Annotated in this window: 40 protein-coding genes and 1 pseudogene (2 of these 41 running past the window's edge); 26 read left to right on the top strand and 15 right to left on the bottom strand. The window is 71.2% G+C overall.

Annotated elements, in window-relative coordinates:
• A protein-coding gene (locus tag AC3CHW_RS11305; protein WP_398611647.1) for a fumarate hydratase crosses the window boundary here: on the bottom strand, positions 1-1,335 show its 5' portion. The gene continues 342 nt to the left of window position 1, outside the view; 1,335 of the gene's 1,677 nt are visible here — the first part of the coding sequence; its start codon is at positions 1,333-1,335; its stop codon lies off the left edge, out of view.
• A gap of 178 nt (positions 1,336-1,513) precedes the next feature.
• Here AC3CHW_RS11305 and AC3CHW_RS11300 point away from each other — a divergent pair, with 178 nt between their 5' ends.
• Complete coding sequence (locus tag AC3CHW_RS11300) at positions 1,514-2,206, top strand: DUF1707 SHOCT-like domain-containing protein (protein ID WP_488470351.1); 693 nt, start codon at positions 1,514-1,516, stop codon at positions 2,204-2,206.
• Positions 2,207-2,432: 226 nt separating this feature from the next.
• Positions 2,433-2,789: a WhiB family transcriptional regulator gene (locus AC3CHW_RS11295; protein ID WP_176163812.1), complete on the top strand. Its 357-nt coding sequence runs from the start codon at positions 2,433-2,435 to the stop codon at positions 2,787-2,789.
• Between the two features lie 412 nt (positions 2,790-3,201).
• Here AC3CHW_RS11295 and glpX read toward each other — a convergent pair whose 3' ends face one another.
• Positions 3,202-4,233 carry a class II fructose-bisphosphatase gene (gene glpX, locus AC3CHW_RS11290; protein WP_176163813.1) on the bottom strand — a complete coding sequence of 344 codons (1,032 nt, stop codon included), beginning with the start codon at positions 4,231-4,233 and terminating at the stop codon, positions 3,202-3,204.
• Between the two features lie 213 nt (positions 4,234-4,446).
• On the opposite strand from glpX, the gene AC3CHW_RS11285 reads away from it, so the two are divergent.
• On the top strand, positions 4,447-5,040 hold the full coding sequence (locus tag AC3CHW_RS11285; RefSeq protein ID WP_232544264.1) for a DUF4245 domain-containing protein: 594 nt from the start codon (positions 4,447-4,449) through the stop codon (positions 5,038-5,040).
• 239 nt (positions 5,041-5,279) lie between these two features.
• Here AC3CHW_RS11285 and AC3CHW_RS11280 read toward each other — a convergent pair whose 3' ends face one another.
• The 4 genes from AC3CHW_RS11280 to AC3CHW_RS11265 form a co-directional block, all read right to left on the bottom strand.
• Positions 5,280-5,873, bottom strand: coding sequence for a malonic semialdehyde reductase (locus AC3CHW_RS11280; RefSeq protein ID WP_176163814.1), 594 nt, complete (start codon positions 5,871-5,873; stop codon positions 5,280-5,282).
• Positions 5,874-6,099: 226 nt separating this feature from the next.
• A complete protein-coding gene (locus tag AC3CHW_RS11275; protein ID WP_488470350.1) occupies positions 6,100-6,417 on the bottom strand; it encodes an exodeoxyribonuclease VII small subunit in 318 nt (105 codons plus the stop codon).
• Between the two features lie 319 nt (positions 6,418-6,736).
• A complete protein-coding gene (gene xseA, locus AC3CHW_RS11270; protein WP_459247377.1) occupies positions 6,737-7,960 on the bottom strand; it encodes an exodeoxyribonuclease VII large subunit in 1,224 nt (407 codons plus the stop codon).
• Between the two features lie 72 nt (positions 7,961-8,032).
• Positions 8,033-9,619, bottom strand: a complete 1,587-nt coding sequence (locus AC3CHW_RS11265; RefSeq protein ID WP_488470349.1) for an APC family permease — start codon at positions 9,617-9,619, stop codon at positions 8,033-8,035.
• 87 nt (positions 9,620-9,706) lie between these two features.
• Here AC3CHW_RS11265 and AC3CHW_RS11260 point away from each other — a divergent pair, with 87 nt between their 5' ends.
• The gene (locus tag AC3CHW_RS11260) at positions 9,707-10,759 is read left to right on the top strand and encodes a 4-hydroxy-3-methylbut-2-enyl diphosphate reductase (RefSeq protein WP_387592280.1); all 1,053 of its coding nucleotides are present in this window, start codon (positions 9,707-9,709) and stop codon (positions 10,757-10,759) included.
• Between the two features lie 376 nt (positions 10,760-11,135).
• A complete protein-coding gene (ppgK, locus tag AC3CHW_RS11255; protein WP_488470348.1) occupies positions 11,136-11,957 on the top strand; it encodes a polyphosphate--glucose phosphotransferase in 822 nt (273 codons plus the stop codon).
• A gap of 96 nt (positions 11,958-12,053) precedes the next feature.
• On the opposite strand, the gene AC3CHW_RS11250 is transcribed toward ppgK, so the two are convergent.
• Positions 12,054-12,806, bottom strand: a complete 753-nt coding sequence (locus AC3CHW_RS11250) for a DUF6542 domain-containing protein (RefSeq protein ID WP_488470347.1) — start codon at positions 12,804-12,806, stop codon at positions 12,054-12,056.
• A 284-nt stretch (positions 12,807-13,090) separates the two neighbouring features.
• Here AC3CHW_RS11250 and ychF point away from each other — a divergent pair, with 284 nt between their 5' ends.
• Positions 13,091-14,179, top strand: coding sequence for a redox-regulated ATPase YchF (ychF, locus tag AC3CHW_RS11245; RefSeq protein WP_187060601.1), 1,089 nt, complete (start codon positions 13,091-13,093; stop codon positions 14,177-14,179).
• A gap of 353 nt (positions 14,180-14,532) precedes the next feature.
• Here ychF and AC3CHW_RS11240 read toward each other — a convergent pair whose 3' ends face one another.
• Both AC3CHW_RS11240 and brxD read right to left on the bottom strand, forming a co-directional pair.
• Positions 14,533-16,671 (bottom strand): DEAD/DEAH box helicase, encoded by a 2,139-nt coding sequence (locus AC3CHW_RS11240; RefSeq protein ID WP_488470346.1) that lies wholly within the window; start codon positions 16,669-16,671, stop codon positions 14,533-14,535.
• Complete coding sequence (gene brxD / locus AC3CHW_RS11235) at positions 16,671-17,993, bottom strand: BREX system ATP-binding protein BrxD (protein ID WP_488470345.1); 1,323 nt, start codon at positions 17,991-17,993, stop codon at positions 16,671-16,673. The genes AC3CHW_RS11240 and brxD overlap by 1 nt, the downstream gene beginning before the upstream one ends.
• Positions 17,994-18,238: 245 nt before the next feature.
• Between brxD and pglW the strand changes: the two genes are divergently transcribed.
• From pglW to pglZ, 4 genes are read left to right on the top strand one after another with little or no spacing between them, the layout of a single operon-like run.
• A complete protein-coding gene (pglW, locus tag AC3CHW_RS11230; protein ID WP_488470344.1) occupies positions 18,239-22,750 on the top strand; it encodes a BREX system serine/threonine kinase PglW in 4,512 nt (1,503 codons plus the stop codon).
• Entirely contained in the window at positions 22,747-26,379 is a 3,633-nt protein-coding gene (pglX, locus tag AC3CHW_RS11225; RefSeq protein ID WP_488470343.1) for a BREX-2 system adenine-specific DNA-methyltransferase PglX, read from the top strand. The genes pglW and pglX overlap by 4 nt, the downstream gene beginning before the upstream one ends.
• Before the next feature lie 8 nt (positions 26,380-26,387).
• The gene (gene pglY / locus AC3CHW_RS11220) at positions 26,388-30,233 is read left to right on the top strand and encodes a BREX-2 system ATPase PglY (RefSeq protein ID WP_488470342.1); all 3,846 of its coding nucleotides are present in this window, start codon (positions 26,388-26,390) and stop codon (positions 30,231-30,233) included.
• Positions 30,233-33,037 carry a BREX-2 system phosphatase PglZ gene (pglZ, locus tag AC3CHW_RS11215; RefSeq protein WP_488470341.1) on the top strand — a complete coding sequence of 935 codons (2,805 nt, stop codon included), beginning with the start codon at positions 30,233-30,235 and terminating at the stop codon, positions 33,035-33,037. The genes pglY and pglZ overlap by 1 nt, the downstream gene beginning before the upstream one ends.
• A 368-nt stretch (positions 33,038-33,405) precedes the next feature.
• Here the strand turns inward: pglZ and AC3CHW_RS11210 are convergent, their stop codons facing one another.
• Complete coding sequence (locus tag AC3CHW_RS11210) at positions 33,406-33,786, bottom strand: CPCC family cysteine-rich protein (protein ID WP_488470340.1); 381 nt, start codon at positions 33,784-33,786, stop codon at positions 33,406-33,408.
• 432 nt (positions 33,787-34,218) lie between these two features.
• On the opposite strand from AC3CHW_RS11210, the gene AC3CHW_RS11205 reads away from it, so the two are divergent.
• Positions 34,219-35,001, top strand: coding sequence for an acyl carrier protein (locus AC3CHW_RS11205; protein WP_488470339.1), 783 nt, complete (start codon positions 34,219-34,221; stop codon positions 34,999-35,001).
• Between the two features lie 131 nt (positions 35,002-35,132).
• Positions 35,133-35,723, top strand: a complete 591-nt coding sequence (locus AC3CHW_RS11200) for an SDR family oxidoreductase (protein ID WP_488470338.1) — start codon at positions 35,133-35,135, stop codon at positions 35,721-35,723.
• A 59-nt stretch (positions 35,724-35,782) separates the two neighbouring features.
• Here the strand turns inward: AC3CHW_RS11200 and AC3CHW_RS11195 are convergent.
• Positions 35,783-35,863: pseudogene (locus tag AC3CHW_RS11195) on the bottom strand (Uma2 family endonuclease); the annotation flags it as partial.
• Positions 35,864-35,939: 76 nt separating this feature from the next.
• On the opposite strand from AC3CHW_RS11195, the gene AC3CHW_RS11190 reads away from it, so the two are divergent.
• Both AC3CHW_RS11190 and AC3CHW_RS11185 read left to right on the top strand, forming a co-directional pair.
• The gene (locus AC3CHW_RS11190) at positions 35,940-36,536 is read left to right on the top strand and encodes a TetR/AcrR family transcriptional regulator (RefSeq protein ID WP_488470337.1); all 597 of its coding nucleotides are present in this window, start codon (positions 35,940-35,942) and stop codon (positions 36,534-36,536) included.
• A gap of 198 nt (positions 36,537-36,734) precedes the next feature.
• Positions 36,735-37,991: an MFS transporter gene (locus tag AC3CHW_RS11185; protein ID WP_488470336.1), complete on the top strand. Its 1,257-nt coding sequence runs from the start codon at positions 36,735-36,737 to the stop codon at positions 37,989-37,991.
• A 22-nt stretch (positions 37,992-38,013) separates the two neighbouring features.
• On the opposite strand, the gene AC3CHW_RS11180 is transcribed toward AC3CHW_RS11185, so the two are convergent.
• Positions 38,014-38,910, bottom strand: a complete 897-nt coding sequence (locus tag AC3CHW_RS11180; RefSeq protein ID WP_488470335.1) for a nucleotidyltransferase domain-containing protein — start codon at positions 38,908-38,910, stop codon at positions 38,014-38,016.
• A gap of 346 nt (positions 38,911-39,256) precedes the next feature.
• The gene (locus AC3CHW_RS11175) at positions 39,257-40,249 is read right to left on the bottom strand and encodes an NAD(P)-dependent oxidoreductase (protein WP_488470334.1); all 993 of its coding nucleotides are present in this window, start codon (positions 40,247-40,249) and stop codon (positions 39,257-39,259) included.
• 495 nt (positions 40,250-40,744) lie between these two features.
• On the opposite strand from AC3CHW_RS11175, the gene AC3CHW_RS11170 reads away from it, so the two are divergent.
• Together AC3CHW_RS11170 and AC3CHW_RS11165 are read left to right on the top strand one after the other, a co-directional pair.
• Complete coding sequence (locus AC3CHW_RS11170) at positions 40,745-41,770, top strand: helix-turn-helix domain-containing protein (protein WP_488470333.1); 1,026 nt, start codon at positions 40,745-40,747, stop codon at positions 41,768-41,770.
• A 167-nt stretch (positions 41,771-41,937) separates the two neighbouring features.
• Entirely contained in the window at positions 41,938-42,279 is a 342-nt protein-coding gene (locus AC3CHW_RS11165) for a spore germination protein GerW family protein (RefSeq protein ID WP_488470332.1), read from the top strand.
• Between the two features lie 78 nt (positions 42,280-42,357).
• Here the strand turns inward: AC3CHW_RS11165 and AC3CHW_RS11160 are convergent, their stop codons facing one another.
• A complete protein-coding gene (locus tag AC3CHW_RS11160; protein WP_488470331.1) occupies positions 42,358-43,974 on the bottom strand; it encodes a M1 family metallopeptidase in 1,617 nt (538 codons plus the stop codon).
• A gap of 1,405 nt (positions 43,975-45,379) precedes the next feature.
• On the opposite strand from AC3CHW_RS11160, the gene AC3CHW_RS11155 reads away from it, so the two are divergent.
• From AC3CHW_RS11155 to AC3CHW_RS11130, 6 genes are all read left to right on the top strand, one after another.
• On the top strand, positions 45,380-46,936 hold the full coding sequence (locus tag AC3CHW_RS11155) for a class I adenylate-forming enzyme family protein (RefSeq protein ID WP_398611672.1): 1,557 nt from the start codon (positions 45,380-45,382) through the stop codon (positions 46,934-46,936).
• A gap of 253 nt (positions 46,937-47,189) precedes the next feature.
• Complete coding sequence (locus tag AC3CHW_RS11150; protein ID WP_187063494.1) at positions 47,190-47,492, top strand: phosphopantetheine-binding protein; 303 nt, start codon at positions 47,190-47,192, stop codon at positions 47,490-47,492.
• Complete coding sequence (locus tag AC3CHW_RS11145; RefSeq protein ID WP_488470330.1) at positions 47,492-49,120, top strand: class I adenylate-forming enzyme family protein; 1,629 nt, start codon at positions 47,492-47,494, stop codon at positions 49,118-49,120. Before AC3CHW_RS11150 ends, AC3CHW_RS11145 begins: the two co-directional genes overlap by 1 nt.
• Before the next feature lie 323 nt (positions 49,121-49,443).
• Positions 49,444-51,642 (top strand): anthranilate synthase component I, encoded by a 2,199-nt coding sequence (locus AC3CHW_RS11140; protein ID WP_398611675.1) that lies wholly within the window; start codon positions 49,444-49,446, stop codon positions 51,640-51,642.
• Positions 51,639-52,616 (top strand): 4'-phosphopantetheinyl transferase superfamily protein, encoded by a 978-nt coding sequence (locus AC3CHW_RS11135; RefSeq protein WP_488470329.1) that lies wholly within the window; start codon positions 51,639-51,641, stop codon positions 52,614-52,616. The genes AC3CHW_RS11140 and AC3CHW_RS11135 overlap by 4 nt, the downstream gene beginning before the upstream one ends.
• A gap of 346 nt (positions 52,617-52,962) precedes the next feature.
• Entirely contained in the window at positions 52,963-54,327 is a 1,365-nt protein-coding gene (locus AC3CHW_RS11130) for a class II 3-deoxy-7-phosphoheptulonate synthase (RefSeq protein WP_488470328.1), read from the top strand.
• 340 nt (positions 54,328-54,667) lie between these two features.
• Here AC3CHW_RS11130 and AC3CHW_RS11125 read toward each other — a convergent pair whose 3' ends face one another.
• Positions 54,668-55,075, bottom strand: a complete 408-nt coding sequence (locus AC3CHW_RS11125) for an ATP-binding protein (RefSeq protein WP_459251054.1) — start codon at positions 55,073-55,075, stop codon at positions 54,668-54,670.
• Positions 55,076-55,187: 112 nt separating this feature from the next.
• On the opposite strand from AC3CHW_RS11125, the gene AC3CHW_RS11120 reads away from it, so the two are divergent.
• The 4 genes from AC3CHW_RS11120 to AC3CHW_RS11105 form a co-directional block, all read left to right on the top strand.
• Entirely contained in the window at positions 55,188-56,549 is a 1,362-nt protein-coding gene (locus tag AC3CHW_RS11120; protein WP_488470327.1) for a helix-turn-helix transcriptional regulator, read from the top strand.
• Positions 56,546-56,911, top strand: coding sequence for a hypothetical protein (locus tag AC3CHW_RS11115; protein ID WP_488470326.1), 366 nt, complete (start codon positions 56,546-56,548; stop codon positions 56,909-56,911). The genes AC3CHW_RS11120 and AC3CHW_RS11115 overlap by 4 nt, the downstream gene beginning before the upstream one ends.
• 304 nt (positions 56,912-57,215) lie before the next feature.
• Complete coding sequence (locus AC3CHW_RS11110; RefSeq protein ID WP_488470325.1) at positions 57,216-57,587, top strand: YciI family protein; 372 nt, start codon at positions 57,216-57,218, stop codon at positions 57,585-57,587.
• Positions 57,584-57,671, top strand: the 5' end (the start) of a protein-coding gene (locus AC3CHW_RS11105) for an RNA polymerase sigma factor (protein WP_488470324.1). It continues 1,151 nt past the right edge of the window; the window shows 88 of its 1,239 coding nt (coding positions 1-88); it begins with the start codon at positions 57,584-57,586; its stop codon lies beyond the right edge, outside the window. The genes AC3CHW_RS11110 and AC3CHW_RS11105 overlap by 4 nt, the downstream gene beginning before the upstream one ends.

The following is a 57,671-nucleotide window of genomic DNA, read 5'->3' as shown; positions in this document are numbered from 1 at the left end:
CGCCGTGGTCGGCCCGAAGGACCCGGACGCGTACCCCTCGGGAGTCTTGGCCGGGCCGGCGTAGTACACCGGGTGGTCCCTGAGGTACGCCGGCATCTCCTCGCCCGCGTCCAGCCGCTCCTTGATCTTGGCGTGCGCGATGTCGCGGGCGACGACCAGCGTGCCGGTGAGCGAGAGCCGGGTCTTGACCGGGTGCCGGGACAGCTCGGCCAGGATGGCGTCCATCGGCTGGTTGAGGTCGACGGCCACCGCGTCCAGGTCCGGGCCGGCGCCCTTGGTCAGCTCCTCGGCGGTGGTCTCCGGCAGGAAGCGCGCCGGGTCGGTCTCCAACTGCTCCAGGAAGACGCCCTCGGCGGTGATCTTCGCGACCGCCTGCCGGTCGGCCGAGCAGGAGACGGCGATGGCCACCGGGCAGGACGCGCCGTGCCGCGGCAGCCGCACCACGCGCACGTCGTGGCAGAAGTACTTGCCGCCGAACTGGGCTCCGATGCCGATCTTCTGGGTCAGCTCGAAGACCTTCTCCTCCAGCTCCCGGTCCCGGAAGCCGTGCCCGGTGGGCGAGCCCTCGGCGGGCAGCTCGTCCAGGTAGTGCGCGGAGGCGTACTTGGCGGTCTTGAGCGCGAACTCCGCGCTGGTGCCGCCGACGACGATCGCGAGGTGGTACGGCGGGCAGGCGGCGGTGCCGAGGGAGCGGATCTTCTCCTCGAGGAACCTCATCATCGACGCCTCGTTCAACACCGCCTTCGTCTCCTGGTAGAGGAAGGACTTGTTGGCCGAGCCGCCGCCCTTGGCCATGAAGAGGAACTTGTAGGCGTCGCCGTCCGTCGCGTACAGCTCGATCTGCGCGGGGAGGTTGGAGCCGGTGTTCTTCTCGTCCCACATGGTCAGCGGGGCCATCTGCGAGTACCGCAGGTTGAGCTGGGTGTACGCGTCGTAGATGCCGCGCGAGAGAGCCTCCTCGTCGCCGCCGGCCGTCAGCACCTGCTGGCCGCGCTTGCCCATCACGATCGCGGTCCCGGTGTCCTGGCACATCGGGAGCACGCCGGCCGCCGCGATGTTGGCGTTCTTCAGCAGGTCGAGCGCCACGAACCGGTCGTTCGGGCTGGCCTCCGGGTCGTCCAGGATGCGCCGCAACTGGGCGAGGTGGGCCGGGCGCAGGTAGTGCGAGATGTCGTGCATGGCCTCGGCCGCCAGCTTCCGCAGCGCCTCCGGCTCCACCTTGAGGAACGTCCGCCCGTCCGCCTCGAAGGTGCTCACACCCTCGGCGGTCACGAGCCGGTACGGGGTGGCGTCCGGGCCAACGGGAAGCAGATCCGTGTACGCGAACTCAGGCATCGGGGGCCAATCCTCACTGCGGTTAGTCGCTGACGTCCATGGCAGGCGCTTCCCGGGGCAGAGCGAGGGGAGCGCCCACCAGGGTAGAACGGCGGTCCGACACCGTGTCGGTGAGGTGCGGCTCAGTAGTCCCAGCCGCCTCTATCGCGATCTATCGCGTATCGCTACGCTGGGGCGCGTGGACGAACACCAGCCGGTTCCCTTGACCAAGCCCGACGCCGCACCCGCGACCGCCGCCCCGGCCGTGCCGGCGGATGCCATCCGGGCCTCCGACGCCGACCGCGACCGCGTCGCCGACATCCTCCGCGAGGCCCTCGCGGAGGGGCGGCTGACCGCAGAAGAGCACGCCGAGCGGATCGGCGGGGTGTACGAGGCGAAGACGCGGGGTGAACTCGCCCCGTTCGTACGGGATCTGCCGACGGCGGGCGCCGTGGCGGACCCGGACGGGGCGCGGGCGGCGCGCCCCGCGTCCGCCAGCACGCCCACGCTGCCGCCCCCGCGCAACTCGCTCACCGACAACCTGATCGCGGTCTTCGGCGGCGCCGGCCGCCGGGGGCGCTGGCGGGTCGGCCGCAAGACCAACGCGTTCGCGCTCTTCGGGGGCGTGGAGATCGACCTGACGGAGGCGGTCTTCGAGCAGCAGGAGATCGTCATCCAGGCCACCGCGATCTTCGGCGGCGTGGAGATCCGGGTGCCGGAGAACGTCACCCTGCGCTCCGCGGGCACCGGCATCTTCGGCGGCTTCGACGTCGCCGACACGGAAGCGGAGGACCCGGCGGCCCCGGTGGTGGTCGTCAGCGGCTTCGCGGTCTTCGGTGGCGTGGAGGCCAAGCCCAAGCGCGGGAAGCGGGTCCGGAACCTGAACGCTTAGGGGGCGCGAACGAACGGTCGAAAACCCCCAGTACGGCGGGCCAGAAAGGCACAGCTCCACGCGCCGAACGGAACGTCTGTACGACGCGAGGCAACCGTGTGCATAAGCACCCGCACAGCGGGTAAAGCTTCGTGCATCGTCTCTCGTACGGCTGCGGGCGCGAACGGTCGTGCGCAGCGAGGCGGGCAAGGGTGACCCAAACCGGAGCCGTCGTCAGGAGTAGACCGTGCTGCAACCGCATCACCCCCTGCAGGACGCCGCCGTGCCCCCGCAGCGTGAGCACGCTCGCGATCAGGCCGGCCCCTGGCATTCCGAGGCGGTGTGCCGCCGCGACGAAGCCGGGCTCTTCTTCGCCCCCTCCAAGGAACCGACCGCCGCCCGACTGTCCCGGGAAGAGGCCGCGAAGCGGGTCTGTGCCCGCTGCCCGGTCATGGTCGAGTGCCGGGAGCACGCACTCATACAGCCCGAGCCGTACGGCGTGTGGGGTGGCCTCACGGCCGCCGAGCGCCGCGTGGTGCTGGCCCGCCGCAGGCGGCGGGAGGCGGAGCTCCAGCGGGCGGTGCGGGTCGCCGCGGCGGGCTGACGACGCCCCCGCCAGCCGGCTCACGCCTGCCCGCGGCCCACGCCCTGACCCGACCCAGGTGCCACCGCTGTCCCGCGTCCCACGCGCGCGGAAAGCGGGGGAGCCGGGTCCGCCCTCGATCGGCGGACCCGGCTCCGTTGTGCCCTACCCACGCTGTCCGGTACCAGCCCGTCCGTGTCGGCGCCCGTGCGTGCCAGTGCCCGTCCGTGCCGGCGACCGCCCGTGTCAGCGACTGTCTCCCCGCGGCTGTGACGTACGAGCCGCCGTCGGGTACCGGTCGCGTGGCGCCGACGGCCGCGTCGTACGGGTGGCTGTGCGGCCCGGGCGGCTGGGTCGTACGGGCGGTCGCGTCGTACGGGCGGCGCGCGCCGTCAGTGGGCTTCGGTGGGCGGCGCCTGTCGGGGGCGGTGGCTCAGCGGGCGCGCTCGAAGTCGACCGAGGCGTACGCGCGCAACTTGGACAGCCGGTGGGTGGAGTCGATCTGCCGGATCGTGCCCGACTTCGAGCGCATGACCAGCGACTGGGTGGTCGCGGTCTCGGCCCGGTAGCGCACGCCGCGCAGCAGGTCGCCGTCGGTGATGCCGGTGGCGACGAAGAACACGTTGTCGCCGCTGACCAGGTCGTCGGTCTGGAGCACCCGGTCCAGGTCGTGGCCCGCGTCCAGGGCGCGCTGGCGCTCCACGTCGTCCTTGGGCCACAGCCTGGCCTGGATGGTGCCGCCCAGGCACTTGATCGCGCACGCCGCGATGATGCCCTCCGGGGTGCCGCCGATGCCGAGCAGCAGGTCCACGCCGGTGCCTTCGCGCACGGCCATGATCGCGCCCGCGACGTCGCCGTCCGAGATGAACTTGATCCGGGCCCCGGCCTCCCGGACCTCCTTCACGATGGAGTCGTGGCGCGGCCGGTCCAGGATGACGACGGTGACGTCCTCCGGGCTCGAGCGCTTGGCCTTGGCGATGCGCCGGATGTTCACGCCGACCGGGGCCGTGATGTCCACGAACTCGGCCGCCTCCGGGCCCGTCACGAGCTTGTCCATGTAGAAGACGGCCGACGGGTCGAACATGGAGCCGCGCTCGGCGACGGCGAGCACCGAGACCGCGTTGGCCATGCCCTTGGCGGTGAGCGTGGTGCCGTCCACCGGGTCGACGGCCACGTCGCACTCCGGGCCGGTCCCGTCGCCGACGCGCTCGCCGTTGAAGAGCATCGGCGCTTCGTCCTTCTCGCCTTCGCCGATGACGACGACGCCGTTCATCGAGACCGTGTGCACGAGCGAACGCATGGCCTTGACTGCCGCGCCGTCCGCGCCGTTCTTGTCGCCACGGCCGACCCAGCGACCGGACGCCATGGCGCCGGCCTCGGTCACCCGGACCAGCTCCAACGCCAGGTTGCGGTCGGGAGCCTCGGGGCTGACTTCGAGGGGGGACGGCAGATGATGCTCGGTCATCGGAACGCACCTTTCTGTACGGCGACGGCCGTGTGACCCCTCCCGCCCGAAGCGGGGCAAGGAGGGCGAGGGTGTGCACGACTTTATCGGTACGCCGCGAAAATGAGCAGTGGACCCCACGTATGAGCGCGATCACTCGGCCTGCGGAGATCCACCGCGCGGCGGATCGGGGCCGCTGGTCAGACCGCTCGGGTCATAGGGGACCATGGTGCTGTGGCCGGTAAGCGTGGTGAGAATCGAACCGTACAGAATCTGGTGCTGTCGTTGGGCGTGACGATGGTCGCCGCAGCGGGCATCTACGTCTTCATTCCGCACGATGACAGCAAGGACCCGATCAAGACGGTGAACACCCGCGTCGAGGTCGACCAGGTGCGCCGGACGGCCCCCTACGCCGTCGCCGCCCCCGAGGGACTGCCCAGGGAGTGGCGCGCCACCTCGGTCAGCTACCGGGGGCGGTCGGACCTCGGCGCCGTATGGCACCTGGGGTACCTGACGCCCGACAAGGAGTACGTCGGCGTCGAGCAGAGCGACACGGACCGCGTGCGGCAGTACGTGGCCGACGTCACGCACAAGGCCAAGCAGCGCGGCGGCGCCGTCGAGGTCGACGGCAAGAAGTGGAACCGGTACGCGGGCGAGAAGTACAACGCGCTGGTCCGCGAGGAGCCGGGCGTCACGACCGTGGTCACCGGCACCGCGCCCGAGCAGGACCTGTTGCGGATGGTCGACGCGCTGGAGATGAAGAAGGGCCAGCGGCCCAGCTTCGCCCCACAGGGCACCGAGTCCCCCTCGGCCAAGCCTGCCGAGTAATGCCCTAGCGGACCAGCGGGCCAGCGAGTTCGGCAGGTCAACGGCCCGGCGGCCCGGCGGGCCAACGGTCGTGTGGCGGCCCGACGGCCGGCCCGACGCGGCCGGCGCGACCGCGCGAGCGCGGTGTGCGGGCCGCTCCCGAGACGCGCGACGCCCCCGACCCGGGTGGGGGTGCGGGGGCGCGGTACGGCGTGGCCGGCGGTCGGGGCCGCCGGCGGCGGCCGGAGCCGGGATCGGGCTCAGACGGTGGTGACGACCTCGTCGTACTCCAGGCGCGGCGAGCGGGGGTTGAACGCGCCCTCGCCCGGCTTGCCCAGGTTGACCACGGCCAGCACCTGGTGGTCGCCGTCGGCGAAGAACTCCTTGCTCAGGCCGGCCGCGTCGAAGCCGGTCATCGGGCCGGCGGCGAGGCCGGCGGCGCGGACGCCGAGGATGAAGTAGCCGATCTGGAGCGAGGCGTTGAACGTGCCGGCCTGCTCGCGCACCGGGCGCTCGGCGAAGAAGGCGTCCTTGATGCCCGGGGCGTGCGGGAAGAGCTTGGGCAGCTCCTCGTGGAACTCGTGGTCCACGGCGAGCACGGCCACCAGCGGGGCGGCGGCGGTCTTCGGGCGGTTGCCCTCGGCCATGTGCGAGACCAGGCGCTCACGGGCCTCGGGCGAGCGGACGAGCAGCACCCGCAGCGGCGACATGTTGAACGCCGTGGGGGCGTACTTGACCAGGTCGTAGATCGCCTTGATCTGCTCCTCGGTCACCGGCTCGTCGGTGAAGGTGTTGGCCGTGTGGGCCTCACGGAAGAGCAGGTTCTGGGCGGTCGCGTCCAGGGCGAGAGTCATGACATACCTTCTGCTTGTTTGTGCTGGTCTCGCGGCACAAGGCCGAGCTTGGCGTCTCTCACTGTACGCTTTTTAGATTAAGTTTCAACTAAAACGGGGCGAGGGTGCCCCAGGTCACGCACGCGCGATCGGGGCACGCCCTCGCCCCCCACGCAGCACGCCGCCCCACCCGCCCGGGCCGCGTGGACGCGGGTCGGGCCGGAGGGGCGGATCGGGTGGCGTCAGGTCAGCCCTCGCCCTCGCCGGGCGCCGAGCCCGACGAACCGGCGGAGCGGTCCGACCGGCCGGAGCCGGCCGCTTCCGACGTGTCGGCGGCGTCGGCGGAATCGGAGCGCTCGGCGAGGGCGGCGTCGAGCCGCGCCCGCGCGCCGTCCAGCCAGCGGCGGCACACCTGCGCCAGCTCCTCGCCCCGCTCCCACAGCGCGAGCGACTCCTCCAGCGTGGTGCCGCCCGTCTCCAGCCGCCGCACCACCTCGACCAGCTCGTCCCGCGCCTGCTCGTACCCGAGCGCGGTCTCGGTCGACTTCTCGCCCGTCTTCACCATGCCTCCAGCCTATGTGCGCGGTACGACAGCGCGGTCGCGCTCGTACGGCGTCCCCCGCGCGCGGGGGACGCCCGCGGGGCGGGGACCGGACACGGCGGGTCCGCGTTGCACCTGGACCGCGCTCGGGACAGGGCGCGGCGGGGAACCTCGGCCGTTCGGTCGCCGGCGTCCGACCGTGCCCGTTGTCCGGCATATCGGTTCGAACCCATCGGAAGGAAGCGATCGTGGCACGAATCCTGCGAAGGCTCAGCACGGCCACGGCCACGGCCCTGCTCGGCGTGGCCGGCCCCGGCCCGTCGGGCCCGCGTACGCCCCCTCGCTACGACTCCTCAGCCGGCCGCTCGGCCGTCACCGTGAACGCGCCGTCGGCGACCCGGGCGCGCAGTCGCTCGCCGTCGGAGACCTCGGCGGCATCCCGTACCACCGCGCCGTCCTCGTGCTGGAGCACCGCGTACCCCCGGCGGAGGGTCGCCGCGGGGGACAGGGCCACCACGCGCGCGCGGGTGTGGGCGAGTTCCGAGTCGGCGCGGTCGAGGAGGTGGCGCAGCGTGCCGCGGCTGCGGTGCAGCAGGGCCGCGACCTGCTCCTCGCGGTCGTCCACCATGCGCTCCGGCTGCCGCAGGCACGGCCGGGCCAGGGCCGCGGCCAGGCCGCGCTCCTCGCGGTCGAGCTGGCCACCGACCGCGCGCAGCGCGCGCTCGCGCAGGTGCTGCACCCGGGTCAGCTCCTCGCCGACGTCCGGTACCACCTTCTTCGCCGCGTCCGTGGGCGTGGAGGCCCGCAGGTCGGCGACGAGGTCGAGCAGCGGCGAGTCCGGCTCGTGGCCGATGGCCGACACCACCGGCGTACGGCAGGCGGCCACGGCCCGGATCAACTGCTCGTCGGAGAACGGCAGCAGGTCCTCCACGCTGCCGCCGCCGCGCGCCACCACGATCACGTCGACCTCGGCATGGGCGTCGAGCTCCTTGACCGCCTCGACGACCCGCGGCACCGCGTGCACCCCCTGCACCGGCACCGTGCGCACCTCGAACCGCACCGCCGGCCAGCGCAGCCGCGCGTTCTCCAGCACGTCCCGCTCGGCCGCCGAGGCCCGCCCGCAGACCAGGCCGACGAGCTGCGGCAGGAACGGCACCGGGCGCTTGCGGTCGGCCGCGAAGAGGCCCTCGGCGGCCAGCGACTTCTTCAGCCGCTCCAGCCTGGCCAGCAGCTCGCCCACGCCCACCGGGCGGATCTCCGCCGCCCGCAGCGAGAGCTGGCCGCGCGGCGCGTACCACTCCGGCTTGGCGTGCACCACGACCCGCGCGCCCTCCGAGACCGAGTCCGCCACCTGCTCGAAGACGGACCGGAAGCACGTGACGGTCAGGGAGATGTCGTACGAGGGGTCGCGCAGCGTCAGGAACACCACGCCCGCGCCCGGCCGCCGGGAGAGCTGGGTGATCTGCCCCTCCACCCACACCGCCCCCAACCGGTCGATCCAGCCCCCGATGAGCCGGGACACCTCGCCGACCGGAATGGGCGTCTCCGCAGACGTTTGCCTAGCCATGCGCACGAGCGTAGCCGCGGCCACCGACAGCGCCCGGCGCCCGGAAGTGGGCGCGGACGCTCCCGGCCGCCGTCAGCGTGCGCCGGCGCCCGGGTCGCCGGGGCCGTTCGACGGGCCTGTCGTACCGCTCGTACCACCCGTACTACCCGCACCACCCGTACCGCCCGCCGCGCGCCCGCGCCACTGCGCCGCCAGCACCACGAAGCCCACGCCCAGCCAGATCGCGCCGATGAGCTGTGCCGTGCTCGACGCCTCCACGATCACCGCGATGACGATGCCCATGCCGACCAGCGGCACCAGCACGTGCCGCAACACGCTCGGCACCTCGGCCCGCTTGCGTACCCAGAACCAGCCGATCACCGACGCGTGCAGCAGCGCGAACGCGGTCAGGGCGCCGACGTCGACCACCGAGACCAGCCGGTCGAGCCCGTCGTCGCGCCGGGCCGCCCACACCGCCGCGACCAGCGTGACCACGGCGGCGCTGAGCAGCGCCCGGCGAGGCACCCCGCTGTGCGCGTTCACCTTGGCCACCACGCCGGGCAGCCGCCGGTCGCGTGCCATCGCGAACAGCAGCCGCCCGGCCGCGGCCTGCCCGGCCAGCGCCGCGAACGCCGCGCCGATCGCCTTGCTCACCGCCACCAGGTCGTGCAGCCAGGTGCCCACGGAGGAGTCGACCGCGGCGTAGAAGGCACCGCCCTGCGCGGCGGGATCGGCGGCCAGCTCCGAGGACGAGGTGGGGGAGAGCAGCGCGGCCAGGTAGGTCTGCACGATGAACAGGAAGCCCGCCACGGCCAGGCAGGTCAGCACCGCGCGCGAGACCCGCGCCGGGCCCGCGGCGCTGCGCCACCCGCTCCCCTTGCCCGCCGGCGCACCCCCTCCGACCGCCGGCGCGCCGGCTCCGCCCCCCTTGCTCCCCTTGCCCCCCTTACGGGTCGTACCGCCCTTACCGTCTTCACTGCCTTTACCGCCCTTACCGTCACCGTCGTCCAGCGTCTCCTCCGCGAACGAGGCGATGGCGTCGAAGCCCAGGTACGACAGGACGGCCACCGACACCGCGCCGAACACGGCCGACATCGTGAACCCGCTCTGCCCGGTCAGGGGCGAGAGCCAGTCGCGCTGCGCGCCGTGCGCGGCCAGCTCCACCAGCGCGGCGGCCACGAACACCAGCAGCACCGCGATCTCCATCGCGAGCACCAGGAACCCGACCAGCGCCGCCGCCCGCACGCCCCACAGGTTGAGCCCGGTGGTCACCACGACGGCGATCGCGGTCCACACCCACCGGTCCACCGACGGCACCAGCTCCTCCATCGCGATGCCGGAGAAGAGGTACGCGACCGCGGGGATGAGCAGGTAGTCGAGCATCGCCATCCACCCGGCGATGAAGCCGGGGCCCTCGCCCAGCCCGACCCGGGCGTAGGTGAAGACGGAGCCGGCGCGCGGGGCGACGCGGACCATCTGGGCGTACGAGTACGCGGTGAAGGCCATCGCCACCGTCGCCACCAGGTACACCAGCGCCACCGCGCCGTGCGACTTGGCGTCCAGGGTGCCGAAGACACCGACGGGAGCCATCGGGGCGATGAACAACAGGCCATAGACGACCAGATCGCGGAAGGTGAGCGTGCGTCGCAGTGTGGCCTGTGTGGTCTTCGGGCCGGCCATGATGCCTCCGTAGGTCGCGCGCCTCGGCTCAGTCTGATCCACCCGCGCGCCCTTTCAGCGCTGCGGCACGGCCGTACCATGGTCAGCATGACCGCAACGCCCAGCCCGACGCCCGCCACGGCCCCCAGCGGAGATGCTTCGCGCGCCACCGGCCGGGTCCTGCTCGCAGCCCCGCGGGGGTACTGCGCGGGTGTGGACCGTGCCGTGATCGCTGTCGAGAAAGCCCTGGAGCAGTACGGCGCACCCATCTACGTGCGCAAGGAAATCGTCCACAACAAGTACGTCGTACGGACCCTGGAGAAGAAGGGCGCGATCTTCGTCGAGGAGACGGAGGAGGTGCCCGAGGGCTCCATCGTGATCTTCTCGGCGCACGGCGTCGCGCCGGTCGTCCACGAGGAGGCGGCCGAGCGCCGCCTCGCCACCATCGACGCGACCTGCCCGCTGGTGACCAAGGTCCACAAGGAAGCCGTCCGGTTCGCCAAGGACGACTACGACATCCTCCTCATCGGCCACGAGGGCCACGAGGAGGTCATCGGCACCAGTGGCGAGGCGCCCGACCACGTCACGCTGGTCGACGGCCCCGACGACGTCGCGAACGTCGAGGTCAGGGACGAGTCCAAGGTCGTGTGGCTCTCCCAGACCACCCTCTCCGTGGACGAGACGATGGAGACGGTGGACGCCCTCAAGGAGAAGTTCCCCCAGCTCATCAGCCCGCCGAGCGACGACATCTGCTACGCGACGCAGAACCGCCAGGTCGCCGTCAAGCAGATAGCCGCTGACTCCGACCTGGTCATCGTCGTCGGTTCGAAGAACTCCTCCAACTCGGTGCGGCTGGTCGAGGTCGCGCTCGGCGCCGGCGCCAAGGCCGGCCACCTGGTCGACTACGCGAGCGAGATCGACGAGGCGTGGCTCGAAGGGGTGCGCACCGTCGGCGTCTCCTCGGGCGCGTCGGTGCCCGACGTGCTGGTCGAGGGCGTGCTCGACTGGCTCGCCGAGCGCGGGTTCGCGGACGTCGAGGTGGTGCAGCCGATGCAGGAGAGCATCACGTTCTCGCTGCCCAAGGAGTTGCGCCGGGACCTGCGCGCCGAGGCGGCGGCAGCGGCCTCCCGTGGCCCCGTCGAGGGGGAAGCCACCGCCTGACCCGATCGGGCGCCCGGGCCCGGGCCGCCAGGCCCCAGCCTCGCGCCCGCCATCGGCCGACGTCGCTCGGGCTGGGCCCAGGCCGGGGCGCGGGAAGCCTCCGCGCCCCGGCCGGCCCGTTCGTTACGCCCCCGCGCGCCGGCGCGCTCCCCCTGGCGACGGCCCGGCGGACGGGGGCGAGACCGGTTCGCTGCGGCGGGGCCGAACCCTGCCGGATGGGGTCGAGCCGGTCCGGCCCGGTGGGGCCCGGTGGGGCCGAGTCCGACGGAGCGAGACCCGATCTGGACCTGCCGAAGCGGCGGCGAGCGTCGACGAAGAGGGCGGCGGCCCGTCGAATCGGGGTCAGGGCCGGCCGCCCCGTCGTAGCGTGGTCTTCATGAACGTATTCGGTGTGGACATCGGCGGCTCCGGCATCAAGGGCGCACCGGTCGACCTGGAACGCGGCGACCTGGCGGCCGAACGACACAAGGTGCTCACCCCGCATCCGGCGACCCCGGACGCCGTGCTCGACGGCGTCTGCGAGGTGATCGAGCACTTCGGTTGGTCCGGCCCGGTCGGGGCCACCTATCCCGGGGTGGTGGTCGACGGCGCGGCGCGTACCGCCGCCAACGTGGACAAGGCGTGGATCGGCGTGAACGCCGCGCAGAAGCTCGCCGAGCGGGTGGGCGCGCCCGTCACGCTGGTCAACGACGCGGACGCGGCGGGCATCGCGGAGCTGCGGTTCGGCGCCGGGCGGGGCAGGACCGGGACCGTCATCCTGCTGACGTTCGGCACCGGCATCGGCAGTGCCGTCTTCAGCGGCGGGCAGTTGGTGCCCAACACGGAGCTGGGCCACCTGGAACTGCACGGTCACGAGGCCGAGGCGCGCGCCTCCACCCGGGCCAAGGAGGAGGGGGACCTGAGCTGGCAACACTGGGCGCGCCGGGTACAGAAGTACCTCGCCCACGTGGAGATGCTGTTCTCGCCCGAGCTGTTCATCATCGGCGGCGGCGTCAGCCGCAAGGCGGACAAGTTCCTGCCGCTCATCGAGGGCATCCAGGCCGAGGTGGTGCCCGCGCAGCTCCGGAACAACGCGGGGATCGTCGGCGGGGCGATGGCCGCGGCGCTCGCCGGCCGGCCCGCCGGCTCGGCCTCCCACCCGCACCCGGCCGCGACCACCCTCACCACGCCCGGCCTGGGCTCGGCCGCCGGCTTCTGACCTCTGGCCGCCCGGTCCACGGCCGCCCCGGCCTGCGGGGCTGCCCTGGCCTGGCTGGCTGCCCTGGCCCGCGGGGTCGTGGACGCGGCCGGCGCCTCAGCGCCCGCGGGCGGCGGCCCGGCCGGGCCGCCCCTCGGGCCCCCGCCCAGCCCGCGGAGCCAGGCGCTGGCCTTCGGCGTACGCGACGTCCTCGCCCGGCGCCGCGGGCTGGGCCGGCCCCGGCCGGTCGGCCTCGCGCTCGTGCGCGCCGGCGCGTTCGGCGCCGGCCGACTGCGCCCCGGCGTGCTGCCGGGCCCGCCGCTGGCGCCGGCCGACCAGCGCGACGCGACGTATGAGGACGATCAGGCCGGTGATCAGCGTGCCCGTGTACAGCCAGCCGACCTCGAGCGAGAGCGCGGTGACGACGTTCATCGCGTGCTCGCCGAACCCGTCCCCGCCCTCGCCCAGCGGGACGAGCCCGACCGCGAAGGCGATCGGCACGCTGACCGGCCCGGCGACCAGGTCCGCCGGCCGCACCCACACCCCGCTGGCCGCGCAGACCAGCAGGAAGAACAGGCCGTACGCGACCGTCGAGCCGGACAACAGCAGCGCGGCCAGGCACCCCACGGCGAGCATGGCGAGAGTGGCCAGCATGCCGGTGCCGAACCCGGTCAGCTTGGGCTCGGGGAGTCTGCGCACCGCGGCGAGCAGCGGCTCGGGCAGCGGCCCGGCGGCCCGCGCCCGGTAGACGGTGGCGTTCTCACCGGTGTCGGCGCCGGCACCGCCGACACCGACACCGGCCGGACCTCCGGCGGGCGGCCGGGGCGGCGGTGCCGTACGGCGGGGCGTACGCGTACTGGGTCGTTCCACCGCACCAACGTAGGTCGCCCCGTGCCGGTGCAGGGGCCATGGACACGCGCTTTGACTCACCTTGATTGTGTGTTCGACCGATAGTCCGCCCGGCGGGGTACTCGATACGGCCGTACGGGCGCATGCCGGGCGCAGCGGAAATCCTCGCGGCGCCCGGGGGTGGGGGATTGGACTCCCGGGCGGCCGGACGGCCGGGCGGGGGAGTGTTCGGAGTGGGCCCGTAGACTGGTGGACCGGCCCGTCCGGGCCCGCCCTACCCAATTCTCGCTACGGGAAGTCGCCACGTGTCGCTCACGATCGGAATCGTCGGCCTGCCGAATGTCGGCAAGTCGACCCTGTTCAACGCCCTGACCAAGAACGACGTGCTGGCGGCCAACTACCCGTTCGCCACCATCGAGCCGAACGTCGGCGTCGTGGGCGTGCCCGACCCCCGCCTCGACACCCTCGCCGAGATCTTCTCCTCGCAGCGCAAGCTGCCGGCGACGGTGGACTTCGTGGACATCGCGGGCATCGTCCGCGGCGCGTCGGAGGGCGAGGGCCTGGGGAACAAGTTCCTCGCGAACATCCGCGAGTCGGACGCGATCTGCCAGGTCATCCGGGCCTTTCAGGACGAGAACGTGGTCCACGTGGACGGCAAGGTCTCGCCCAAGGACGACATCGAGACGATCAACACCGAGCTGATCCTGGCCGACCTCCAGTCCATCGAGAAGGCGCTGCCCCGGCTCACCAAGGAGTCGCGCCTGCAGAAGGACAAGGTGCACGTGGTGGCCGCGGCCGAGGCCGCGCAGAAGATCCTCGAAGAGGGCCGCACCCTCTTCTCGGCCGGCATCACCCGCAACACGGAGCAGGGCCAGCTCCTGCACGAGCTGCACCTGCTGACCACCAAGCCGTTCCTGTACGTCTTCAACGTGGACGAGGACGAGCTGGTCGACGAGTCCTTCAAGGACGCCCAGCGCGCCCTGGTGGCCCCGGCCGAGGCGATCTTCCTCAACGCGAAGATCGAGTCCGAGCTGATCGAGCTGTCCGACGACGAGGCCCTGGAACTCCTCCAGTCCATGGGCCAGGAAGAACCGGGCCTCGCCACCCTGGCCCGCGTCGGCTTCGAGACCCTGGGCCTCCAGACCTACCTGACCGCCGGCCCCAAGGAGGCCCGCGCCTGGACCATCAAGAAGGGCGCGACGGCCCCGGAGGCGGCGGGCGTCATCCACACGGACTTCCAGAAGGGCTTCATCAAGGCCGAGGTCATCTCCTTCGACGACCTGGTCGCCACCGGCTCGGTCGCCGACGCCCGCGCGGCGGGCAAGGCGCGCATGGAGGGCAAGGACTACGTGATGCAGGACGGGGACGTGGTGGAGTTTCGGTTCAACGTGTAATGGCCGGCGTGGGCGGCTTGTCGCTACAGCGCCGCTGACCTGGTGAAGGCGCAGGTCAGGAAGGGTTCGACTCTTTGGGGTCGGGCCCTTTCCCTGCGCGTGGGAGGGGGCGGGGATAGATGAGCCCCGTCACCCGTTCACAACCTCCGCGGACAGAGCAACTCGAAGGTGGAACGGAATGGCGCGGACGGGCCGGCGGCAGACCGCCGGCCTTGCCCGAGAACCCTACAAGGCCCGCAGCGTGGTCGAACGCTGCTTCAACCGTCGCCTGAAACGTTTCCGTGTGGCCGCCAGCCTCAACTTAACTCACCGACCGCTACAGAGCCGAAACCTCCCTTCCAGGCTTCGGCCGGTCACTGTCGTGTCTCCCAGCGCACCGCCTCGTCAAGGACGGACCGAGCTCCGTCGAAATCCGCCAGGCGGGCGGCGACGGTGCGTGCGGCGAGGTGCTGGGGCAGGGCGGCTGAGAACTTCAGGCCCTGCACGGCGCGCGGGTTGACCTCGGGGAGGACCAGGCGGTCGGCGAGGTCGGTGCGGGCGGCCTGCCAACTCCGCGGTGTCGTTGCCGTACTGAGGCGGATCCGGACGTCGTCGGGCTGTTGTACGGGGTCGGCAAGGGCCCCGAGGGAGGCGACCAGGGTGGCGTTGGCGCGGAAGCCGGCCCAGGTCCACCACTCGAGCTTGTCGCCCTCGCGGAGTAGAAGTGTCGCGCGCTTGTTGACGTGCGCGGCGCGGTTCTCACGAAGTTCGGCGAGACGTGCTTGTGCGCGCTGGGTGAGGCGGACGGGCGGATCCTCGCCGAGGAGCACGTCGCGCATAGCGCGAGTGAGTGGGAAGGAGAGGCCACTGAGCCCGTAACTGTCCCAGCGGGCACGGCCGCCGGCTTCCGCGGGTTCGACGAAGGCGCGTCTGCGGTTGAAGTCGATATGGCCGACCCGCCAGCTGCGTCCGCCGAGGAGTAGCAGGCGCGGCCCCTCACGCTGTTCCAACAGCAGCCGAGGGTCGATGGTGCCGAGGTCCCTGCGACCGAAGTAGACGGTGAATTGCGGCGGGGCGGTGAACGCGGCGGTGAGGGCCATGAAGTGGCGGCGGCCGAAGTGCTTCTCAGCCTGGGGGCCGATGAAGAGGAGCCCCCCATCGGTGTCGAGAAATCCCTCGTCGACCAGGTACTTCATAATCGGCGTCGCGCTCTTGTCGAAGGGGGCGAGGCCGTTCCACTCCTCGTGCCAGGTGCGGTCGCCGAGTGTGTGCTGCTGCAGGGCTGCGGCGAGAATCTGCTGGGCGACAAGGTGGCTCGGCTGGGGTGGCGGGACGACGGGCTCGATCCAGTGGCGGCCCCACAGCAGGAGCAGTGCCGCAGCTTTCAGAAGGGCGGGCTCTTCGGTGGCGAGGAAGAGAGTGTTGCGTGCGGTCCCGGTGCGCCGTCCTGTGCGGCCCAGGCGTTGCAGGAAGGCGGCGACGGTGGCAGGGGCGCCGATCTGAATGACCCGATCCAGATCTCCTACGTCGATGCCGAGCTCAAGGGTCGAGGTGGAAACGATCACGCAGTCGCGAGCCTCGGCGAAGGCTTCTTCGGAGCGGCGCCGTTCGTCGAGGGAGAGGGAGGAGTGGGAGAGGTACGTCGTCACGCCGCGGAGACGGAGTTTCTCACCGAGTTCTTCGACCGAGGCGCGGGAGTCGCAGAAGACGAGACGCTTTTCGCCGCCGTGGAGGAGAGCGATGAGTTTGGCCGCGTTGTCAAGGGAGCCCACGTAGTCGAGTTCGATGTCGCCAGGTGGTGGGGCGCTCCCTGCGGACGGCTTGCCATGAACGCCGGGTGCGACGACGCGGCCCGTTCGCTCGTGTGGTCGTGCCCCCTGCAGCCAGTGCAGCAGGTCCTTGGGGTTGCCGACAGTGGCGGACAAGCCGATGCGCTGGATGCGCCGACCAGCGAGACGCTCGAGACGTTCGAGTACGGCGAGCAGGTGCCAGCCGCGGTCGTCCGAGGCGAAGGCGTGCACCTCGTCGACAACCACGACCCGCACCCCACCGAGCATGTGTTTGTGATCGGTTTTCTCGCTGATGAGCTGTGCTTCGAGGGATTCCGGAGTGGTCAGGAGGATGTCCGGGCTTTCGACTCGCATGCGCTTGCGGACGGACTCCTTGGTATCGCCGTGCCACAGCCCCGCCGTTCGGCCGAGCCAGCCCGAGTAGGTCTCGAGGCGCGGTTCGAGGTTGTTGAGGAGGGCCTTGAGGGGGGCGAGGTAGAGCACCGACGTGCCCTGCCAGCCGCCGGCTTCCATGGCCGCGAGCAGCGGGAAGGAGGCCGCCTCCGTCTTGCCGCCCGCGGTGGGGGCGAGCAACACGGCGTCCTCGCCGTCCATCAGCGGATCGATAGCTGCCTTCTGTAGGGGGCGCAGGTCGGGCCAGCCGAGGGTGTTGACGATGTGGTGCAGGAGCACGGGATGCAGGCGGTCCACCGGATCCGGACCTTTTGCCTGTTCCGCTGCCATCACAGCTCCAGGTCGATGTCGTCGGCGGCCGCCGCGTTGCGTTCCACATCGGTCAGTTCAGTCCCGGACACCGTGAGTCGGTAGTGGAGCCGCGGATTGAAATCCTCGAACTGGTCGATCCGGTCGAGGACATCCCCGACGAGCTTCTTCAGGAAGATCCGGGGGGCGACGCCGACCTTTCCGCCCAAATGTCCGCCGACGGCCTTGGCGAGGTCGTCGACGTACCCCTCGTCGACCACCCCCCGGATCCGTACCGGATCGCCCGCTCCGGCGGCGTACAGGTCCCGGACCTTCAGCCCGAGCTGGACGAGACTTTCCCCGGTGAAGCCTGGCAGGCGGATCTGCACGGCACGCGGGTTGTCGAAGCGTGGGTCGGTCGTGAAGTCGGTGGCGAGCCGCTGTGCCAGGGGGGCGAGCCTCTGTACTCCCTGCGGACCGTCGTAGAAGGCCGGGGTGCCGGTGATCACCAGATAGAGGCCTGGGAACCGGCCGGAGTGCACCTCATCGATGAGCTGACGCAGTGCGTTGAGGGCCTTGTCGCGAGCGTCGGAGCGGACCCGCTGCAGCGTCTCGACCTCGTCGAGTACGACGACGAGGCCAGCGTGTCCCGTGTCCCGCAGGACGGTGAGGAGTCCCTGGAGGAACCCCAGGGCCCCGAAGTGATCGAGGTCACCACGCACCCCGGCCGCCTTGCGGGCCACGGCGGACACATGTGGCTGACCGCCGAGCCAGGCGAGGACGGCGGCGGCCGAGGCATCGTCGCCGGCTTCAAGCGCTTGCCGGTAACCGCGCAGCGCAGCGGCGAAGGCCGGGGCCTGTCGGGACACCTCGGCGAGCCGTGCCGACATCAAACGGTCCACGGCATCGGCCAGCGCATCCTCGGCGACACCGTCGGCGAGGGCGTCATCCTCCAGCGCATAGAACCAGCCGTCGACGACCTGCTGAAGCGCGCTGGGCGGGAAGGCCGAGGTGGTGAGCCGCTCGATGAGCCGCCGGTAGACGGTTTCGAGCTTGTGCAGTGGCGTCTCGTTCTCCGATACCTGAATCTCACAGACGGCGAACCCGCGCGACTTGCCCCGCTCGGCGAGCCACCGAGTGAAGAACGTCTTACCGGAGCCGTACTCGCCGCGCACCGCTTTGAAGACGGAGCCGCCGCCCGCGACGGTTGCCAGTTCCTCGTCCAAGGCGGGGGCGAACCGGTCGAGGCCGGTCGCGAGTAGATCGAGCCCCTGCTCGGGCACGGCTCCCCGCCGCAGTGCGTCCACGACGCCTCGCCGCCGTACGGCGCTGACCTGACCACGTACGTCATTCACAGGCGCCATCCTCGCAAACCTGACCCTCCTGCTGTCCGGGAGCCGGTGTGGGCCAGGGGCTTCGACGCCGCGACCGGAGGGCCGAGGGCCCGTGTGCGGGTTGAGCGGGAAGGGGTAGGGGGTGCTGATCGCGCCCGTACAATCGAACGGGGTGGGCTGTCGGAATTCCGGACACGAGCTACTGGATATACCGTTCATCGCCCATCGAGCCCGCCTTGACGGCGGGGGCGCGCGGGATCGGAGAGTCAGGTCTTATGAAGAAGGGTCGCTGGACGGCCGTCGCTCCTTCCGAGTATCCGCATGAGCAGGCGGCTCTCGAGAGGATCCTCACGCCTCTACCGGACGACGGTCCGTGGCGGGCATGGTCCAACTTCACCTTCGTCAGTCAGACGGGTCACGTTCGTGAGGTCGACCTCCTGGTCCTGACGCCGGGTGGCGTGCACATGATCGAGTTGAAGAGCCTGCACGGCCGGGTGGAACGACGTGGCGGCCAATGGGTGCAGATCCCGCCGGGGAACCGACGCGGATACGGGAGGGGCCTCGGCGACCCCCTGCGCCTCACCAACCAGAAATCCAAGGAACTGGCTTCCCTGCTGCGCCGGTACGGCGCGAAGGTGTATGTCACTGAGGGCGTGTGCTTCACCGAAGAAGGCCTCGACCTGGCGCTGCCGCCGCACGAGCTCAACGCCCACATCTACAACGGCATCCCCGCCCTCATCGCGGAGCTTCGACTTCCGCCGCGCGAGGACCGGTTCAGGATCTCGTCCCAGAACAGCGCCGTCATCGGCAAGGCGCTCGCCCAGGTCGGTATTCAGCAGGTGGTCAGGGAGGCGAAGGTCGGCCCGTTCATCCTGGACAAGCGGCCCTTCGCCACGGGGGCCACCTGGGCCGATTACGCGGGTAGACACGAGCAGCTCTCCGAGACCGTGCGGGTACGGGTCCATCTGAAGCCCCGCAACTCGAGCAGCGAGGCGCGCACAGCGCTGGTCGAGGCGGCGAAGCGGGAAGCCGACACGCTAAAGCGGATCCACCACCCCGGCGTGGTACGCATCCGGGACTACTACCCCTCCGACCATGAAGCGGGCCCGGCTCTTACCTTCGACCACCACCCGGAGCGGCTGCACCTGGACGAGTTCCTCGACCGGTGGGGTGGACGGCTGAACCTGGAGGAGCGCCTCGCACTAGTTCGCCAGATCGCCGAGGCGATCAAGTACGCGCATGCCAAGCGGCTTTACCACCGCGCCCTCACACCACGGTCGATCCATGTCATTCCCCGCCCCAAGGGCACGACGGGGAGTGAGCTGAGCGAGGAGGAGCGCTGGCGGCGTCCCCTGCTGCAGGTCTCCGACTGGCAGCTGGCCTCGCGTACGGTCACCTCCAGCGGAGTGTCCCTGGCGCCGTCCACGGTGTCGGACGGAAGCGTCGACGACGCCTCGGACCCCTACCTGGCCCCGGAGCTGACCGCCCCGAAGGCCGATCCGGCGCGCATGGACGTGTACGGCATCGGCACGCTCGCTTATCTGCTCACCACGGGCAGCGCTCCCGCCGCGACCCGTGCGGAGCTGCAGGCACGCGCGGAAAGCGGTGAGCGGCTCGCCCCGTCGGCGGTCCAGGACGGCATCCCGCCGTTCCTGGACGACCTGATCGACGCCGCCACCGCCCAGCAGCCCGACCGGAGGCTCGACGCGGTAGGCGACTTCCTGGAGATGTTGGCGGAGGTCGAGGAGGATGTCCGGCCCGCGGCCGTGTCGGAGGACGAGCAGTCGCGGCAGGAGGAACCTGCCGACGACCTCGACCCACTGGAGGTCGCGCCCGGCACGCTGTTGCAGGGGCGTTGGCGGGTGCGCCGCCGCCTCGGCACCGGTTCGACGGCCCGCGCTCTTCTCGTGCTCGACGAACGGCAGGGGAGGAACGACGCGTTCGCGGTGCTGAAGGTGGCGCTCGACGACGACAAGTCGGAGGCGTTGCAGCGCGAGGCGGAGACCCTCGGCCGACTGCGGGATTCGAGCATCATCCGGCTGCTCGTGCCCGGCACCTTCACCGTGGGCGGACGTATGGTCCTGGCCACCGAGTACGTCGGCAACATCAAGGCCGAGACGAACGACAAGCGCGATGACCGCACCGCGCGGGACGAGACCATGGCGCGCGTCCTGGGACGCCAGGGCCGCCTCACCATGGACGACCTGGAGCGCTACAGCGACAACCTTTTCAACGCCCTCTACTACCTGGAGGGCGAGGGCGTCTGGCACCGCGACATCAAACCGGACAACATCGCGATCCGGATCCGCCCCAACGGCACCAGGCAGGCACTGCTTCTCGACTTCTCGCTGGCCGCCGTCTCGGCCCGCGAGACCGGCGCCGGCACCTTCGGCTATCTCGACCCGTTCGTCGGCACAGTCATGCGGAACCTGTACGACGACGCCGCGGAGCGGTACGCGCTGGCCGTGACGTTGCACCAGATGGCGTCGAACGAGCTTCCGCAGTGGGGCGACGGGTCCGTCACCCCACGGATGACGGACCCGAAGGAGTGGCCGTACCCGACGATCGCGTCGGAAGGCTTCGAGGACGAACTGCGCGACGGGCTCACCGAGTTCTTCCGCAAGGCGTTGAACAGGGACGCGAAGCAGCGGCACAAGGACCTGCGGGACATGCGCACCTCCTGGCAGCGGGTGTTCCAGGACGCACAGCGGCTTGCCGCCAGCGCCGGGCACGAGTCGCTGAGGCGGCAGGGCCAGAGCTTCGCACCGGACGGCGAAACCGACACCGCCGAGCTGCGCGACCAGTTGGCCGATGTCGCCACCCGTGAAACTCCTCTGGTGCGCGCGGGCTTGACGCCGTCCGCGTACTCGATTCTGCGGGACATGAAACTCACCACGGTCGGTGAGTTCCTCGACCGGGCCAGCCGTACGTTCATCAACCGGCCGGGGCTTGGCGCCCGGACGCGTACGGAAATCCAGCGTCGGCAGAAGGAGTGGCGTGCTCGCCTCGGCTCGCGGCCCGAGCCGGAGCCGCAGCCCTCGCCGGAGGAGCGGACGCCGCTCGAGGCGCGACTCGAGCGTGTCGTCATGGGGGTCCCCGATGTCCAGGACATCGACCACCTCCTCACCCGGATCGTCCCGCCGGCCGCCGGCCGGACGAAGCGGCTGCACGAAGTCGCCGTGCACCTGCTGCGCGCGCCCGGCGCAGACGGGACACTGCCCGACCTCCCGGTGTGGCCGCTGCAGAAGGATGCCACGCAGGCTGTCGGGTTCGCCGACCAGTCGACGTTCTCACGAGAGTTGAAGAAGCTCCGCAAGCTCTGGGCGGACGATGGGGGCCTGCTGGAGGTGCGAGCCGCGGTTCTCGAGCAGCTCCGCGCGCTCGGCAGGGTCGCCTCCGTGGACGCGCTGGCCGGCTGGCTGCTCGGCACCCGCGGTTACTCCCTGGGTGACCCGGACATACGCCGGGCCGCTGCCTTCGCCGTGCTCCGAGCACTGATCGAGCGCGAGCAGCAACTGCCCATCGGCAGCAGGGCTTTCCAGCACTTCGTTCCGTACAAGGCAACCGACCCGGTACGCCGCGCTGGTTTCCTCGCACTGGAGGTCGACCCAGACAACGAAGCTGACGGCCCCGACACTCCGGCCGCACCCGCTCTGCTGAGCTATGTGAAGCGGCTCGGTGACGCTGCCGACCGGCTCGCGGGGCGGGACTCCCTGCCGGGTTCGAGTACGGTCCTCGCCGAGCTGAGCGCGGTGAAGTTGCCCGCGGGCGAGTTCTCCTGGGACGACCGGCGCGTCGCTAATCTCGCCGCCCAGGCGAGCCAGAACGCCGCGTTGTCGCCCAGGCTGGAGATCTACCCGCGTGACCTGGGCCTTGTCCGCGCTCTGCGTCTCACCCAGGCTGGTCTGGTCCGGGTCCTGCCGGGCCTGCCTGAGCAGCAACAGCCAGGGCTGCCCCTGCGCGAGGTCCTTGAGCGGGTCAATGACCGCTTCCCCGCTCTGGCGGCGCTCGTCGGGATGAAGGACAGGCCCGAGGAGCTACTCAAGGCGCTGCGCGAGGCAGGCTTTGACCTCAAGTACGTGGCGGACAAGAAGGCGTTCCTGCCCCGTAAGTACGAGGCGGTCCTGTCGTACACCTCGGCTCTTAGCGGCAGTGGTTCCGGCACCGGCGGCCCGCTGGACCAGGAGTCGACCGCGGCGCGGGCCGACGCGCAGTTGGCGGGCGCCGCGCGGCGAGACGGGTTCCGGCTGTTGACCGTGCGTGCGCGGAGCGCACCGGCGGTGGTACGGGAGCTGCGTAGCCAATACGGGGTGCAGGCTGTGTCGGTGACCGAGTTGTTCCTGAAGGGACTGCGGGGCGACCTCACGCCTGGGCGCGCGATGCCGAAGTGGGAGGTCGTCGTCAAGGCGGACGTGCTCCCGGCCGGGCAGTGGCCGACGGGGTTCACGAATCTGGTGGGCGCGGTGTGGCGGGCTGTGCAGGGGGCGTTGGAGGGTGAGTTGGCGGCTTCGGTTTCCGGTGACGGGCGAGTCATCCCCGTCCTCCTCAGTGATGTCGCTGTCTTCGCCCGCTACGACGGCATGCACGTCCTCGACCGGCTGACCGCGCTTGCCCGGCGCGGTGGCCGTCCCCTGTGGGTGCTCGTCGCCCAGGACGACGAGACCGCCGTCCCGAAACTCGCCGGACGCCCCGTTCCGTACCTCGAGGCCCAGCAGGAGTGGATCCCCATCCCCAAGTCCTGGATCCGTATGCACGAACCGAACGCTCTCGAAGGAGCCACCCCGTGATCGACCGCAAGGCGCTGCTGTCCGACCTGCAGACACAGGTCAAGGCGGTGGAGACGGACCTCGAGGGCCAGGTCAAGCGGGAAGAGGCGGTTCGTAACCGGCTCCGTGCCGAGTACGACGCGTCGAAGAAGGTCGGCCGTACGGCGGCGACCTGGCAGTCCTGGCTCGATGAGCGGATCACGCAGGTGGCGGTGGCGTGGGTTCTCGGCACCGTCTTCGTACGGTTCGTTGAGGACAACGGCCTGGTGCCGGAGCCGTACATCACCGCGCCTGATGTCACCGGGCGCGAGGTCGCGCTGGCGCGGTACGACGAGTACGTGGACAAGGCCGAGGACCCCACGTACCGGGGCTGGTTCGAGCACGCCTTCGCTGAGCTGGCGGAAGGCCCGGCGGGGAAACTGCTGTTCTCTGACCACAACCCGCTGTGGCAGATCCCGCTCTCGCACGAGGGTGCGGGGGCACTGCGGGACTTCTGGCAGCGGACGCGGGATGACGAGGCGGGGGCGTCGATACTTGTTCACGACTTCACGGACCCGCTGTCAGAAGACGGAGATGACTACGGGACGAAGGGGTGGGACACCCGGTTCCTGGGCGACTTGTACCAGGACCTGAGCGAGGCGGCCCGGAAGAACTACGCGCTGCTGCAGACGCCGGAGTTCGTGGAGGAGTTCATCCTCGACCGGACGATGAACCCGGTGCTGCGGGAGCGGGGCGGCGTCGAGGGCCTGAAGATGATCGACCCAACGTGTGGGTCGGGGCACTTCGTGCTCGGCGCTTTCCGACGGCTGGTGCGGGAGTGGGCTGCGCGGCGGCCGGAGCTGGACGCGCACGCACGGGTGCGCGAGGCACTGGAGTCGGTCCACGGAGTGGACATCAACCCGTTCGCGGTGGCGATCGCGCGGTTCCGGCTGCTGATCGCGGCGATGGCGGCGGCGGGGATGCGGACGTTGGAGGAGGCTGCGGCGTACGAATGGCCTATGCAGTTGGCGGTGGGGGATTCGCTGATCAAGCCGCGACAGGTGACAGATCAGCTGTTCACGGCCGCGGTTGACCCGTTGGCTGAGTTCAAGTACGCGACCGAGGACATTCACGAGCGTCCGTACATTCTGGATGAGGGCCGGTACGACGTGGTTGTGGGGAACCCGCCGTACATCACGGTCAAGGATAAGAAACTCAACAAGCATTACCGGGAGCTGTACGACGCGTGCTCGGGCAAGTACGCACTGTCGGTGCCGTTCGCTCAGCGCTTCTTCGAGCTGTCGAAGAAGGACGGGGGTGATGGTAAAGGCTATGGCATGGTCGGCCAGATCACGTCGAACTCTTTCATGAAGCGGGAGTTCGGGACGAAGCTCATTGAGTCGTTCTTCCGTGACGAAGTGGAACTGACCGAGGTCATCGACACGAGTGGGGCGTACATCCCCGGGCACGGAACACCTACGGTCATCCTCATCGGGCGAAACCGTGACTGGACGCAGGGGCGCGGGGACACGATTCGCACGGTGCGGTCGGTGCAGGGGGAGCCATCGGCTCCGGAAGACCCGGAGCGAGGGTTGGTGTGGTCGGCGATCGTTGGGCAGATTGATCAGCCAGGGTCGGTGAGTCAGTGGGTTTCGGTGGGGGATCTGGATCGGAAGACGTACTTCGGGACGCAGCCCTGGGTGTTGGCTGCAGGTGGTCGAGAGATGCTGTCTCGTCTTGCTGACAGTCCGGAAGGATCATTGTCCGCACTCGCAAGCGAGGCTGGCATCATGTCGGTCACAGGCGAAGATGATTTGTACCTGCTGCCAGCCGATGGCACGGCCTCGCGCATCGGTGTGCCGCAGACTCAGCCACTTGTGACTGGTGATGCCATCCGCGACCACGAGATCCGGTACACATATGACACCGTTTGGCCGTACGGTGAGCAGTTGAAGGTCCTTCCTCTGGCGGATATCCCGGAGGTCGGAAAATATTTGACGCCTTACCGTGCTGCGATTGCACGGCGACGTCGTTTTGGCACTCCCATGGTTGCACGCGGTCTCGCCTGGTATGAATGGCAGGAACTCTATGCCGCCAAGCTACGTTCTCCGCTGGCGATCGCGTTCGCTTTCGTGGCAACGCACAACCACTTCGTGCTGGACCGGGGCGGGAAGGTATTCAACCGTTCTGCCCCTGTGATTAAGCTGCGGGAGGGGGCCACGGAGGCAGAGCACCTTCAGCTTCTCGGCGTTCTCAACAGCTCCACGGCGGGATTCTGGCTCAAGATGGTAAGCCACAACAAGGGGAGCACGGTTGATGTGCGTGGCGCCCGGCAGAGCACAATTCCGTTCGAGGATTTCTACGAGTTCACCGGCACGAAGCTCCGGGAGTTCCCTCTCCCCTCTGCCTACCCCACCACCCTCGCCACCGCCCTAGACACCGCTGCCCAGCAACTCGCCGCCACTACCCCCACTGCCGTGGCAGCCCAAGCCGTCCCCACCGCCCAATCCCTCCGCGAAGCCCGCGCCACCTACGAGTCCACCCGTGCCCGAATGATCGCCTTCCAAGAGGAGTTGGACTGGCAGGTCTACTCCCTCTACGGCCTCACCGACACCGACCTGCGCCCCGCCGACCCGGCCGACGTCCCGCCGCTCGCCCTTGGCGAGCGCGCCTTCGAGATCGTGCTGGCCCGTGCGATCGAGCGCGGTGAGGCGTCGTCCGAGTGGTTCACGCGGCACAATTCCACGCCCATCACCGAACTCCCCGCCCACTGGCCAGCCGCGTACAAGGACATCGTCAACCAGCGCATCGCGACCATGGAGTCGAACTCCGCCATCGGCATGGTCGAGCGCCCCGAGTACAAACGGCGCTGGGCCACCGACGGCTGGGACGCCATGCAGAAGCAGGCGCTCCGAGCTTGGCTACTGGACCGGATCGAGGCCCGGCGTGAGCTGTGGTTTGACGGTAACGATCAGCCCACCCTCATCACCCTGGCCCGCCTGACCGACCGGCTTCAGGAGGACGACGACTTCGCCGCTGTGCTCAATCTCTACGCGCCCCGCGCCGACTTCGCGAAGACCGTCGCCGAATTGGTCAGCGACCAGCACGTGCCGGCTGCCGCCGCCCTGCGGTACAAGCCCGCCGGTCTCAAGAAGCGTGCCGACTGGGAGCGGACCTGGGAGCAGCAGCGTGCGGAGGACGCCGCTACCTCCGAGGACGAGAAGCGGAAGATTCGCGAGGCGACCGCCGTACCACCCAAGTACGCCTCCGCCGATTTTCTGCGCACCAGCTTCTGGGCCCAGCGCGGCAAGCTCGACGTACCCAAGGAACGCTTCATCTCCTACGGTGCGCAGAACGTGCAGGTCCCGACGCTCCTCGGCTGGGCGGGCTGGGACCACCTCCAGCAGGCGCAGGCCGTCGTCGGCTATCTCAACGATAATCAGCTGACGCGGGACGAACTCATCCCGTACCTCGCTGCCCTGCTCGAACTTCAGCCGTGGCTGGACCAGTGGCACGGCGAGTACCTCCCCGACTTCGGGCAGTCAGCGGCGCAGGCGTACCACGACTTCCGGCTCGCGCTCCAGGGCGAGCACGGGCTGACTGACGAAGACATCCGGGCCTGGCGGCCCGCGGCGGCGGCGCGCGGTGGCGGCGCCAAGAAGGCGAAGTGAGACGGACGATGGCAGCGAATCCCGCAAAGGGCAACAACGGCACCCCCCTCCTGCGCGAACTGATCAACATCAAGCCGGAGGTGTCCAGCTCCGACTACGTCCTCCAGCTCGCCGACGCCACCACCCCCGGCGGTGCCGAGAAGGCCCTGGCCGACTACGTCGTCACCGACGACCTCGTGCAGCACTTCAATGAGGCCCTGGGCATCATCAAGGCGGCGGTGGACAGCCACTCCTCGAAGGCGGCGTATCTGCACGCCTCGTTCGGTGCGGGTAAGTCGCACTTCATGGCCGTACTGCACGCCCTGCTCAACCGGGCCCCGGCGGCTCGTGGCAAGACCGACTTCGACCCGGTGTTCGCGAAGAACGGGTGGCTGCAGGACGGCGACCGGCGGTTCCTGATGGTGCCGGTTCACATGCTCGACGCCAAGTCGATGGAGCAGCGGATCCTCGGCGGATACGTCAAGAGGATCAAGGAGTTGGAGCCTGGCGCGCCGACCCCGCGGGTCTACCGCACTGATGCCATGTTCCGCGACTTGCAGTCCATGCGGGACCGGCTCGGTGACGAGGACGTCATCAAGTTCCTGGCGGGTGCCGCGTCCGCTGAGAGCGCTGGTGGCGGCGAATGGGGCGAGTTCGGGGCCGCTTTCGCCTGGACCACTCAGATGCTCGACGAGGCGATGGCCGCCGAGGAACTGGAGGTCGGGCAGGAGTTCAACCCCGCCGACCCGTCCACCCCCAGCGAGTTGCGAGCCCGGCTCGCACAGGACGCCGCCAAGATGCTGCCCGGTTACGAGGAGCGCGCCGTCGAGCAGGATGGTGGCTTCATCAGCCTCGACCGGGGTCTCTCGGTGATCGCCCAGCACGCGAAGAGTCTCAACTACGACGGGATCGTGCTCTTCCTTGACGAGCTGATCCTGTGGTTCGCCTCTCGTATCTCCTCCTCGGAGTTCGTGTCCCGGGAGACCGCGAAGATCACGAATCTGGTGGAGGGTGGCGACGAGCGCCGCGCCGTCCCCGTCGTGTCGTTCATCGCCCGCCAGCGCGACCTGCGTGACCTGGTCGGATCCGCTGAGGACGGAGGCCGCTACCAGCGGGCCATCGTCGACAACCTGGAACTCGCGTCGGGCCGGTTCGACCGCATCAGCCTGGAGGACCGCAACCTTCCTCAGATCGCCCACGCACGTCTCCTCAAGCCGGTGTCGACCGAGGCGGATGCGGTGATCGGGGAGGCGTTCAAGAAGGCGAAGTCCATCAACGCCAAGTTCTGGGACGAACTCCTGGGTGGCGACGGGAACAACGTAGGCGCCACGGAGACCGCGTTCCGCTTCACGTACCCCTTCTCGCCCGCCTTCATGGACACCCTCGTCCACCTGTCCTCCGCCCTTCAGCGTTCGCGAACCGGCCTCAAGCTGATGGGCGAACTCCTCGCTCACCGGCGCAATCTGCTGCGCGTGGGCGAGCTGGTGCCGCTCGGCGATATCTGGGCACTGATCTCGGGCGGTGGTGACAAGCCGTTCACCGACGAGCTGCGGGCCGTGTTCGAGGAAGCCGATCGGCTGTACCGCAACCGGATGCGCCCCTACCTTCTCGACCAACACCGAGTCGACGAGAAGCAGGTCGACACGTACCAGCAGGACCCCGCCGCCGTCGAGGACGGTGACCTCTCCCGCAGGCTCAAGCAGTTCACCGACGACGACCGGTTGATGTCGACCCTCGTCCTGTCCGCTCTCGCGCCTGCCGCACCCGCCTTCCAGAACATGACGGTCAAGCGGCTCCTGGCCCTCAACGCCGGCACCATTAAGGCGCTTCTTCCCGGTGGCGAGATCCCCGCCCTGATCAACAAGCTGAAGGAGTGGGCGGGCCGTATCCCCGAGATCAAGCTCGCGGGAGACGGCGTGGCGATGACCGTGCGTCTGGAACTCTCCGGCGTGGACATCGACTCCGTCGTGCGCAATGGCCGCGAAGCCTTTGACAAGCCCCGTTACCGCCACGAGGCCGCCGTCGAGCTCCTGCGCACGGAGTTCTCACTGACACCGGCCAAGGGGCAGGGTGGCTTCGACGCGTACGACACCCTCGACTTCACATGGCTGGGCAGCAAACGCCGTGTCGAGGTCGTCTTCGCCAACATCGCCGACCGGGAGGAGACCCCCGACACCACGCTCACTCCCGCCGACCCGGAGACCTGGCGACTCGTCATCGACCTCCCCTGGGACGAGGGCGAGTTCGGGCCGCGCGAGGATCTGAACCGGATGAACAGCTTCTGGGAGCGACACCCCGAGGTCCAACACTCCCTGGCCTGGATCCCTGCCCACATGACGACGACGATGTACGCGGACTTCAACCGGTACGTGATTATCAAGCGCATCCTGAACAGCGGGAGCGACTTCGACAGCCGCTTCGCCGCTCACCTCGGCCCCGACGACCGGGTACGGGCACGAGGGCTGCTCAGCACACAGGTCGACACTCTGCGCGAGAGGGTTCTCGCCGCCTTCAAGCAGGCCTACGGGCTGGCGAAGAAGCAGGAGGGGGACGTTCTCGACGACTTCTCAAAACACATCGCCACCAAGTCGGTCGCGGACACGCCCGTCCCCCGCCTGAATGCCGCCCCACGCGATGCGATCCGTGACATCGCAGGCAAGATGCTCGCCTGGCAGTACCCGGCCCATCCCGACCTCGGCCCGGAGCCCGTCACGCCCGCTCAGGCGCGTACCGTCCTCGGTTACATCAGTGAGGCCGCCGGGGCCCGCGAGGGCAAGGCGGAGATCGCGCGCGGTGACCGAGGGTTGATGCGGACGGTCGCGCAGCGGCTCAAGCTCGGGACGATGGGGGAGAGCTACTTCACCCTCGGCGGGCACTGGCGCGAGCACTTCAACCGGCTCGCGAAGAACGACCCGGACGCGGACATCGGCTACGGCTCGCTGACCACGTGGATGGACGAACCGGAACGGATGGGGCTCCCGACCCACATCCAGCAGCTCGTCGCGGCCGCGTACGGCGAGATGGAGGACCGGGTGTGGGTCATCGGTGGGGCCCCCGTCACCGATCTCAAGCTGGGTGAGATCAAGGACGGCTGGGCGTTGCGCCGCCAGCCCCTGCCCTCCGAGCAGGACTGGGAGGCGGCTCGTGCGCGCTACGAGAAGATCTTTGGCAAGAAGGCCCCGGTGCAGCTGCGCGGGCGGATCGTCAACTCCTTCGCCGATCTGGTACGCACCCACGTCGACAGGTTCTTGCCGGCCAATCGCCAGCTGGTGGCCGAGTTGGAGCGGCGAGCGGACTTCCTCGGCCTCGACGACACCGCCGTCACCGGTCGTCTATTCACCGCACGTCGCGGTCTGGCCCTGCTCGAAGAGTTGCTCGCTGAGAAGGGGCGTGGGGCCAAGCGGGTCGTCGAGGCCCTCGCCGCGTTCGGCCTCGGCGAGCTGACGCCGGAACGGCTCGGCTCGTCCATCACCACGGCGGAGGTGGTGGCGCCCGCCCTGCAGAACGCCACCTGGGACGTGCTGGAACTCGGCACGGGCATGGACGCCCTCACCATCCTCCAGGAGGACGCGCGTGAGGACCAGTTCAACAGGAAACTGCAGGACTCCCTCCCACGCGCCCAGCGGGCCATCACCCAGGCCCTGGCCGCCCAGCGGCAACAGCGGGAGCCGACCGAACCGTCAGCCACCACCTCGTCCTCGCCCACTCCGGACCAGGTCTCGCTGACCACCGACACCTCGCATCCCAAGGTCGAGACCACGGCCCGTACGGGCTCCGTGCAGGGCAGCGCTGCCGAGGTCGAGCAGGCCCTGCACCAGGTGGCGGCCGCGCACCCCGGCAAGGCCATCGAGATCACGTGGAAGGTGGTCGACTGATGCCTCAGGCCGGCCGGGGCATCGCCCGCCTCACGCCCACCGCCGTCGCGAACTACCTTGCGGGTCAGCGCGCACTGCTCAACAGTCCCCAGCAGCCGGGCGGCCGCACCCGCGAGGTAGTGCTCCTGCGCTCGGCACCCATGTGGGGGGAGCAGGCGATCCTGCCCTGGAACGGCGGCCGGCGCGCACGAGTGGCCGCCGCGCCGTCCGTGCTCGCCGTCTACCAGGAGGCGCTCAGCCACCTCGACGCCCCCGATCCCGGTTCGGCGGAAGACCCTGCCCTGCTCGTCCTGCTCACCGACCGGGAGGACGCCGAACTCGACCCCGGCATCCTCGTCCGCGCGTACCGGCACTCCATCCAGCACGTCGACAACTGGGACCTCATCCGCGAGACCTTCACCGCCTGCGGTATCGATCCGCGGCTCAGCGACGAGACCTGGGGCGTGGCCGAAGCGCTCCTCGAAGCCACCCCCGCGGGCGGTTGGCCCGGCCTCAATCGGCAGGTTCTGTCCCGTACGCACGCGCTTACCGCCCTCGCACGGCGGCGACTGCTGCTCCCCGCGGACGCCCAGCTCGACATCGACACTCTGTTGCTGTGGAGCCGCACCTCCTCCGAAGGGCCGCGCGCCTACCGCTCGCTGCGCGACGGGGAGCGGGCCGGCCTGCGGCGCTTCCTCGCCGAGGTGGAGCAGGCCGGTCCGGTCGCCGACGCTCTTCTGTCGATCGTCGAGCACGACGAGCCGTCCGTCGCCCTGCCGTTCGGGCTTGTCGCCGCCGCGCTGTGGCAGCACGCACCGGCCGGTCCCGAGATCTTCCGGGCGCGCGGCCGAGCGGAAAACATCCTCGGTCGCGAGTTCAGCGACGAGGCCATGCGGCGCTACGGGGATCTCGCCGAGAACCTCGTCGCACGCAACGCACAGCTCCTCGCTGAGGTCACCCCGGACGCCGAACGGCTAGCCGGACATCTGGGCGCGACCGAGGCCGTACGCCACAGCCCCTACCTGCCCGCCGGACTCGAAGCGCGCCTGGCCGCCGTGGGCTCGGCGATCGCCGGCCGCGATCTCGACGCCTGTCGTACGGCGCTGCGCACGGTGCAGGGGCACCACCTTGCCGAGTCGGCTCGCACGCGGATCGGCCGCGCCCGGATGGCCGTGCGCCTGGTGCAGTGGCTGGCCACCGATCCCGTATGGACACCGAAGACGGTCGCAGGCGCCCTGGCTCACTACAATGCCGAGATCTCCTGGGTTGACCGTGCGTTGGAGCATCTGGAGGCGGGTGGCGACACCGAGCCCGCCCTGTCCGGTGCCTACGACGCGCTCGCGGCTGACGTGCGTGGGGTGCGGCACGGCATGGACCGGGCCTTCGCCGAGCAGGTCTCCGAGTGGACTGCGGCGGGCTCTGCTCCCGGCTCGATGCTGACGGTCGAGACCTTCCTTGAGCGGGTCGCTAAACCTGTGGTGAAGTCTCAGCGGCGACTGATGCTCCTCGTTGTGGACGGCATGAGCGCTGCCCTAGCGGGACAACTCGGCGAGGAACTCGCGGCGCACTGGACCGAATACGACCCCACCGGTGAGAAGGGGATGTCGCCAACCCGCCAAGCGATGGCCGCCGCCTTGCCCACCGTCACCGCCGTCAGCCGTACCACTCTCCTCACCGGCAAACTGCAACGCGGCGACCAGAAGACCGAGAAGCGCGAGTTTCCGTCCCTGCGGTTGTGGGCGGGGCAGAAGGCGGCCGTTTTCCACAAGGACGACCTCCGCCCCGCCGGCACCGGTGGGCGCTTCGGGCCCAATCTGGAGGCGGCGCTGGCCGACGACGCGTCACACCTCGCGATTGTTCTCAACACCGTCGACGACAGCCTGAGGAACGACGAACGCCTCGACGAGTGGGACTGGACGATCGATGACATCGACGCCCTGACCCCACTCCTGGATGAAGCCCGCCGACGGGGCATGGCCGTGCTCATCACCAGCGACCATGGGCACGTACTGGAGCACCGAGGCGTCAAGGTCCCCATTCCCGAGGCCGTCAACGCCCGCTACCGCGACGTCCCGGATGGCGATCCCGAACAGCTGGTCAGCGAGGCGGAGACGGTGCTCGCCGGCACTCGCGTGGTCGGAGGCCCCATCATCGCCCTGTGGTCGGCCCACACCCGCTACACGAATCGTGCCGCCGGATACCACGGAGGAGTGCACCCGGCCGAGTTCACGATCCCCGTGCTCGCGTACCTTCCGGACGGCGTGACCGAGCGCATCCCGCCAGGATGGCGGCAACTCACGGACACGTACGAGCCACGCTGGTGGAAACTGGGCACGACGCGCCTTCGTACGACCTCGGCGCCTCCGCCCCTCGAAACCGCGACGACGCAGCCGCCGAAGTTCAGGCGCCCCCCGAAGAAGTCCGCTCCACAAGAGTCGGGACTGTTCGAGATCGCGGTGTCCCCTCAACTCTCGGAGACAGAGGGAACACTGCTCACCGTGCAAGCTCAGTCGCCGGTGGAACAGCTCCTGGACGACCTCTTCTCCTCCCCGGCCTTCAGTGACCAGCTTGCTCTCCTGCCCCGCAAGCAGGATCCGGAGAGACTCCGCCAGGCCCTCGCAGCGCTCTGTGAGAACAACACCCTCCCTCTGACGGCTGTGGCCGCGGCCGCAGGCATGCCACCGGCCCGGGCTCGCGGCTACGCCGCCGTCCTCACTCAGCTCCTGAACATGGACGGTATCCAGGTTCTCGAACTCCTCCCCGACAACAAGACGCTGAAACTCAATGCAGCGTGGCTGAAGGCTCAGTTCGGACTCGGAGAGTAGGCCCCGGCTGTGGGCCTCGCGGTGCGGAAAGGACTGGTCAAGGCTCTCTGATAACCGAGGCTTTCTGGCAACCGATTTGAACAAGGCTCCGGGGCACTGTCTTCATGCCCGACCACGCGTAATGTTCAGCCCACGGAGGCGCCGAGGCTCCGGCGCGTGTTCGGCATCCGACTCGACAGCGTTGGTGTGGATCCGCTCACGGCTGGCAAGGCATCGTTCTTCGTCAGCCCGTAAGCCGCCGAAGGGTGGTGGTCCACCGATGATGGCGGGGACGGCGGCGGAGCCGATCCAGGCCCGTTCGACGTGGGCGTCGGGCGACGGGTCGGTCGTGTCACCGAACTGCTAGGTGACTCTCTCGACGCGGGCGGTCAGGGGTGGCCCCGGCGCCAGAAGGTGGGAAGCCACCAGCAGAGTACCGAGCGGTCGTCGGGCCACGGAACCTGGTCCTCGGTGCGCCACTCCTCGAAGGAGTCGCGTGCCAGATCGATGGGGCGCCAGGCGGAGTCGAGCGACTCGTCCTCGGCCGGAGGGCGGACGTGCTGCCTGCTCTGCTGGTCGCAGGCGCCGAACTCCTGGTAGTTCCGTTGGGCCTCGACCAGGGAGACTCCGTTCGCTCCGCGAGCCATGGTCGGCCAACGGAGTTGGGCCCCGTCGTCCTCCCAGAAGCAGATGGGGCAGATTTCGTGCGAGCCTGGCATGGCGTCGAGCGCGCGATGCCCGCAGCACGGGCAGGGGTAGGAGTCGTTCACCTGCACAGTCTCTTTGCAAGTGTGGTGGGTGAGGCAGGGACTCCACTGCCCCCTGGCCAGTCCGTAGGACACCCGTGAACCACCGCTGGGCCCCAGCGTGTACCGGCGGATAATTCCACGTCGGAGCCCCGCCGAGCTCTCGTCGCAGGTGAGGACCGGCCGCAGGCGTGGGCCCACGTGCCTGCAGTTCGCCGCGCCGCGTCTTCCGGGGCCACATCTCACCACCATTCAAATGTCTGACATTTGAATGTGCGCTCTCTCCATGAAACGCATCAGCACACCCCGCCGCACCGCAAGCCTGGCCTCCCAGCTCGTAGAAAGCCTTCGCGCGCACATCGAGGCGGGGGATGGCCCGTAGGGACGCGGATTCCACCGGAGCAGGCACCGCCGAGGTCTTCGACGCCGACGGGCTTCTACCGCACCGGCGACATCGTGGCCCGCGTCGGCCCCGACGAGTTGGCGTACGTGGACCGGCGGTCCAACGTGCTCAAGCTGGCGCAGGGCGAGTTCGTTGCCGTGTCCCGGCTTGAGATCCTCTTCGCTGGTTCCCCGGCTGTCCGGCAGGTCTTCGTGTACGGGAACAGCACTCGCGCCCACCTCCTCGCGGTCGTCGTCCCCACCCCGGAGGCGCTCGACCGCGTCGGCGGCGACACCCGGCGCCTGAGGCCGGTCCTGCGCGAGTCGCTGCACCGCGTCGCCACCGACGCGGGCCTGGCCCCCTACGAGGTGCCACGGGACTTCCTGATCGAGACAGAGCCGTTCAGCCAGCGCAACGGCCTGCTCTCCGGCGTCCGCAAGCCGCTGCGCCCCGCGCTGACGAAGCATTACGGCGAACGCCTCGAAGCGCTGTACGCCGAGTTGGCCGAGCGCGAGAGCGATGCGCTGGAGACGGTGCGCCGGCTGGGCCCGGCCCTGCCCGTACGGGACGCCGTACTCCGGGCCGCCGAAGCGTTCCTAGGGCACCGGCAGGGCGACGTACGGGCCGACGCGCGCTTCGTGGCACTGGGCGGGGACAGCCTCGCCGCGTTGTCGTTCGCGCGCTTACTGACGGAGATCTTCCACGTCGACGTTCCTGTCAACGTCGTCATCCACCCGGTCAACACGCCCAGCAGGTGGCCGACCACATCCAGAAGGCGCTCGCACCGGGACGGCGTCGCCCCACCGCCGACAGCGTCCACGGGCCGGGCGCGCGGCGCCTGGCGGCCAGCGACCTGACGCTCGACGCGGTGCTCGGCGCGGCGGTCCCGCCCGGGACCGACAGGCCGACCGGTCCGCCGCCCGAGGTCAGGACCGTCCTGCTCACCGGCGTCAACGGCTACCTGGGCCGCTTCCTGTGCCTCGAATGATTGGAGCGCCTCGCCCCGCGCGGTGGCGCGCTGGTGTGCGTGGTCCGGGGCGCCACCGACGCACTGGCCCGAGCACGGCTCGAAGCGGCCTTCGACGGCGGCGACCCGGCACTGTGCCAGCACTACCGGGCCCTGGACGCCGGACACCTGGAGGTGGTCGCCGGCGACGTGGCGGAGCGCGATCTCGGGCTCGCCCCGGCCGCCTGGCAGCGGCTGGCCGACACCGTGGACCTGATCGTCCAACCGGCGGCACTGGTCAACCACGTCCTGCCGTACGACCAGCTCTTCGGCCCCAACGTGCTGGGAGCGGCCGAGTTGATCAGGCTCGCGGTCACCTCCCGGAGCAAGCGGTTCAGCTACCTGTCCGCGGTCGGCGTCACCTTCGGGGCCGGGGCCGCGGCCGACGAGTTGGCGGGCGTCCGCATGGCCTGCCCGGTGCGCGCACTCGACGGCGGCTGCGCGGGCGGCTACGGGGCCAGCAAGTGGGCGGGTGAGGTGCTGCTGCGCGCGGCGCACGACGCGTACGGCCTGCCGGTCGCCGTGTTCCGCTCGAACCTGATCCTCGCGCACCCGCGCTACCGGGGCAGTTGAACGTCGCCGATGTCTTCCCCCGGCTGGTGCTCAGCCTGCTGGCGACGGGGATCACCCCCGGCAGCTTCTACGTGGTCCAGGTCCTCCGCGAACCAGCCTTCCGCGCGCGGCGGACGCATCCAGTCGGGCAGTGCGGTCATGGTCCAACCGTAGCGGGCCCGGCCGCCCCCGGACCCGTATTGCATCGATCAGTCCAAAACCTGCTACGGTGAATCCATGGCCCGACCGAGGACATTCGACGAGGAGCGGGCCCTGGACGCGGCTGTCTGGGCGTTCTGGGTGAAGGGGTATGAGGCCACCTCCACGCAGGACCTCTGTAGTGCCACGGGTCTGGGGCGGAGCAGCATCTACAACACGTTCAGCAGCAAGCATGAACTCTTCACGCGGGCGCTGGCGCGGTACATGGACGTCATGACCGCCGGGCAGGTGGCCGTTCTGGAGCAGGTCGAGCGGCCGGCCATGGAGCGGTTGCGGGCGTTGTTCGACGTGGTGATCGACGGCGAGTTCGAGCGGCGGGTCGAGGGGCGCAGCGTCGGTTGTCTCACGGTGAACACCACCGTCGAGATCGCCGGCCGCGACCCGGAGATCGCGGAGCTGCTGGCGCGCGACCTGGAGCGGCGGCTCGCGTCGTTTCGGGACGTGATCGAGGCGGGGCAGCGGGCCGGGGAGATCTCGACGGCCCGTGACGCGGACTCGCTGGCCCGATTCATCAACGCGGTGATCGGTGGCATGCGCGTCTCGGCTCAAGGGGGTGCCGATCGGGCCGTGTTGGAGAGCGTCGCCGATACGGCCTTGGTGGCCCTGTCCCGCTAGCCCGTTAGTCGGCCCGTCGGTGGGCTGTGCCGCGTTGTCCCGTGGGGGCGGCGCGGCTCCGTGTGAGCAAGTTTTGTACTGATCTATCTAAAACCCGGCATCCGGCGCCTGGCGTCCATGTCGGTCTCGCCGGCCCGCACCCTCACTCCCCCTCTTCCGTCAATTTTCATCAATTTCATCGACACAGGAGTAAATGCCGTGCCACGTGCCATTTACGTGCTCGCCCTGGGAATTTTTTCCATGGTCACGAGCGAATTCGTCGTCGCCGGGTTGATGCCCCAGATGGCCGACGGGCTGGACGTCAGCGTGGCGCAGGTGGGCTATCTGATCACCGCATTCGCCGTCGCCATGGCCTTCGGCGGGCCCTTCCTGACCATCGCCCTGCTGCGGATGGAGCAGAAGTCGGCGTTGCTGGTGCTGTTCGCGATCTTCCTGGTGGGGAACGTGCTGGCCGCCACGGCGTCCACGTACGCGATCATGATGCTGGCGCGTGTCATCACCGGTACGGCCTCGCAGGCGTTCTTCGGCGTGTCGCTGGCGCTGTGCGCCCGGCTGGCGCCGCCGGGGCAGGGCGGGCGGGCGATGGCCGTGGCGATGAACGGGCTGATGCTCGGCACGCTGCTCGGGCTGCCGCTGTCCACGCTGATCGGTGAGCACTTCGGCTGGCGCGCGGCCTTCTGGGCCATCTCCGGGCTCGCCGTGCTGGCCGCGTTGATCACGATCGTCGGGGTACCGGCCCTGAAGCGTGTCGACGCCGGCGGCGACTTCCGCAGCCAGGCGGTGGCGCTGCGCAACCCGAGGCTGTGGCTGGTGCTGTCCACCTCGATGTTGATCATCGGTGCCACGTTCGCCGCGTTCAGCTACCTCAACCCGATCCTGACCGAGGTCACCGGGTTCGGCGAGAGCATGGTGCCGCTGTTGCTGGTGGCGTACGGGGCGGCCACCGTGATCGGCAACGTCATCGTCGGGCGGCTCGCCGACCGGTACACCCTGGCCGTGCTGTTGGCCGGGCTCGCGCTCAACATGGCGTTCCTGGCGGGCTTCGCGCTGCTGGCCCACGTCAAGGTGCCGGCCGTGGCGTTCATGATGGGCATCGGCCTGGTGGGCGTCACGATGAACCCGGCGATGATCACCCGAGTGCAGCGGGTGGCCAACCCCGGGGCGCTGATCAACAGCGTGCACTCGTCGTTCATCACGTTCGGGGTCATCGTCGGTTCGGCGGTCGGCGGCGTCGGCATCAACCACTTCGGGCTGCGCGCCCCGGTGTGGCTCGGGGCCGCCATGGCCGCGGTCGGGATCCTCACCCTCGTGCCCGACCTGCGGCGTCGGCGGGCCGAGCGGCCCGCCGACGCGTCGGCGGGGCCGGCCCCGCGCGGCGGTACCGGCCCGGCCGCCGAGAATGCCCCGGCCGCCGAGAACGCCCCGGTGGTGACCGAGGCGACCCCGGCCGCCTAGCCTGCCGCCGGGTCCGCGCGGCCTAGCCGGTGGGCTCCTCGCCGGCGAGCAACGCGGCGATGTCGGCGTGCAGTTCGGGGGCGAAGCCGGTGCCCCAGCGCGCGGCGGCCTCGGCCGTCAGCTCGCGCGACCACTGCCAGCTCTGCCGGGCCGCGGCCCGCACCTCGGGGAGGTGGGCCGCGGCCGTGGTCGCGCGGTAGCGGGCGAGGTCGGCGGCGGGGAGGTCGGCCTCCATGGCCCGGCTCGGGGTGAGCCAGTGCGCGGTGGAGCCCCGCAGCAGCCGGCACAGTTGGAGCTGGAACGGGGCGACCACCGTGTGCAGCAGGGCGTGCGCGCGGCCCGTCTCGCCCCGGGCCAGCACATGGGCCAGCATCAGCGTCCAGTTGGCCAGCTCGTCCGCGAGTTGCTGGGCGGTCTCCACGGGCTCCGGCGGCTGGAACGCGGCGAGCCCACCGGCCGCCTCGGTCAGCCGGCCGTCCCGGTCGAGCAGCACGGCCGCCTCCGGGCGGGGCAGGTGCACCATGCCCCGCCACGAGTCGATCTCCGCGATGCCCGGCCCGGCCGCGACGACGTGGAACTCGCCCCGCATCAGGTCGTCGAAGACGACCGCGAGGATGCCGTACAGGTTGGTGTACGCGAGCCGCAGCGGGGCCAGTCGCTCGACGAAGGCGCGGCCGTCGAAGTCGGGGAGCGCGTCGTCCTCGACGTACAGGTACGCCTCGATGTCGGAGTGCGCGTCGGCCTCGCCGACCGTCCACGAGCCGTACAGCAGCACGCCCGTCAGCCGGGTTTCGGCGGCGGCGAGTTCGCGCAGGCGGGCGACGCGACGGTCGAGAGCGGGAGAAGCAGAGGAAGCAGAGGGAGCGGAGGAAGCAGCAGAAGGGGAGGGAGGGGTGGAGGGGGAGGGGAGGTGGGACATGGGTGGGGTTCTCCTGGGCGGGTGTTTCGGGCGTACGGACGGGGCCCGGCGGCTCGCGGCCGGCCGGGCTGGGGAACGCGCATCGCGTCCGTATGCCTAGGAGAAGACGCCCATGCGGGCAGCGTAGGTCGACGCGCGGGCCGGTGCGACCGCTTTTTCCGGCGGCGGCACCGGCTCCGCGGGCGGCTTGGGCGCGGCGCGCCTGGCGACGCGCCGGGCTGCTGCCGCGCCGCCCCGCATACGCGTGCCGCGCCGCCCCGCATACGCGTGCCGCGTCGGCCCGCATACGCGTGACGCGCTGGCCCGCATACGCGTGCCGCGCTGGCCCGCTTACGCGCCGGCCCGCTTACGCGCCGGGCTCGGGCGTGGCGGTGGGCTTGCGGAACTGGTCGATCATCGCCGCGTAGCTGGACTCGCCGTGGCCCGCGGCGATGGCCTGGTCGGTCAGGGCCTTGACGAAGCGCGGCAGCGCGGTGTCCACGCCGCTCGCCTCGCTCTCGTGCAGGAGGTGGTGCATCGTCGCGAGGTGGGTCTCGATCTTCGCGTCCTCGGCCGGGTACGCGCCGGCGTCGATCTGCGCGGCGTACGCGGAGACGAAGCCGGTGACCGAGCCGAGCCACTGGTTGGCGAACGGCGCGAACTCCGTCGCCGGCACCCCCGCCGTGCCCAGCAGCGCCGCGCCGTGCAGGAAGCTGTTCAGGGCGCCCCACATCAGGCCGAGCAGCGCGACGTCGTACAGCGACGACAGGCCGTGGTCGGCGCCGAGGTGGGTGGTGCCGGCCTGGGCGAGGGCGCGCAGCGCGGGCTCGGCGGCCTCGTACGCGGAGCGCTCGCCGGCGTAGAGGATGAAGGCGTGCGGCGTGCCGACGACCGGCGGGATGGCCATGATCGCGCCGTCCAGGTAGTCGACGCCGTGCTCGGCCGCCCACGCGGCGAACTCCCTGGCCTGCGCGGACGAGCCGGAGGTGAGGTTGACCAGGAGCCGGCCGCGCAGGGCGTCGGCGAGCGGTTCGACCAGGGCGCGCACGGCGTCGTACTCCGTGACGCAGACGATCACCACGTCGCTCGCGACCGCCGCGTCACGGGCGGTCGCGGCCAGCGTCGCGCCCTGGGTCACGAGGTCCGCCGCCTTGTCGGGCGAGCGGTTCCAGACGGTGGTGGCGTGGCCGGCGCCGACGAGGGCGGCGGCCAGCGCCTGCCCCATCAGGCCGAGACCGAGGACGCTGACGCTGGTCGGCGGGGTCTGCTGGGCCTCGCGGTCCTCCTGGGGCTGCTGGGCCTCGGGGGCGGTGGTGGTGGCGGTAGTGGCGTTGGCGGTGCTGGGGCGCGAGGTGCTCATGGTGCGTGGTGCTCCTGTGGTGATGGGTGATGGGTGATGGGTGGTGAGTGGTGCGGATGCGGAGGGAAGGCGGGCATGGCGGGGCGCGGCCTTGGCCGGGTGAGCGGGGAAGGGGCCGCGCGCCGTGACGTACGCCGTGCGGGGGCGTGGCCTGCCGGCCCGCGGTCCTCGGTTCCGGTCCCCGGTTTCCGGTTCTCGGTGAGGTGCGCGGCGGGTGCCTCGCTTGGTCTCTACGCTCGCACCGGCCGAGCGCCCCGGACAGCGGCAGAACTGACGCCCTGCGCAAAATTCCTGCCAGCCTCCCGCCAGCACCCCGCCGGGCCTTCACTGGGCCCTCGCCGGACCCTCGTCGGCCGTCGCCAGCCGCCGGGAGAGCGGCGCCGGGCCCCGCGAACTGGCGGCGCCCGGCGGGGCGCTGTCAGTGGTCTGACGTACGGTGCGGGCCATGGACCATGGGTTTCGCGCCCTCGGGGGCGCTTGGCGGGGGAGTGGGGCATGAGACCGGGCAACGTGGTGATCGCCGTGGTGGACGACGTCGATGTGCCGCCGTGGGACCTGTACGAACTGGCCATCGCCTGTTCGGTGTTCGGCAAGCCGCAGCCGGACCTGGCCGACACCTGGTACACGCTGCGGCTGTGCGCCACCCGCCCCGACCCGGGCGGCGCGGCGGAGGACGAGCCGCCGGGCGGCTTCGCGCTGCGCACCCGATACGGGCTGGACGCGCTGGCGACGGCCGACACCGTCATCGTCCCCTCGGTGCCGATGTCGGTGGTGGACGGCGAGGCGCCGGTGCCGCCCGAGCTGGTGGCCGCGCTGCGGCTGGCGGCCGAGTCGGGCGCGCGGATGGTGTCGTTGTGCACCGGCGCGTTCGCGCTGGCCGAGGCGGGGTTGCTGGACGGGCGGCGGGCCACGGCGCACTGGATGCACACCGACGACCTGGCCAAGCGGTATCCGAAGGTCACCGTGGATGACTCGGTGTTGTACGTGGACGACGGGGACGTGCTCACCAGCGCCGGGATGACCGCGGGCCTCGACCTGTGTCTGCACCTGGTCCGCTGCGACCTCGGGGCGCGGGTGGCGGGCCAACTCGCGCGGCGCATGGTGGTGCCGGCGCACCGGGCCGGCGGGCAGGCGCAGTTCATCGACCTGTCGTTGCCGGCCACCGACGACGCGGGGCTCGGCCCGGTCCTGGAGTGGGCGAGCGAGCGGCTGCACGAGCCGCTGACCGTGGTCGACCTGGCCCGGCGCGCGGGGGTGAGCCCGCGCACCTTCTTCCGGCAGCTCCAGGCGGCGACGGGCACCACGCCCCTCAAGTGGCTGCTCAACGAGCGCCTCGCGCGGGCCCAGACGCTCCTTGAGACCACCACGCTGCCCATCGAGCGGGTCAGCGAGCGCAGCGGCCTGGGCAGCGCGGCCAACCTGCGCCGTCACTTCACGCAGCACGTCGGGGTGTCGCCCCGGGAGTACCGCAAGGCGTTCGCGGGAGCGGGAGCGGGGGCAGGGGCGGGGGCGCGGTCCTAGCGGCGGGCGGTCGGACGGGGCGGCTACTGTTCATGGCCCAGACCGTTCGTACGCCACGCCGTTGGAGGCACGCGATGACCGCTCCGGACGCCACGGGCCGGCCCACTCCCCGTCCCGCCTCCCGGCCCGCGCTTCCGCCGTCGGCCGGGCCGGGCTTGGAGGCCCAAATGGAGCGGCTGGCCGACGAGATCGGCGGCCGGGTCTCGGCGGCGGTGGCGTACGGCGAGCCCGTCACCGCCGAAGGCGTCACGGTCATTCCCGTCGCCGAGGTCAGCGTCGGGTTCGGCGTCGGCTCGGGGCCGGGCGCGGGCGCGGGGGGCGGCGAGGGCATGGGCGGCGGGGGAGCCCTCACCCGACCCCGTGGCTTCATCGAGATCAAGGACGGCACCGCGACCTACCGGCCGCTGCGCCGGCCCTGGCTGGACGTCGCCCTGCCGCTCGCCGCCCTGCTGGCCGGCGCCGCCGCGCCCTCGCTCGCCCGCCGCCTGGCCCGGCGCCGCCGCGGCTGACCGCCCGAGCCGGGCACGCCCCGCGCGGCGGCACGGGCTCGGTCGGTGGCACGGGCCCGCGCGGCGGCACGGGCCCGGTCAGGACAGCTTCGGCCGACCCTTCTCGTACAGCCACACGTCGAAGAGTTCGCCCAGGTCGCGGCCCGACAGGCGTTCGCACAGGGCGATGAACTCCTCGGTGGTGACCGTGGCGTGCCGGTGTTCGGCGACCCAGGCGCGGACGATGGCGAAGAACGTGCGGTCGCCGACCGTCTGCCGCAGCCGGTGCAGGGTCATCGCGCCGCGCCCGTAGACCGGCGGGTCGAGGAGGTGTTCGGGCCCGGGCGGGGTGCCGGGTGGGAAGGCCCAGATGCCCTCGCTCTGGCCGTCGGAGCCGTCGTAGTAGTCGCGGAAGATCTCGTCCGCGGTGCGGCCCGCGTCGCTCCGCTCCACCTCCCACAGCCATTCGGCGTACGTGGCGAAGCCCTCGTTGAGCCAGATGTCGCCCCAGGTGCGCGGCGTGAGCGAGTTGCCGAACCACTGGTGGGCCAGCTCGTGGACCTGGAGGTAGGCGTCGGGCGGCGTGCTGTAGTACGGCTTGGTCTGGGTCTCCAGGGCGTAGCCGAGGTCGGGCGTGTCGTCGACGATGGCGCCGGTCGAGGAGAACGGGTACGGGCCGAAGAGGCCGGTCTCCCAGTCCATGATCTCGGTGAGCTGGTCGGCCACGTGCCGGCTCGCCGCCGCCTGCGTCGGGTCGATCGCCACGTACTGCGGCACGTCGCCCCCGGCCCGCCGCTGGCTGTTCCGCCGGTCGCCGCCCTGTCGCCCGCCGGCTCGTGGTGTGCCGGCCGGCTGGCCGTCGCCGACCCGGCTGTCGGGCGGGGCGGGCGCGTGGGCGTCGTTCCGTGCTGCTTCCTGGGGTTTCTCCTGGGTGTCGATGTGAGGCTCCTCGGGGTCGGTGGTGTCGCCCGCGCGCAGGTCGCCGCGGGTGCGTACGTCGAAGGTGCCGATGGCGACCGTGGCCAGGTAGCTGGCCATCGGCTCGGCGCTGTGCCAGGCGAAGGTGGTGCGGCCGTCGCGGGTCCGGCGCTCGCGCAACTCGCCGCCGGCCACCGCGGTGTAACCGGCCGGGACGGTGATGGCGATGTCGTACGGGGCCTTGTCGCTGGGGTGGTGGTTGCCGGGGAACCAGGCCGTGGAGCCGGAGGGTTCGCCGAGCGCCACGGCGCCGTCCGTGGTCTCGATCCAGCCCTCCTCGCTGTCGTCGGCGCCCACCAGCGTCCTGGGCGTCCCGGCGTACTCGACGGTCGCGGTGAACGCCCGGCCGCCGGCCAGCGGCCGGCGCGGGGTGAGCGTCAGTTCGGCACCCTCGCGGGTGGCCCTGGCCGGCGCCCCGTTGACCGTGGCCCGCAGCACCCGAAGCCCCGTCAGGTCCAGGTTGAGGGAGCTGAGTCGGCTCGTGGCACGGGCGGTGAGGCGCGCGGTGCCGCGCAACTGGTTGGTCTTCGGGGCGTAGTCGAGGGCCAGGTCGTAGTGGGTGACGTCGTAGCCGCCGTTGCCGAGGCCGGGGAAGAGCCGGTCGCCGACGCCGGCCGCGCCGGGCCGCGCGGCGCCCGGGTCCCGGCCGGCGTCGGAACCCGACGCCCCGTCGCACGCCGCGCAGGCGATCAGCAACAGGGCGCAGGACAGCGCGCGCAGCGGATGGCGAGGTGACAAGGCGGGGCTCCTCGGTGGGCACGGGCCCAAGCGGGTGTGGGGCCGGGGGCGCGGTGGGCGAAACGGCGGAACACGGGAAATGGCCGTGCGTCACGTCACCGACCACGATGGCCCAGGTGGGCACCGTGAAGCCGCGATTACCGCAATGTGGCGGCGTGTGTCATGGGGTTTTAACCGATCGGCGCGACATCACATCGTGATCCCCGAGTGGCATTGCCTAGGCAGTTATCTGTCATACGCGCACCCCCTTGTGCCGCCGTAGCGTGGGGCTGCGCTCGGGGGAGCACCAGAGGGTCCACACCGCCCTCTCTGTCGCGCGGGATTGGTCTCAACTTCTGGTGTCCCTCCTTGTTTCCTTCCGGGGGCGTCCGCGACCACGTCGGCGCCCGCGATACGCAGCCGATGCGATCCGTGAACGAACTGAGGGGGAATGCGACGTGCCGGGCAAGAAACGGGGGTTTCCCGCCGTGCGCCGCGTTGACCACGACCAACTAGCCTGCGCGGGACCGGAGTCGGTCCGCGTGAACGCCGTGAACGCGAGCCGTGGACACGGTAAGGGCAGGACACCGGGGGCTTCGACGTCGCCGACGGAAGACTTCTTCATCGGATGGCAACACACCGGAAATTCCCTGGACTCCTCGATCGTTGAATTTCGTTCTGTGATCTCTATGACAGAGATTCCGGAAGGCGCTGCGCGAGGGTATCTTCCGATCGTCTGTATCGACCGCGCGCTCATCTCGTCGGGCGCCGCCCACACCGTTCGCCCGAAGGCCCGCCGGGCGGCCACCGCGAAATGCGGCGCGCCCCCGTGTCGCGTACGCCAATCCGTTCACCGTCTCATTCGCTCTTCCGCTTCCGATTCCGTGGGCGCCGCGGGTTCTCGGGGAACCCCGAGTTCCGCGAGTTCGCCGCGCGCGACGGAGCCGTGCGCGGCCCCACGCGGCCGGCTCGGCGCACGGTCGGCAGTGCCACCGCGGGCCCGCTGAGCGGCCCGCGGCGGGCGGCGCCCGACCCGGTCCCGGCGCCGGAGGCGCACCCGGTCGCCACCGCGCCGACCGGCACGGCACCGGCGACCCGAGCCCGGCCCCGAACCGCCCCACGGAGTCGCCCGCACCGGACCAGCACCCCGTACGCACCCAGCCCCAGCCCCACCCGGCGCGAGCCGACCCGTACCACCCGGCGCAAGCCACCCAAGCCCCACCCGCACCACCCGGCGCAAGCCAACCCAGCCCCACCCGGCGCGAGCCGGGCCCGTACCACCCGGCGTGAGCCGACCCGCACGCACCGCCCGGCCCGGCCTCGTCGCCGGGGTCGGGCGGGGGCGGGGCGGCTCGGGCCGGCAAACCGAGCACCGGACGCGTCCGCGTGCACCAAGGACGAGACCCAGGAAGGGGGGAGCGGACCGATGGGACGCATACGCGCCACGCTGGCACTCGCCACCGCGCCCCGGGAGGCGGCACGCAGGCACCCCGACGTACCGATCCACCTGGACCAGCCCCTAGACCTGTTCCCGGAAGCCGGGGACGCGCTGGACTTCGCGACGTTCGCGGAGCTGGTGGAGCGCGCCGCCGCGCTGCTGCTCGGCGCCGGCGTGCTGCCGGGAAACCGGGTGCTCGTCGTCAAGCGGGCCAACTTCGACGTCATCCTGCTGGCCTTCGCCTGCGCCCGGATGGGCGCGGTGCCGATCCTCACCCACCCCGACGTGGGGCCGACCTCGCTCGGCCTGCACGTGCGGCGCGGCGAGCCGGCCGCGATCGTCACCGACGCGGACACCGAGTCCGCGGGCGCGTTCGACGAGGTGGGCGCGGCGCTGCCGCCGCGGCTCTACGTCGGCAAGCCCGGCCGGCACGGCGAGGCGCTCCAGGACCAGCCGCCCGGCGAACTGCCGCACTCGATCGTGCCGCCCCGCGACGCGCCGCAACTGGTCACGCACAGCTCGGGCACCACCGGCGTGCCCAAGCTGGTGCTGCACACCGTGGAGAGCTTCGCCGGGCACGCCAAGCCGCAGGTCAACTTCCTGCGCGTGGTGCGGCTGCGGGACCCGTACCTGACCTGTGTCTCGCCGGTGCACGCGCGCGCCATGTCCGGGATGCTCACGGTGCTCGCCGTCGGCCTGCCGCTCGGCTTCATGACCGACCCCGACCCGCGCAACGCCGAGCGGATGCTGGCCCGGGTGCGCCCGGGGATCGTGGAGACGCTGCCCAACGCGTTCATTCGCTGGGAGGAGACCGCCGAGAAGCGGCCCGAACTCCTCTCCCAGGTGCGGATGTTCATCAGCTCCTTCGACGCGGCGCACCCGCGCACCATCCGTACCCTGCTGGCCGCCGGCCGCCCCGGCGCGCGCTACCTCCAGGCGTACGGGCAGACCGAGACCGGGCCGCTGACCATCAAGCTGCACCGGGCGAACAAGGGCTGCACCGACGGCCGCTGCGTGGGCCGGCCGATGATCGGCCACACCAGGCTGCGGATCAGCGACGAGGGCAACACCCGCCGGATGGGCAAGGGCCAACTCGGCGCCATCTTCGGCAAGTCCGCCGGCGTCACCCCGGCCTACCTGGGCCAGGGCGACCAGCGGGTGGACGGCTGGTGGGCGATGGGCGACGTCGGCATGGTCAGCAGGCGCGGCTGCCTGCACCTGTACGACCGGATCGTGGACCAGGGCAGCGGGGTGGAGAGCCTGCTCCGGGCCGAGGACCAGATCCTGGAGGGGATGCGGCAGCTCACCGAGGCCGTGCTGATACCCGTGTCCGAGGGGCCGCCCGTACCGCTGGTGTGTACCCGCGGCGACCGCCCGCTGGACCGCGCGGCCTGGGCCGAGGCCACCGCCGGGCTGCCCGAGCTGGCGCCGCCCGTGCAGTGCCGCTGGGAGGACATCCCGCACACCGCCACCTGGAAGGTCAAGCGCCTTGAGGTGGCCAGGAAGCTGGCGTCGGGGGAGTTGGTCCAACTCGACGTCAGGTGAGGCGGGGCGGACGGGTGTGGCGCGCTACCCCCCGAGCCGCACCCGGTGCGCCGAGTCCCCCCTCAGGCCGCCCGCCCCGCCCACACCGAACGCCCCACACCGAACGCCCCTCGCCGACCGCACCCTTCCGTCGCCCGATCGCTCCGCGCCCGCCGCTGGCGGCGATCGTCCCGCCCGGCCGATCGCCGCGCCCACACCGGGCCCGCCACCGCCTTTCCGTCCCCGAACACACCACGACAAGCAAGGGAAGCTCATGAGCGACCACCTGACCCCCGGCCACCGCCTCCTGCTGGAGTTCGTTGACCTGCCGCAGCTCATCGAGGGCGTGCCGGGCGACGCCGACCTGATCAACGCCGGCCTCAACTCGGGTGACCTGATCCGGCTGGCCCTTGCCCTGGAGGAGCGCACCGGAACCCCGCTCGACGACGACGAGCTGGGCGCGCTGCACACCCTGGACGGCATCAACCAGGTGCTCGTCTCCCGCGAGGCGGCCGAGCTGACCGACGCCGCCGAGACCGCCCCGGCCGCCGCGACCGCCAGCGGGGAGGCCCGCTGATGTGGATGGCGCACTTCGTCAAGCGCAACCGGCTGCTGCGCCCTGACAACCTCGCCCTGGCCGACCCGAACCGCCGGCTGACCTGGCGCGAGTTCGACGAGCGCACGGACGCGCTGGCCACCGCGCTGCTGGACCGTGGCGTCGAGAAGGGCCAGCGGATCGCGGTCAGCGCCCGCAGCCGGGTCGAGGTCCTTGAGCTGTACGTCGCGGGTGGCAAGGCGGGCGTCGTGGTCTGCCCGATCAACCCGTCGTTCCCCGCGCCCGAGGTCGAGCACATCGTCCGCAACGTGGAGCCGGTGGGCGTCTTCTCCGAGCAGCAGATCTTCGACCGGCTCGGGGACGCGTTCGGCGACGGCTGGCGCATCTCGATCGGCTCCGAGGAGTACGAGGAGATGACGACCAGCAAGGCGCGCGAGCTGCCGCTGCCCCGGCAGGACGACATCTTCGCGATCCTGCACACCAGCGCCACCACCGGGCACGCCAAGGGCGTCGCGGTCACCCACCGCTCGGTCTCCGCCTGCTACACGGCGATGGCGGCCGAGGTCGGCTTCTCCGCCGACGACGTGATGGTCAACCCCTGCCCGCTGTTCCACGGCAGCGTTGTCATCGGCCTGGCGCTGTTCGCCGCCGGCGGCGCGCTGGTCCTGGAGCCGGAGTTCACGCCGCAGCGCTGGCTGGCCGACGTCGCCGAGTTCAAGGCGACCAAGACCTTCCTGGTGCCGTCGATGGCCCGCTTCGTGCTGCGCACCAAGGCGTTCGCGGGCGCCGACCTGTCCAGCCTGAAGGACATCATGTTCGGCGGCGCCCCGATGCCGCAGGAGCTGCTGCGCGAGTGCCTGGAGAAGTTCCCGGCCCCGATGCGCAGCATCTACGGCATCACCGAGGGCGGCGGCCCGATCGCCACCCACCTCTTCCGCCGGGGCGAGTGGCCGTTCGACGCCGAGGGCACCGTGCTGCCCACCGCCGGCCGCATGCTGCCCGGCTACCACATCGAGGTGCAGGACGACTCGGGCAACGTGGTGCCCACCGGCGACGTCGGCGAGATCTGCGTCCGTGGCGACGGCATGATGCTGCTGTACTGGCGCAACACGGAGGCCACCGCCAAGACCGTACGGGACGGCTGGCTGCGCACCGGCGACGTCGGCTACGCCGACGAGGACGGCTTCCTCTACCTCGTGGACCGGCGCAACGACGTGCTCATCCGTGGCGGCCAGAACGTCTACCCCGCCGAGATCGAGCGGGTCCTCGCCACCCAGCCCGGCGTCCTGGACGTGGCCGTGGTCGGCGCGCCCAACGACGAGTGGGGCGAGGTGCCGGTGGCGTTCGTCGCGGCCGGCGACGAGCCGCCCACCGTGGCCGCGCTGATCGGCGCCTGCGCCCGCGAGCTGGCCAGCTACAAGCGGCCGACCGCTGTCCACTTCGTGGACGAGATCCCGCGCAACGGCGCCGGCAAGCTGCTGCGCCGGGTGCTGCGGGACCGACTGGCCGCCGAGGCGAAGGAGGCCGAGGCGAGGAAGTCCGAGGCGAAGGCAGCCGAGGCGGCGAAGGCCGCCGAGCCGGCCGCGGCCGAGCGCGACGACAAGGCCACCGCCGGCACGGGCGGGGGCACCACCGGCTCCGGCGCCTGACCCGGGGCGCGACGGGCGGGGCACCGGGGTGCGGCCCGGCGCCCCGCCACCGGCGCCCTATGGCCGTACGCGGCGGCCAACCCGCCCAGGCGAGCGGCCCCGCACCCACCCCCCCACCCCCACCGCACGCCCGCACCACCACCCGCGGCACGGACCCGTACTCGTACCCGTACCGCCACTCACGGCACGCACACGCGCCGCCGCACGCACACGCACGCACACACGCACCGCCACACGCACACGCACGCACCGCCACACGCACCAGCGCACGCACGCACCACCACACGCACCGACGTACGCAGCCATGGAGGGGAACGGTGGGGATGACCTCGACGGACACGACGGGGACGGCCCAGGAAGCGCGAGCGGAGACGGGTCGCTGGACCACTCCATCCGGGGTCGAGGTGGTCCGTACGACGGAGCACGCCGGCAGCGCCGCGGCGGCCCGCGCCCAGTTGGAGGCGGCGCTCGACGAGCGCCGTGGCATGGTCCTCTTCCGGGGCCGGGACCGGATCATCGGCTACGTGGACCCACCGCTTGAGGTGGCCGCGCGCGGCGACCGGCTGGCGGTGACCGCCCTCAACGAGCGCGGCCGGGTGCTGCTGCCGACCCTGCGCGCCCTGCTGGCCGACCTGCCCGGCACGGTCCGCGCCGACGGGGACACGCTGCACGTCCACGGCGGCACGCCGCACGGTGTCTTCGCCGAGGAGGACCGCACCCGGCACGTGGGCGTCTTCGCCGCGATCCGGGCGCTGGTCGCGGGCCTGGCCGTGCCGGACGACGAACTGCTCGGCCTGTTCGGCGCGTTCGGCTACGACCTGATCTTCCAGGTCGACCCGATGGACGCCCGCCAGGAGCGGAACCCGCACGACCGGGACATGGTCCTCCACCTGCCCGACACGCTGTACGACCTGGACCTGCGCGGCGACACGGCGGTGCGCTTCCGGTACGACTTCCACACCCGGGCCGCCAGCACCCAGTGGCTGCCCACCGAGACGCCCAGCCAGCCGTTCGTGCCCGGCCGGCCGTCGCGCGGCCGGCGCGACCACCGGGTGGGGGAGTACGCGCGGGTGGTGGAGGCGGCGATGCCGCTGTTCCGCTCCGGCGACCTGTTCGAGGCCGTGCCCAGCCAGACGTTCCAGCACGCCTGCTCCCAGACCCCGGCCCAGCTCTTCCGCCGCCTGTACGAGCGCAACCCCGCGCCGCACAGCCTGCTGATGAACCTGGGCGACGGCGAGTACCTGGTGGGCGCGTCGCCGGAGATGTTCGTCCGGGTCAGCCGCGGCATCGACGCCGACACCGACCGCTTCCTGGTCGAGTCCGCACCGATCAGCGGCACCGCCCAACGCGGGACCAACGCCCTGGAGGACGCCGAGCGCATCCGCGAACTCCTCAACTCGGCCAAGGACGAGCACGAGTTGACGATGTGCACGGACGTGGACCGCAACGACAAGTCGCGGGTCTGCGTGCCCGGCACGGTCACCGTCACCGCCCGGCGCAGCATCGAGATGTACTCCACGCTCATCCACACCGTGGACCACGTACAGGGCGAGCTGCGCCCCGAGTTCGACGCCCTGGACGCCTTCCTCGCCCACTTGTGGGCGGTCACCGTGACCGGCGCGCCCAAGCTGGCGGCCGTCGAGTTCATCGAGCGGCACGAGCGCTCGCCGCGCCGCTGGTACGGCGGCGCCGTCGGCCGGATCGGCTTCGACGGCTGCCTGGACACCGTGTTGACGCTGCGCACCATCCAGGTCAGGGACGGCGTGGGCACCGTACGAGCCGGGGCGACGCTCCTGTACGACTCGGACCCGGTGGCCGAGGAGCAGGAGACCGAGCTGAAGGCCAAGGCCCTCCTGGAGATCCTCGCGGGCGACACGCCGCCGCCGGCCCGCGCCGAGGTGCGCGAGCGGCCGGGCGAGGGCCGCGACGTCCTGCTCGTGGACCACCGCGACTCGTTCGTACACTGCCTGGCCGGCTACTTCCGGGAGACCGGCGCCGCCGTGGAGACCTACCGCAGCGGCGGCCACCTGCATCTCATCGAGGAGCGCCGGCCCGACCTGGTGGTCCTCTCGCCCGGACCCGGCACGCCCACCGACTTCAAGGTCTCCGCGACGCTGGCCGAGGCCGAGCGGCTCGGCATCCCGGTCTTCGGCGTCTGCCTCGGCCTCCAGGGCATCGTGGAGTACCTGGGCGGCGACCTGGCCACGCTGCCCGCGCCCGTCCACGGCAAGCCCTCCCGGGTGCGCCGCACCACCGTCGAGTCGGGCCTGCTCACCGGCCTGCCCGAGACGTTCGACGTCGGCCGCTACCACTCGCTGTACGCCGACCCCGGCCGGGTGCCGGAGGGACTGCGGGTGACGGCCGTGACGGCCGACGGCACCGTCGCGATGGCGGTGGAGGCACCCGAACGCGGGCTGGCCGCCGTCCAGTTCCACCCCGAGTCGATCATGTCGGGCGAGGGGCGCACCGGCCACCAGGTGGTCGCCAACGCGGTCACCCACCTGACCAGAACCGCCCGATGACCGTGGACGCCCGCGTCGCCGAACTGTTCGGCGCCGCCACCGGCCCGGGCAGCACGTTCCGGCCCCGCGCCGGCGCGCCCGCGCGCGGCCTGGGCCGGGGCCTCGGCCTCGGACGGGGCCGGGGCCCCGGACTGAGTCGGGCCCCCCGGGGCGGCGCCGTCGGCCGCGGCGTCGGGGCCGGCGCGGTGGCCGGCACCCGCGCCGGCGGCGGCGCGGTGACGGTGGCGCACGCGACCGTCGGCGAACTGCCCTTCACCGGGCTGCCCCCCGCCGTGCGCGCCGCCCTGCCGGAGTACGCCGCGCCGCGTCGGCGCGGCACCTACGCGGCCGGCCGGCTCGCCGCGGCCCGCGCCACCGCCGCGCTCACCGGGGCGCCGCACTGGCCGCTGCCGGGCGAGCGCGGCGCCCCGGGTTGGCCGGCCGGCGTGCGCGGTTCCCTCACCCACACGGATGAGCTGGCGCTGTGCGCGGTCACGGCCGCGGACGGCCTGGCCGTCGGGCTCGACATGGAGCCGCTGGCGTCGGCGGATGGCCTGTACGCGGCCCGCCGCTACGCCGCCACGCCCGCCGAACTCGACCGCGCGCGGGCCGACGCCCGCCCCGAACTCGCGGTGCTGCGGCTGTTCTGCGCGAAGGAGGCGCTCTACAAGGCGCTGCCCGCGCCCCGGCAGGAGGGCCTGGCGTTCCGCTCCGTCACGCTGGAGTGGCCCGAACCGGACCCGTCGGCCGCCGACGAGCCGGTGCTGCTGTCCGTCAGCCCCACCGCGCCCGCCCCGGCCGCGCTCCGCGGCGCCACGGCCCGATGTCGCGTCATCGGCGACCACATGGTGGCGGCCGTGACCCTGACAGCGCCACGGCCCGCATACGCTCCGGAGTACGCGTACGCGTACGAGTACGAGACGGATGCCCGGCACGCGGCGGACGCCCCGTACCCGGCGGACGCCGAGCGCGCGCCCGGAGCCACCGCCCCCTGACAGCACGTCCCGGCACCACGGCCCGGCACCCCGCCGGGCCGCTGACCCCGACTCCGCAGTCCGAACTCCCCACACTCCGCACACCCGCACTTCCCACCCTGGCCCAGGGCCCCCGCACCACGGGCCGTGGGTCCGGGGCTCCGGGCCCGGCACGCCGCCCGGAGCCCACCGCACCGGATGCCGCCGTACCCCCTCCGCCGTCCCACCAGCCAGCCACCAACGATCGCCCCGCGACACCTGTCCGTACCCCGGCCACCCCCACGTGGTCGACGTGACCGACGACAGTGCCACGAAGCGTCCAGGAAGGAGCGCGGCGGGTCGCACGGCCCGTCGCATACGACACCCCATGAACACACAGACGGCCGACACCTTGCCCACGCTGCCCGCGGCGGCCCCGCGGCCACACTGGCGCTCGCTGCCCGCGGCGCAGCAGCCCGACTGGCCGGACCCCGAGGCGCTGCGCGCGACCCTGAGCGAGCTGGAGTCCTACCCGCCGCTGGTCTTCGCCGGCGAGTGCGACCAACTCCGCGACAAGCTGGCCGCCGTGGCCCGCGGTGAGGCGTTCCTGCTCCAGGGCGGCGACTGCGCGGAGTCCTTCGCCGCGGTGGGCGCCGACCAGATCCGCAACAAGCTCAAGACGCTGCTCCAGATGGGGGCGGTGCTCACCTACGCCGGCTCGGTGCCCGTGGTGAAGGTCGGCCGCATCGCCGGCCAGTACAGCAAGCCGCGCTCCAAGCCCACCGAGACCCGCGACGGCGTCACCCTGCCCGCCTACCGGGGCGACTCCGTCAACGGCTTCGAGTTCACCGAGGAGTCCCGCCGACCCGACCCGGAGCGCCTCAAGCGCATGTACCAGGCGTCGGCCGCCACGCTCAACCTGGTGCGCTCCTTCACCGGCGGCGGCTACGCCGACCTGCGCCAGGTCCACGCCTGGAACCAGGACTTCGTCAAGACCTCGCGCTCCGGGCAGCGGTACGAGGCGGTGGCCCGCGAGATCGACCGCGCCCTGAACTTCATGCACGCCTGCGGCGCGGACCCGGCACAGATGCACTCGGCCGAGGTGTACGCCTCGCACGAGGCGCTCATCCTCGACTACGAGGCGGCCCTCACCCGCACGGACGAGCGCACCGGCCAGCCGTACGACCTCTCCGGCCACATGGTCTGGATCGGCGAGCGCACCCGCCAACTCGAGGGCGCGCACGTCGAGTTCTGCTCCCGCATCCGCAACCCGATCGGCGTCAAGATCGGCCCGAAGGCCACCGCCGACGAGGTTCTCGCGCTCATCGACCGCCTGGACGAGGACCGCGAGCCGGGCCGGCTCACGTTCATCGTCCGCATGGGCGCGGGCCACGTGCGCGACCGGCTGCCGTCGCTGGTCGAGAAGGTCACCGCGTCCGGCGCCCAGGTCGGTTGGGTGTGTGACCCGATGCACGGCAACACGTTCGAGGCGCCCAGCGGCCACAAGACCCGCCGCTTCGACGACGTCCTGGACGAGGTCAAGGGCTTCTTCGAGGTCCACCAGGGCCTTGGCACCCACGCCGGCGGCATCCACGTCGAGCTGACCGGCGACGACGTCACCGAGTGCGTGGGCGGCGAGGTCTACGCGGACGACCTCCGCCAGCGCTACGAGACGTTCTGCGACCCCCGCCTGAACCGCAGCCAGTCGCTTGACCTGGCGTTCCTGGTGGCCGAGACCTACCTGGACCGCTGAGCCACCCCGCCCCCACCCGGGCCCCGGCCACCCCCTCCGCACCCGGGGCCCGGCCGGCCCGGCCCCTCGGACGGGGGGCCGGGCCGGCGCGGTGGGGCCGACCCTCGTGCGGGGGCGTTGACGCGGGCCCACCTGGACTCGCGGGCCAGGCGACGGGGAGGCACGGTGGGTCACCGCACGGGTAGCGGCGAGGTTCTCGACGCCCCGGACCTCTGGGACGACTCGCCGTACGCCCTACGCGACTACGTCGAGGACACGCCGCCCACGCCGGAGCTGATCGCCGAACTCGAAGTCGAGCTGGGCGGCTACCGGCTGCCCCGCTCGGCCCGAGCGCCCTCGCTCAACACCGCAACTCGCCCCACACCCGCTTGCCCCAGGGCAGCGGATCGGTCCCCCACCGCCACGCCAACGCCTGCACCACGGCGATGCCGCGCCCGCTCTCATCCCGCGCGTCCGCGCTGCGCGCGACGGGCAGCCGCTTGGACTTGTCCACGACGGCGACACGGATGTGGCTGGTGCTGGGGCGGGTGATGGTGACGCGGATGGCGTGCGAGCCGGTGTGCGTGACGGAGTTGGCGACGAGCTCGGAGGCGATGGTGGCGGCGTCATCGGTGAGGTGTTCCAGGTCCCAGGTGGCCAACGCGGCCCGCACCAACGCCCGCGCGTGTGCCGCGCTCTCGGGGAGGCGGGTCAGGGTCGTGGTGTAGCCGGGATGCCCGGTGTGGTGGGCCGTGGTGTGCGCGTGCATGGGGGCCTCGTGAGGGTGAGTCGGGGTGCGCGGGGCCCGCTCGTAGGGGGTCATCAGGCGGGCCCCGCCTCCTGGTAGCCGCCGGCTGGTCGCTGGCCGTCGGCTGTCACCAGTGAACGGCCGAGCGGCGGAGCGGACCACGGCGAAGTCGACGCATTCATGCGGCGCACACACCGCATCGACTACTGTGAGCTGCGATTACGTCACGGACAGGAGGCTGGCTGTGAAGGTCAGGCGAGACCGGTTCGCGCGCCAGAGGCGGGCGTGTGGCTACAGTCAGGAGTCCCTGGCCGACGCGCTCGGTGTGGATCGCACCTCCATCGGTAGATGGGAACGTGGAGAGAACGACCCTCGCCCTTTCCTCTTGCCCAGACTGGCGAGCCTGCTCAAGGTGACGCTTCTGGAGTTAGACGCACTACTGCAACGGAATGCGATCACGGAGACGCTGGTAGTGCAGACAAAGGGCGGTGACCTTGACGACGTGATACGCCGCGATTTCCTCCAGATGGTGACCATGGCCACGACGCTTTCCGATGTGAACCCTCTCGGGAAGGCGTCTGGTGGTAGACGCATGTATCAGTCGATGAATGACCACTTGTGGCGGCTGTACGCACGAGCGCAGTCAAGAAGCTCCCTTTTCCCACTCGTTCACGCTCAGATTGAGGAGCTCACATCCGCGCTGGACGGCGCTGGTTCTGACATCGTGCGCCGCCAACTGTGCGGCGACGCTGCCGAACTGTTTCAGCTAGCTGGTGAAGTTCTCTTCGACTGCGGCAGATACACCGATGCGGCGCATTGCTACACGCTCGCCGCCAGTGCCGCGAGGGAGGTTGACCACCCAGACCTCTGGGCGTGCGCACTCACTCGGTACGCCTTCATCAGGTTGTACGGGGACCATGACTCCGGCAGGGCTGTGCAACTTCTCGACCAGGCCGCGGCTCTTGCTCAACGTGGCGACAGCAACTTGTCCACGCGCTACTGGGTGGCTGCCGTGCAGGCAGAAGCCTATGCCGCGGCAGGAGATGTGGACTCCTGCAAGCGCGCCCTGGACCGAGCCACGGAGGTGCGTACGTTGAATGGCGCCTCACGCAACGGGGGTTGGCTGCGCTTCGACGGCTCCCGGTTGGCCGAGCAGCGTGGTACGTGCTACGTCCGGCTCCGACGTTTCGACCTGGCGGAGTCCGCGCTCAGTGAAGTCTTGCGGGAAAAGCTTTCGACTCGACGTCAGAGTAGTGTGCTGGCGGATCTCGCCATGGTGGGTGCACAGCGACGCGATGTCGACCAGGTAGTGGACTGTGCTCGACAGGCGCTCACGCTCGCCCAACGCAATGCGTCGAGCTACACGGCGTGCCGGCTACGCACTCTCAAACCGACCCTCACGCCTTTCCTGGCTGATCCGCGGGTCCGCGATCTCAACGCCCGTATCGACGAACTGCACACCACCGCTCCACAGAGCCGAGGGGGAGCCTCATGACCACCGAAGCTGGCAGGGTCTTTCGCCAGGCGTGGATCGCTGGCGTAATCCGGCACTACCCAGGCGAGCCGAAGCCCGGTTACATCGCTGCCTGGGACGACACCCCGGAGTGGGAACGCGCTGCCGCCGGGGCCGTGTTCGAGCAGGTGCGCCACTTCATCGAGATCAGTGGCGGCGCGACGCGCAGGCTCACCCGCGAACAGCGGGGCCGCTACGTCGCCACGTGCTGGATCGCCCAGATCTACCACCGCATGGAGAATCCCAAGCCGGGATACGTCGCGGACTACGCCGACCTGCCAGCCTGGCAGCGGGAAACCGACGCCGACATCTTCGACGCCATCGAGGAGCACATGAGCGGTTAGCCTGCCGCGGCCATGCCGTCGGTGGCGCGCGGCGCTCCGCTGAACTTGTTCCATGTCGGGCCCTTTCCGGCCCTGGTCCTCACCGGTGGCAGAGAAAGAGGCGATCCGCGTCTCAGCCGGGCCAGCCACTGTCACACGCGGCCAGCCGCCGTCCCCGCCCCGCCGGCCACGGGGCGACCCCGGCCGCGCCCCCGCCGAAATTGCGTGCCAGATTTTCGGCGGCGGGTGTCAAGACGGGAGCGGTGGCTCCGACCAACCGGTCGAAGGGCCCCCGCCGGGGGCCGCGCACCACGAGGAGTACGCGATGCAGTTCGTGATCAGCATGTACATCAACCCGGCCGTGCTGGACGCGCTGACCGACGCGGAGAAGGCGGCGATCGGCGAGGGACACGGAGAGTTCATCGAGGCGCTGAAGCGGTCCGGCGAGTTGATCACCACGCAGGCCCTCGTCGACCCGTCCCAGGCCGCCGTGGTGAGCGTGCGCGACGGCCAGCCGGTGGTCACCGACGGCCCGTTCCTGGAGGCCAAGGAGCACCTGGGCGGCTTCTACCTGGTCGACTGCGAGGACAGGGACCGGGCGATCGAGCTGGCCGCGCGGATTCCGGACGCCGCGATCGAGGGCCTGGGCATCGAGGTGCGGCAGGTGATGTTCGCTGACGGACCATTGGAGGCATGACCACACTCGTCGTGGAGGACCTGCTGCGCGCGCTGACGCCGCGGGTCCTCACCACGTTGGTACGGCGGTATGGGCAGTTCGAGG

The sequence above is a fragment of the Streptomyces sp. MGP-BFMKR1 genome (assembly GCF_057766585.1).
This window is presented reverse-complemented; position numbering and strand designations above follow the sequence as displayed.

Coding starts and splice junctions, on each gene's coding strand:
- glpX (WP_176163813.1), bottom strand. CDS start 4,233: ATGACCGAGCATCATCTGCCGTCCCCCCTCGAAGTCAGCCCCGAGGCT.
- AC3CHW_RS11280 (WP_176163814.1), bottom strand. CDS start 5,873: ATGACTCTCGCCCTGGACGCGACCGCCCAGAACCTGCTCTTCCGTGAG.
- AC3CHW_RS11275 (WP_488470350.1), bottom strand. CDS start 6,417: ATGGTGAAGACGGGCGAGAAGTCGACCGAGACCGCGCTCGGGTACGAG.
- xseA (WP_459247377.1), bottom strand. CDS start 7,960: ATGGCTAGGCAAACGTCTGCGGAGACGCCCATTCCGGTCGGCGAGGTG.
- AC3CHW_RS11265 (WP_488470349.1), bottom strand. CDS start 9,619: ATGGCCGGCCCGAAGACCACACAGGCCACACTGCGACGCACGCTCACC.
- AC3CHW_RS11260 (WP_387592280.1), top strand. CDS start 9,707: ATGACCGCAACGCCCAGCCCGACGCCCGCCACGGCCCCCAGCGGAGAT.
- ppgK (WP_488470348.1), top strand. CDS start 11,136: ATGAACGTATTCGGTGTGGACATCGGCGGCTCCGGCATCAAGGGCGCA.
- AC3CHW_RS11240 (WP_488470346.1), bottom strand. CDS start 16,671: ATGGCAGCGGAACAGGCAAAAGGTCCGGATCCGGTGGACCGCCTGCAT.
- brxD (WP_488470345.1), bottom strand. CDS start 17,993: ATGGCGCCTGTGAATGACGTACGTGGTCAGGTCAGCGCCGTACGGCGG.
- pglW (WP_488470344.1), top strand. CDS start 18,239: ATGAAGAAGGGTCGCTGGACGGCCGTCGCTCCTTCCGAGTATCCGCAT.
- pglY (WP_488470342.1), top strand. CDS start 26,388: ATGGCAGCGAATCCCGCAAAGGGCAACAACGGCACCCCCCTCCTGCGC.
- pglZ (WP_488470341.1), top strand. CDS start 30,233: ATGCCTCAGGCCGGCCGGGGCATCGCCCGCCTCACGCCCACCGCCGTC.
- AC3CHW_RS11190 (WP_488470337.1), top strand. CDS start 35,940: ATGGCCCGACCGAGGACATTCGACGAGGAGCGGGCCCTGGACGCGGCT.
- AC3CHW_RS11180 (WP_488470335.1), bottom strand. CDS start 38,910: ATGTCCCACCTCCCCTCCCCCTCCACCCCTCCCTCCCCTTCTGCTGCT.
- AC3CHW_RS11175 (WP_488470334.1), bottom strand. CDS start 40,249: ATGAGCACCTCGCGCCCCAGCACCGCCAACGCCACTACCGCCACCACC.
- AC3CHW_RS11170 (WP_488470333.1), top strand. CDS start 40,745: ATGAGACCGGGCAACGTGGTGATCGCCGTGGTGGACGACGTCGATGTG.
- AC3CHW_RS11165 (WP_488470332.1), top strand. CDS start 41,938: ATGGAGCGGCTGGCCGACGAGATCGGCGGCCGGGTCTCGGCGGCGGTG.
- AC3CHW_RS11155 (WP_398611672.1), top strand. CDS start 45,380: ATGGGACGCATACGCGCCACGCTGGCACTCGCCACCGCGCCCCGGGAG.
- AC3CHW_RS11150 (WP_187063494.1), top strand. CDS start 47,190: ATGAGCGACCACCTGACCCCCGGCCACCGCCTCCTGCTGGAGTTCGTT.
- AC3CHW_RS11145 (WP_488470330.1), top strand. CDS start 47,492: ATGTGGATGGCGCACTTCGTCAAGCGCAACCGGCTGCTGCGCCCTGAC.
- AC3CHW_RS11140 (WP_398611675.1), top strand. CDS start 49,444: ATGACCTCGACGGACACGACGGGGACGGCCCAGGAAGCGCGAGCGGAG.
- AC3CHW_RS11135 (WP_488470329.1), top strand. CDS start 51,639: ATGACCGTGGACGCCCGCGTCGCCGAACTGTTCGGCGCCGCCACCGGC.
- AC3CHW_RS11130 (WP_488470328.1), top strand. CDS start 52,963: ATGAACACACAGACGGCCGACACCTTGCCCACGCTGCCCGCGGCGGCC.
- AC3CHW_RS11125 (WP_459251054.1), bottom strand. CDS start 55,075: ATGCACGCGCACACCACGGCCCACCACACCGGGCATCCCGGCTACACC.
- AC3CHW_RS11115 (WP_488470326.1), top strand. CDS start 56,546: ATGACCACCGAAGCTGGCAGGGTCTTTCGCCAGGCGTGGATCGCTGGC.
- AC3CHW_RS11110 (WP_488470325.1), top strand. CDS start 57,216: ATGCAGTTCGTGATCAGCATGTACATCAACCCGGCCGTGCTGGACGCG.